Consider the following 56,827-nt stretch of genomic DNA (forward strand, 5'->3'; position numbering starts at 1 on the left):
CGAATTCGACCTGCCCGGCGGCGTCCGACCGCTTGTCGTCGCCGCCGTCGGTCGGCTCGGAGACCCCTTCGCTCTCCCGGCCGAACTGCGTGCCCGCGAAACGGGGCTGCGGCACCGCCGGCCGGTCGCCGACCTGCTGCTCGCCTGATCGGGTCAGCCGCCCCGGCTGGCCCGGAGCAGGACCATTGCGGCGTCGGTGTTGCGATAGAGCACGTGCCGACCCTGTCGGGAACGCACGACCAGACCGGCGGCGTGCAGGGCGGTCAGGTGCTGGGAGACGTTTCCGGCGGACATCCCGGTGAGTCGGGCCAGGTCGGTGGTGGTGGTCGCCGTGTCGAGCAGGTCCAGCAGCGCGGCTCGTCCCGGGCCGATCACCCGGGCCAGTGGGTCGCCGGACGGCCGCGCGGCCCCCTCCCAGAACGTCCCGACGGCCCGGACCGGGTACGCCCCGGCCGGCATCGAGTCCTCCAGCAGGTTCCACAGCACCCGCCGGTTGGCGAAGACGCCCGGATTCAGCGCCAACCCGCGCCCGCGCAGGTCGAAGTCCCGCTCGAACGGGTCGTCGCTGACCACCCGATCGCCGAGCCAACGCAGGCTCGGGTGCAACTGCTCGAAGAACCGACCGGCGCCGCCCTCGGCGAGCTGGGCGGCCCGGTACGACACGTCGGCGTCGAGCAGCGCGCGCATCCGCGGCCAGTCCGGGGCGATCGCCTCGTCGTACCAGACCCGCACCGCGTCGACGAGCTGCGGCAGCAGCCCGCGGGGATCGCCGAGCAGCGCCCGCCCGAACTGGCTCAACGGTCGATTCGGGGTGGTCGCCAGCAGATCCCGGACCACCACGGCCGGTGGTGTCGCCGCGATCTGGTCGAGCTGCTCGGCCATCCCCATGTTGGGCAGGGCCGCCGGAGTGAGGAAGTCGGGCAGCCAGCGCTGTGGCCGGGTCAGGTCCACAAGCGGTCGGACCCGCACGGCCACCTCGGGACGACGCAGGGTGACGCGGGCGCGGTCGATCCAGGGCAGGTGCACGGCATGGCGCACCGGGTCGGCGAGCGCCCACATGCTCATGACCGTCTCGTTGGCCGGTGACACGACGAGCCGCACTCCCGCCACGTCGGCCAGACTGAACCGCAACTCCGACACACGCACCCCCGAAGCAGGATTCGGTCCAGCCTAAAAGGCTCGACCGACCTCGTGGGGGCACGGTTCACTTCCCGGCCATGGGGACCAGAGACACCATTCGTACCGCAGTCCGAGACGTCGTACCGCCGGCCGGGCTGACCCGCGCCCTGGCCGTGCAGGCCATGGTCTACGCCGTCGGCAGCGGGCTGTTCCACGCCGGAAGCGCCGTCTTCTTCACCCGGGCGCTCGGGCTCAGCGCCGCCCAGGTCGGGCTGGGGCTGTCCATCGCGGCGGGGGTGTCGCTGCTGGGCACGGTGCCGCTGGGCGGGCTCACCGACCGGTACGGACCGCAGCGGGTCTGGGTGGTGGGGTCGGTGCTGAACGCGGCGCTGTTCGCGACCTACCCGTTCGTGGGCGGCTTCGCCGGCTTCCTCGCCGTGGTGGTGGCGCTGGCCGGCGTGGACGCCGCTGTCGGCGTGGCCCGGCAGGTCTACTCGATCAACGCGCTCCCGCCTGCCGAACGGGTCACCGCGATGGCGTACCAGCGCTCGTCGCTGAACGTCGGCTTCGGGCTCGGCGCGGTGATCAGCGGCCTGGTGCTGGCGGTGGACACGATCACGGCGTACCGGGGAATGGTCTGGTTCATCGCGACGGTCTTCCTCGTGACGGCCCTGTTCGTGTGGCGACTGCCCCGGCCGCCGCAGGTGGCCCGACGGGCGGAGCCGATGGGTCGGCTCGCCGTGCTGCGGGACCGCCCGTTCATGGCGGTGTCCCTGCTGTCCGGGCTGCTCACCGCGCACCAGGTGCTCTACCTGACGGTCATGCCGCTGTGGATCCTCACCCACACCGACGCCCCGAAGACGGTGATCGCCGGACTGGTGCTGCTCAACACGATCCTGATCGTGCTGCTCCAGGTACGCGTCAGCCGGGGCACGGACACCGCGGCGGGCGCGGCGCGGGCCTCCCGCCGGGGTGGACTGCTGGTCGCCCTGGCCTGCCTGGTCCTGCCCATCTCCGGGATGACCCGGGGCCTGCTCACCGTGGTGGTGCTGGTGGCCGCCGCGTTGCTGCTGATCCTGGCCGAGCTGATCGAGTCGGCGGGCACCTGGGGGCTCACCGCCACCCTGCCGCCGGCCGGCGAACGCGGCGCGTACGTGGGGGCGCTCGGGCTCGGCGTGCAGCTGCAGTACCTGATCGCCCCGGCCGGACTGACCGCGCTCGGGGTGACCACCGGCGGGTGGGGTTGGTTACCGACGGCAGCGATCTTCGTGCTGGTGGCGGCGGCGATCGTGCCCACGGTGGCCTGGGCGCAACGGACGCCGAGGCTTGGTGCCGAGGCCCCGGACCCGGACATGACACCGGTCCCATAGTCCGGACCAGCCTTTCCACCCTCCCCTACATCACGTAGGGTGACCTGGTCATGTGGCGGGCGCTTCTCCTCCTTAGCCGCCGCGACGAGGCCTGACCGGCCGGCACCTCGTCGCGGAGTCGCTTCGCGCCGTCCAGCACATCCGAGTTTCTTCTCGGCGCCGCCGCGCACCGTCGCCCGGCAGCGCGCCGACACCTTCCGATCTGCTGACGCCACATGTTCCAGGGAGCACTCTGAGATGGCTCAACCTGTCACCGACGCCGAGACCGATCCGATCGCCCGGCAGCGCCCCAGCCAGATGCCGTACCACCGCTACCAGCCGTACCGGGAGCAGTTCCGGATCGACCTGCCGGACCGCACCTGGCCCACCCGCACCGTCGACGCCGCGCCGCGCTGGTGCGCGGTCGACCTGCGCGACGGCAACCAGGCCCTGATCGACCCGATGTCGCCCGAGCGCAAGCGGCGGATGTTCCAGCTGCTCGTGCAGATGGGCTACAAGGAGATCGAGGTCGGCTTCCCGTCGGCCAGCCAGACCGACTTCGACTTCGTCCGGCAGCTCATCGAGCAGGACATGATCCCGGACGACGTGACCATCCAGGTGCTCACCCAGTGCCGGGAGCACCTGATCGACCGGACGTTCGAGTCGCTGCGCGGCGCGAAGCGGGCCATCGTGCACTTCTACAACTCGACCTCCACCCTCCAGCGGCGGGTGGTCTTCGGCCTGGACCGCGACGGCATCGCCGACATCGCCACCACCGGCGCCCGGCTCTGCCAGAAGTACGCCGAGATCCACACCCCGGACACGGAGATCTTCTACGAGTACTCGCCGGAGTCGTACACGGGCACCGAGCTGGAGTACGCGCTTGAGGTCTGCTCGCGGGTGATCGACGTGATCGACCCGACGCCGGACCGGCCGCTGATCATCAACCTGCCGGCCACCGTCGAGATGGCCACCCCCAACGTGTACGCCGACTCGATCGAGTGGATGCACAGGCACCTGCCGCGCCGCGACAGCGTGATCCTGAGCCTGCACCCGCACAACGACCGGGGCACCGGCGTCGCCGCCGCCGAGCTGGGCCTGCTGGCCGGCGCGGACCGGATCGAGGGCTGCCTGTTCGGCAACGGCGAGCGCACCGGCAACGTCGACCTGGTGACGCTGGGCCTCAACCTCTTCTCCCAGGGCATCGATCCGATGATCGACTTCTCGAACATCGACGAGATCCGGCGCGCCGTCGAGTACTGCAACCAACTGCCGGTGCACGAGCGCCACCCGTACGCCGGTGACCTGGTCTACACCGCCTTCTCCGGCTCCCACCAGGACGCCATCAAGAAGGGCTTCGACGCCCTCGCCGCCGACGCGTCGGCCGCCGGTGTGCCGATGGACGAGCACACCTGGGCGGTTCCGTACCTGCCGATCGACCCGAAGGACCTGGGCCGCACCTATGAGGCGGTCATCCGGGTCAACTCGCAGTCCGGCAAGGGCGGCGTCGCGTACATCATGAAGAGCGAGCACCAGCTGGACCTGCCCCGCCGGCTCCAGATCGAGTTCTCCGGCGTCGTGCAGCAGGTCACCGACCACGACGGCGGCGAGGTCGACCCGCGTGCCATGTGGGAGATCTTCGCGACGCACTACCTGCTCGACCACCAGCCGAACCCGGCGGTCCGGTTCGGCGGCTACACGATCGGCACCAGCGACGGCAAGGTCGAGATCGAGGCGCAGGTCGGCGTGGGCGGCGAGCAGCGCTCGCTCGCCGCGGTCGGCAACGGCCCCATCGACGCGTACGTCAACGCGCTCCAGGCGGTCGGTGTGGCCGTGCGGGTGCTCGACTACCACGAGCACGCGCTGTCCTCCGGTGGGGACGCGCAGGCCGCCGCCTACGTGGAGTGCGAGGTGGACGGTCGGACGGTCTGGGGTGTCGGCACCGACGCCAACATCGTCACCGCGTCGATCAAGGCGGTCACCAGCGCCGTCAACCGCGCCCGCGGCTGAGGTCACGCGCCGCGCCCCCGAGGTGGTTCGCTACCTCGGGGGTGTGGCGGCGGGCATCGAGTGACAGGGCTGCGACGGCGGGGCCGCCCGGGGCGGGCGGTGCACAAGCACGAGGGCCAGCACCGCGCCGGCCAGCAGCAGCCCCGCACACCAGGCCAGCGCTCCCCGGAACGCGTCGGTCAGCTCGGTCTTCTGCTCGTACCCGCCGCCGGAGAGGCCGACAAGCAGCGGCAGCGCGGCCACCGCGAGCAGACCGCCGGCACGGGACGCGGCGTTGTTGAAGCCGCTGGCCACCCCGGAGAACCGGTCCTCGACGGCCGCGAGCACCGAGGCGGTCAGCGGCGCCACCACCAGGGTCAGTCCGAGGCCGAAGAGCAGCACGCCGGGCAGCACGTCGGTCCAGTACGACGCGCCCGGGCCGACGCCGCGCAGCAGCAGCAGACCGACGGCGGCCACCACCGGCCCGACGGCCAGCGGCAGCCGAGGGCCGATCCGCGCCGACAGCGCGCCCGCCCGCGCCGACCCGACGAGCAGCAGCACCGTCATCGGCAGCAGCGCGATCCCGGTGCGGAAGGCCGACCACTCGACCACGTTCTGCAGGTAGACGGCGAAGAAGAACGTGAACCCGTTGAGCGCCGCGTAGACCACGACGGTGAAGATGTTCAGGACGGAGAAGAGCCGGCTGCCGAACAGCCCGGTGGGCAGCATCGCCGTGTCGCCGCGCCGCCGTTCCACGAGCACGAAGGCCACCGCGGCAAGCACCCCGACCAGCGCGGCGATCAGCACCGACGCCGAGGCGAAGCCCCGCGCGGGCGCGTCGATCAGGGCGTACGTGACACCGGCGAGCGCGAGCGCGCCGAGCAGCGCCCCGGCCACGTCGAACCGGCGTCGCGTCCGGCCCGGCCCGTGCGTCCGGGAGGCGTTCTCGTCCCGGCTCTCCGGCACCCAGCGGGCGGTGGCAAGCACCACAAGCACGGCGATCGGCACGTTCAGGAAGAAGATCCACCGCCACGACAGCGCGTCGATCAGCCAGCCACCGAGGAACGGGCCCAGCGCGGTGGACACACCGGACAACCCGGCCCAGGCGCCGATCGCCTTTCCCCGGTCGTCCGGGTGAAAGCTGGCCTGGAGCACCGACAGGGAACCCGGGGTGAGCAGTGCCCCGCCGGCGCCCTGGAGGAACCGGGCCCCGATCAGCCAACCGGTGCCCTGGGACAGCCCGCACAGCACCGACGCCAGGGTGAACCACACCACCCCGATCAGGAAGACCCGTCGTCGGCCGAAGCGGTCCCCGAGCGCCCCGCCGAGCAGCACGAACGCCGCCAGCATCAGCAGGTAGCCGTTCACGGTCCACTGGAGATCGGCCACGTCGGCCCCGAGATCCTGGCCGAGTTTCGGCAGCGCCACGTTGACGACTGTGCTGTCGAGGAAGACCATGCCGGAGGCGAGCACCGCGGCGAGCAGCGTCCCCCGGCCGGCGGCGGTGCCCATTCTAAGAGCGGGCGACGGTACGGCAGTGGTCATCTCACCAATCTGCCTTGCAGGATGTGGGAGACGCCACGAAACGCCGAAACCGTGCCCGGGTACTGTGCGCAATCGCCGGGAGCCCGCAAGCTGGAGAGGTGTCGTCTGTGCGTACCAGATCAGGACCGCGCGCGGCGGTGACCGCGCTCGTCGCGGCGCTGGCGCTCGGCGTAGCCGGTTGCGTCCCTCCGGACGAGACGGGAACGCCGCCGCCACCGACGGACGGCGGCAACGCGGCGCAGCAGTTGGGCCAGTTGACAGTCGCCACCGCCGGCTCGATGAAGGGCTACAGCCGCGAGCACTTCCCGCACTGGCGGAACACCGGGAAGAACTGCGACGTGCGGGACAGCATCCTGCAACGCGACGGCAAGGACGTGAAGCTGTCCGGTTGCAACGTCGTCGGCGGTCGCTGGGAGAGCGCGTACGACGGCCGCAGTGCCACCGATCCCTCCGACGTGGACATCGACCACATGGTGCCGTTGGCCAACGCGTGGCGCTCGGGCGCCGACGAGTGGGACGACGCGAAGCGCGGCGACTTCGCCAACGACACGACCCGGCCGCAGCTCCTCGCGGTTTCCGCGTCCTCCAATCGGGCAAAGGGTGACCAGGACCCGTCCCAGTGGAAACCGGCGAACCGGTCGTACTGGTGCCAGTACGCCAAAGACTGGGTGACGGTCAAGCACCACTGGCGGCTGACGGTGACAAGTGCCGAGAAGGCCGCCCTGACCGACATGCTGGAGGGCTGCTGATGAGCGAGGGAGCCGTGACAGGCGGCGAGGCGAAAGGTGACACAGGCCCGGCCGCCGCGGGCATGACCGCGGATGGCAGCGCCGAACCCTCGGCCGCGGTGCCGGGGGCCGGCATGGTCGCGGACTCCGACGGCGCCGGTGGCGCGCAGAGCCGCACTGCCGACATCGTGCCCGGTCCGGGTGGGGTGATGACCGACGAGGTCGGGGTGGTCACCGGCGAGTTGACCCTCCGCACCGAGTACGCCGACGGCAAGGTCACGCTGCGGGTCCAGTACAAGGATGCGGACGAGTGGTACGCGGTGACCGGCGGCTCGGTCCCGCTCGCCGACCCGGCGGGGCTGGACGCGGTGCACGCCGTGGCGGTGGCCCTGCTGCACCGCCCGGAGGGCTGACACCACAGCCGGCACCGTCGACCCGTGCTGCAACCGGGGGCCGTCCTGTGACAGGACGGCCCCCGGTTGGCGTCACGGCGCCGCGATCACCTCACTGTCGCATCACGGCGTCGGGATCAACTCTCCCGGCGGGTCGAGCGGGCCGGTGCCCTCGGCCGGGCGGACCAGCTCCACCTCGACCTCGTGCGGCCGGATCCGGCCGGCGGCGATGTCCTCGGCGAAGTGGCAGGCCACCCGGTGCCCGCCGACCACGTCGCGCAGCGCCGGCCGCTCCTCGGCGCAGCGGGTCGGCTGCGCCCACGGGCACCGGGTGTGGAACCGGCAGCCCGACGGCGGGTTGGTGGGCGAGGGCAGGTCGCCGGCGAGCAGGATGCGCTCCCGACGGTCCTCGACGACCGGGTCGGGCACCGGCACCGCGGACATCAGCGCCCGGGTGTACGGGTGCATCGGCTCGCGGTAGAGGTCGTCGCTGGACGCCTCCTCCACCAGACCACCCAGGTACATGACGCCCACCGTGTCGGCGATGTGCCGGACCACCGCCAGGTCGTGCGCGATGATCAGATACGTCAGGCCCCGCTCGTTCTGCAGGTCCTCGAGCAGGTTGAGCACCTGCGCCTGGATCGACACGTCGAGTGCGGAGACCGGCTCGTCGGCGACGATCAGGTCCGGGTTGAGCACCAGGGCCCGGGCGATGCCGATCCGCTGGCGCTGACCACCGGAGAACTCGTGCGGGTACTTGCTGAGGGCCGACGCGGGCAGGCCCACCGCCTCCAGCGTCTCGCGCAGCCGCCGGTTGGTCTCGGCCTTGTCGCCGGCCAGCCCGTGGGCCTTCAGACCCTCCACGAGCAGCGACTCCACCGACTGTCGGGGGTCGAGGCTGGAGAGCGGATCCTGGAAGATCATCTGCATGCGGCGGCGGGCGTGCCGCATGGCCTCGCCCTTGAGGGAGCGGACGTCGGTGCCGTCGAAGACGATCTCGCCCTCGGTGGGCTCGACGAGCCGGAGCAGGCCACGGCCCAGCGTCGACTTGCCGCAGCCCGACTCGCCGACCAGGCCGTACGTCTCGCCCTTGCGGATGCTCAGCGACACGCCGTCCACCGCGTAGACGTACCCGATGGTCCGGTCGAAGAGCAGGCCACTCTTGATCGGGAAGTGGACCTTGACGTCGCGCAGTTCGACCAGAGGTCCGGTCTGTTCGGTCATCGGACCGTCACCTCCTCGGAAACGGGGTTGTTGCAGCGCAGGTCGCCGCCGGTGGCGGTGGGCTCGAGCGGCGGCGGCCCCTCCAGGCACGCGTCCACGACGTTGTCGCAGCGCGGGGCGAACGCGCACCCCTCGGTCCACGGGATGTTGTCGGAGACCGACCCACGGATCGCGTGCAGCCGCTCACCGCGCGGGGAGTCCAGCCGTGGCACCGAGTTGAGCAGTCCATGGGTGTACGGGTGCCGGGCGTGCGCGAACAGCTCGTGCCGTCGGGCCCGCTCCACGACCTTGCCGCCGTAGAGCACGTTGACGGTGTCACAGAGGCCGGCCACCACGCCCAGGTCGTGCGTGATCATCACGAGCGCGGTGCCAGTGTCGTCGACCAACTGCTTGAGCAGGGTGAGGATCTGCGCCTGAATGGTCACGTCGAGCGCGGTGGTCGGCTCGTCGGCGATCAGCAGTCGGGGCTTGCAGGCCAGGGCGATGGCGATAAGCGCGCGCTGGCGCATCCCGCCGGAGATCTGGTGCGGGTACTCGCTGAGGCGCCGTTGCGGGTCGGGAATCCCGACGGCGTCGAGCAGGTCCCGCGCCTCCCGTAGCGCCTGCTTGCGGTCCCGGCCCTGGTGGCGTTCCAGCACCTCGGCCACCTGGACGCCGATCGGGATGACCGGGTTCAACGACGACAGCGGGTCCTGGAAGATCATGCTGATCTCGCGGCCGCGCCTGTCGCGCATGTCGTTCGGTCGCAGCTTCAGCAGGTCGGTGCCGTCGAAGAGCACCTCGCCGCCGACCTTGTTGCCCCGCTTGGGCAGCAGGCCCATGATGGCCAGGCTGGTCACGCTCTTGCCGCAGCCGGACTCGCCGACCAGGCCGACGGTCTGGCCCGGCTCCACGGTGAAGCTGACCTTGTCGACGGCGGTGAAGGGCCGCTCGCCCCGCCGCTGGAACACGACGCTCAGGTCTCGGACGTCGAGCAGGCTCATCGGGTCACTTCCTCTCGCCGACTCACGCCGGCAGTGCTGATTGCGCCCACCGCGGTCACCGCCGGTTCTTCGGGTCGATCGCCTCGCGCATCGCCTCACCCAGCAGGGTGAAGCCGAGCGCGACCACGATGATCGCGAGCGCCGGGTAGTACGCCAGCTCCGGGCGGACCTCGAAGTAGCGCTGACCGTCCACGCCGAGCATCAGGCCCCACTCGGCCCGGTTGATGTCCGGGTCACCGAGACCCAGGAAGGAGAGCGCCGCGGCGTCCAGAATGGCCACCGCGAAGGTGAGGGTGGCCTGCACGATCACGGCGGTCAGCGAGTTGGGCAGCATGTGCCGCAGCACGATGTTGCGCTCCTTGACGCCGAGCGCGCGGGCGGCGAGCACGTGGTCGCTCTCCCGCTGGGCCAGCATCGAGCCGCGCAGCAGTCGGGCGAAGATCGGCACGCTCACGATGGCCACCGCGAAGATGACTGTCCACTGGCTCGACCGGCTGGCCATCGCGACCAGGGTGATCGCCAGCAGCAGGCTCGGCAGGGCCAGCATCACGTCGGTGAGGCGCATCAGGACGACGTCGACCCAGCCACCGAAGGCACCGGCGATCGCGCCGATCAGCACGCCGAGGGAGAGACCGATCAGGGTGGCGAGCACACCGACGAACAGGGTCTGCCGCGCCCCGTAGATCATCCGGGACAGGAAGTCCCGGCCGAGCGGGTCGGAGCCGAACGGGTGCCCGGCGGTGGCGCCCGGGATGCTGTCCACCGTGAGGTTCTTCGTCAGTTCGTCGAAGCGCTGCACCGGATCGTGCGGGGCGATCAGCGGGGCGAAGATCGCCACCAGGATGAACAGTCCGACGATGCTGGCACCGACGATGGCGACCGGGTTGCGCCGCAGCCGGCGTACGGCGTCACGGACGAGGCTGACGCCGCCCCGGTCGGATGCGCTGGCCCGGGCCAGCTCGTCCAGCCGCGCCTTCTTGCGGTCGCCGAGCACGCCGATGCTGCGCTCGCTCATGCCGGGGCGAGGCTTGTCGTCCCCGCTGCCGGGCTTGTCGTTCCCGCTGCGGGGCGTCGGCGCTCCGGCCTGGGTGATGGGGTCACTCATCGCACACGCACCCTGGGGTCGATGAAGGCGTAGGAGAGGTCGACCAGCAGGTTGACCACCACGAAGACCAGCGCCGCGAGCAGGATGATCGCCTGGAGCACCGGGTAGTCCCGGCCGCCGGTGATCGAGTCCGTGATCAGCGTGCCGAGGCCGCCCCAGTTGTAGACCTTCTCGGTGAGCACCGCACCAGAGAGGAGCGCGCCGGTCTGCAGGCCGATGGTGGTGACCACCGGTAGCAGCGCGTTGCGCAGGATGTGGCGGCCACGGATGGTGCGGTGCCGCAGGCCCTTGGCCTCGGCGGTCCGCACGTAGTCCTCGTTCAGGACGTCGAGCACGCTGGCCCGGGTGATCCGCACGATCACCGCCAGCGGGATGGTGGCGAGGGTGATCGCGGGCAGGATCAGATGCCACAGCGCGTCGGCGCTGGCGTCGAACTCCCGGGTGAGCAGCCCGTCGAGCACGAAGAATCCGGTGACGTGGGTGTTGTCCAGACCGGTGGTGAGCCGCCCGGACGGCGGGAACCAGTGGATGTTCTGCGTGAAGACGTCCTTGAGCAGGTAGCCCAGGAAGAAGATCGGGATGGAGATGCCGAGCAGGGTGCCGGCGATGGTGAGGTTGTCCAGCGAGCGCCCGCGCCAGCGAGCGGCGAGGTAGCCGAGCGGCACCCCGAGGCCGACCGCGATGATCATCGCGGCGAGGGCCAACTCGATGGTGGCCGGGAAGGCGCGGCTGATGACCTCGGTGACCGGGTCACCGGTCCGGATCGAGTTGCCGAAGTCGCCGGTGACGACTCGCTGCATGAACTTGCCGTACTGCACCAGGATCGGCTGGTCGTAGCCGAGCGCCTTGGTCAACAGGACGCGACGCTCGGGCGTGGCCCGCTCGCCGAGCAGCGCCTCGACGGGGCCACCGGGCAGGTTCCGCAGCCAGATGAAGATCAGCGCCGACAGCGCTATGAGGGTCACCACCAGCTGCAACAGGCGGCGAACTATGACTCGCAACATCTCTCACACACCAGACTCTCGATGAATCGCGGATCGGCCCGGGCCGGGAGGAACCCCGGACCCGGGCCGATCACGCCTACGGCGTCAGCCGACAAACGTCACTTGCCGACGCTTACCGTGTTGAATCGCTCGTCGGTCAGCGGGCTGGCCACCATGCCCTTGACATCCTTGGTGACGACGATGGCCGGCGGGGCGTGCCAGAGCGGCACGGCCGGCAGCCACTTCGCGGCGATGTCCCGGTTGACCTGCTCCCAGGCCGCCTTCTTGCCAGCGTCGTCGACGGTGGCGTCGGCCTTGGTGATCGCCTCGAACATCTCGGTCATCGACTGGTCGCCGAACTCGACCTTGGCGCGGCCGAAGAACGTGCCGACGAAGTTGCCCGGGTCGTTGTAGTCACCGGTCCAGCCGAGGATGTGCAGGTCCTGCTTGCCGAACTGCTGCACGTCGTCCTTGAAGCCACCGTTCCACGGGCGGGGCACACCGTTGACCTTGATGCCCACGGCCTGGAGGTCGTTGGCGAGGACGGTGAAGATCTCCTGCGGGTTCGGCATGTACGGCCGGGAGACGTCCGGCGGGTAGTAGAAGTTCAGCGTCAGACCCTCGGCACCGGCATCCTTGAGGAGCTGCTTGGCCTTGTCCGGGTTGTACTCGTACTTCTGCACGTCCGGGGCGTAGCCGAGCACGGTGTCCGGCATGAACTCGTCGGCGACCTTGGCGCCACCCGGGCCCTTGGTCTGCACCAGCTGCTGGCGGTTGAGCGCGTAGGCGATCGCCTGGCGCACCCGCAGGTCCTTGAGCTTCGGGTTCTTCTGGTTGAGGCCCAGGTAGAGGACGTTGAACGCCGGGCGGTTGATGACCTGGAAGCCCTCGCCCTCCAGCGCCTTGCGGTCGGCCGGGGCCGGGAAGTCGATGCCCTGGACCGTGCCGGCGCGGAGCTCCTGCTTGCGGGTGCTCTCGTCCTTGATGATCTTGATGATCACCTTGTCGACCTTGGCCTTGTCACCCCAGTAGTCCGGGTTGCGGTTCAGGGTGATCTCGTTCTTGGCCTTGTCCCAGCCACCGAAGGTGAACGGGCCGGTGCCGACCGGGTTGGTGGTGGCGAACGCGCTGTACTCGAACGAGTCGCCGTTCTGCTTCACCGTGTTGGCGTCGTACTTCTTCAGCGCCTCGGGGCTCGCGATCGAGAGCGAGGTCAGCGCGAACGCGCCGGGGAACGCACCCTTGTACTGGTTGAGCGTGACGACGGCGGTGCCGCCGTCCTTCGCCTCGCACTTGTTGTAGACCGGCTTGCCGGCGTCCGGGCTCTCGTTGTTGGCGAAGCCCCCGAAGACGTCCATGTAGTAGATCATCTGGGACTGGGCGGCAGCGCCCTTCATGTTGTACCAGCGGTCGAAGTTGAAGCAGACCGCCGCGGCGTCGAACGGGGTGCCGTCGTGGAACTTCACGCCCTGGCGGAGCTTGAACGTCCAGACCTTGCCCTCGGGGTCGTGCTCCCAGCTCTCGGCCAGGCCGCCCTGCAGCTCCGCGGTGCCCGGCTTGTGGCTCACCAGGGTGTCGAACATCTGCCGGACCGGCCGGAACGACTCACCGTCATCGTTGAAGATCGGATCGAAGTTCTTCGGGTCACCGGCACCCGCGAAGATGAAGGTGCCGCCAGTCTTGGCCTCGCCACTGTCGCCGTCGCGCTCGCTCTTCGCGCAGCCGGCCGCGCCGACCGCCAGAGCGGCAACGGCCGCGATGGCCATGGCCGTTTTAAGCCTTCTCGCCTGCATCTCTCACCTCTGTCATGCGCATGACCACGCCGAGCTGTGGCTCGGTCCGTGTGCGGGAGGCTATGACATGTCACACGTAAAGAGGAACGGGCGTCAGGCAATCGCTACCAACCCGACACCTTGTGCGGACGTCTGACAGTCGACGGCACGGCCAATACATCGAGCGACACATGAATCCAACGCCGCCACGCGAGCCGTCGACGCCGGGTGTCGACGACCTCGGGGCGTGTCAGGAGGGCGAAGGCCAGGCCACGGGCGGTGGGCAGTCCACCAGCCGCTCGACGACCGAGCCCGCGGTGGCCGTACCCAGGTCGTGGAAGCTCACGCGGTGGCATGCGGCCACGCTGCCCACGCCGAACAACGTGCCGAAGGGGGCAGTTCCATACACGGTCACCACCAGGCCGGGCGTCCGGTGAACCTCCCGAACCTCAACCCGGGCACCCTCCGCGACCGCCGCCAACCGTTCGTCGGTAGGTGCCGGATCGCCGGCGGCGACCACCGCGGCGCCGTACGCCTGGGCGGCACGGGTCACGTCGGCTTCGGCCCCGGCCTCCTTTGCGTGGCTGTCCGCGGCCGACCGCCGGCTCCCCACCTCGATCGCCACGGTGACGCCACCAAAGACCAACGCCAGCACGGCCACCAGCACCGCCGGGGCCCAGGACCGCTGGGCCGGCTGCCGCGTCGCCACACGCCACCTCCAGAGATACGCCGGTGGGCCCGCGCTCGTCACGCGGGCACACCGGTTCCACTCAGTTGTAGCCACCGCCGACAACCGTGACGGTGTACGAGGTCAGACGGCCCGACGGCCCTCGAAGGCCCGGCCCAGGGTGATCTCGTCGGCGTACTCCAGGTCGCCGCCCACCGGCAGCCCACTGGCCAGCCGGGTCACCGCGATCCCCATCGGCTTCACCATCAGCGCCAGATAGGTGGCGGTCGCCTCACCCTCGGTGTTCGGGTCGGTCGCCAGGATCAACTCCCGGACCGCGCCGCCGCTCAACCGGGTCATCAGCTCGCGGATGCGCAGATTGTCCGGCCCGATCCCCTCCAGCGGATTGATCGCGCCGCCGAGCACGTGGTAGCGACCACGGAACTCACCGGTCCGCTCGATGGCCACCACGTCCTTGGGCTCCTCCACCACGCACAGCACCTCGTCGGTGCGGCGCTGGTCGCGGCAGATCCGGCACTGCTCGGACTCGGCCACGTTGTAACAGGTCGTGCAGAAGCGCACCAGCTCCTTGACCTTGCGCAGCGCGCCGGCCAGCCGGGTGACGTCGGCCGGGTCGGCCGACAGGACGTGGAACGCGATCCGCTGGGCACTCTTCGGGCCCACGCCCGGCAGTCGCCCCAGCTCGTCGATCAGATCCTGGATGGCGCCCTCGTACATCTGCCGGCTCAGAAACCGGGCAGGCCGAGGCCGCCCATGCCGCCGGCGACCGGACCCATCTTGCGCTCGGTCAACTCGCGCGCGGCCTCGGCGGCGTTGTGCACGGCCGCGACCACCAGGTCCTCGAGCGTCTCCACGTCGTCCGGGTCGACGGCCTTCGGGTCGATCTTGATGGCCTTCAGCTCGCCGGAGCCGGAGACCGTCGCGGTGACCAGCCCTCCGCCGGCGGTGCCGGTCAGCTCGGCCTCGGCCAGCTCGGCCTGGGCGGCGGCGATCTGCTGCTGCATCTTCTGCGCCTGCTTCAGCATCTGCTGCATGTTCGGCTGTCCACCTGGGCGCACGGATGGCTCCTTCTCGCACTCGTCTGCTCGGCCGCCGACCAGCCTAACCGCTGGGACCGACCCCGCCCCGCCCGGTGCGTCCGCCCACGCCGAGCCCTCCGGGTACGCCTACCACTACCCCGAACCGGCCATCTGCGGGTAGTGCGCCGGGTGCCACCGCGCTGGTGTGCTCGACGGCATGAACCTCAACCGCACCGGCCGCGTCGGCGCGCTCTGCTGGGTGGCGGCCGTACCGATCTTCCTGGTCGCGAGCCTCGTCACCGGTCTGCGCTGGCGCGACCCGGCCTACAGCTGGGCCATCCACAACATCAGCGACCTCGGCAACGCGCACTGTGGGATCTGGGACACCACCCGGCCCCGCTACGTCTGCTCCCCCTGGCACCCGCTGATGAACGCCGCGATGCTGGCCACGGCCGTCCTGCTCGCCGCCGGGCTGCTGCTGACCTGGCGGCTCCTCGGTCGCGGCATCGTGGTGCGTTCGGCGCAGACCCTGCTGCTGCTGGCCGCCGGCGGGTACGCCCTGGCGGCCCTCAACCCCGCCGACGTCGACGAGAACCGGCACGTCCTCGGCGCATTCCTGATCATGGGAGTGGGCAACGTCGGCCTGCTCATCGCCGGCTTCGCGCCGAACACCACGGTGCTCGGCGGGTGGCGAGGGCTCACCCTGGCCGCCGGGCTCACCGCGCTCGCCGGGACGGTGCTGTTCTTCGCCCAGCAGGGCCTCGGGATCGGTGTGGGCGGCATGGAACGCGTGGCCGTACTGCCCTTCCCCGTGTGGGCCTGCTGCCTGGGTGCGCTGCTCACCGAAACCCCCGCCGACCGGCCGGCACGCAACCGCTCGGCCGCAGCGACCTAGCGTGGCAGAGCGGCACGGGCACGGCGATCGTTGGCACCTCAGCGGGGCGCTACTCGGCGTGTCGAGTCGCTCAGCTGCCAACGATCAGGGACAAGGATCTAGCGGGCGTCGACCTCGTCGATCTTCTCGGCCCCGAACGTCTCGCGCAGCAGCCGTACCGCCTGCTCCTCGCTCGACTCCCGGGCGGTCTTCTCGTCGATGACCTCGTCCAACGGCTCGTCGCCCGGGTCGAACCCCTCGTAGGTGGGGGTCGCCGCCGGTGCCGCGCCACCCGGCCGTCCGCCGCGCTGCGGGCCGTCGAAGTCCGGGTCGTAGGGAGGCTCGCCGGCCCATTCGGCGTCCGCGACGGGCCGGGCAGCCGATGCGGTACGCGGACCGCGTCCCGCCGCCGCCGCGCGAGCCGCGGCGATGGCGCTGCTCACCGGGGCGCCACCGGCTGTCGCCGGCTGCCGAGCCGCCGGTGTCGGGTTGGCCGCCCGCGCGTCCGGCCTACCGGTCGTCGAACCGGTGCCACCTGGCTTGCCGCCGTGGGAGCCGTTCGAGCCGTTCGCCGCGCCTGGGCCGGCGGGGCCGCCAGCACCGTTCGTGCTGACCGGCGTGAGTGCCGAGCCGGAATCGCCCGGGACACCGTTGCCGGTGGCCGCGCCGCCGGGCCGGGCGGCTTCCGGCCAGTCCTCGTCATCGGTGGCTGGGGCATCGGTGGCTGGGGCATCCGTGGCGGGGGCAGGAGCGTGGCCGCCGGGACGGGCCGCCTCCGGCCAGTCATCCTCGTCGGCAACCGCCTCGGCGGGCTGCCCGCCGCCCTGGCTACCCGCACCGTGGCCGGCGGACCCGCCCGCACCGGCGCCGCCACGCGAACCCCGGCCGGCAGTACCTGTCGAACTCGCTCCGGTGAACGCTGCGTTCGTCGGGCCGCCGGCGGCGGGCGCGTTCGGCGAGACGTGCGCGTTCATGGCGGGCGCGGCGTACGCGTTCGACGCGCCGCTAGCCGGGCCGGCACCCGGCGCAGCCCCGTGCGCGTTCGACACGCCGCCCGTCGGGCCGGCGCTCGCCGCCGCGCCGTGTGCGTTCATCGCGGGCGGGGCACTCGTCGGACCGGCAGCGGGCGCGTTCGACGCGCCACCCGTCGGACCGGCATTCGACGCAGCGCCGTGTGCGTTCACGGCGGGCGGGGCGCTCGTCGGACCGGCAGCGGGCGCGTTCGGTGGGGCAGGCGGCGCGGCCGCCGTGGTCGGAGTGGTCGGCTGGGAGCGTTGCGGGCCGGACAGCGACACGCCACCCCGCTCGCCGGCCACCTCGCAGCGGATCTGCCAGCGTCCGCCCAGTTCCTCGTAGAGCGCGTCGGTCAGCACCGCCGCGTGGTCGGCCATCATCTTGGCCAGCACTGTGGACTTCACCGTCAGCACCAGCATGTCGCCGTCGAGTTCCCGCACGACCGCGTCGCGCATGAGGGCGGCGATCCGCTTGTTGGTCCGGTTGACCTTGCCGACCACGTCGGGCCAGACCCGGCGGACCGCTACCGCGTCAAGCGCGGCGGCCGGCGCTCCGGGGCGGGGCGGCACGGGTGTCGCCGGGTCGGGCAGCACCGCCGACGGCGGTACCACGCGACGCGGGGCCGGCGAGCCGGCACCCGGTCCGGCGGGCGAGACGGATGCGGCCGGGTCAGCGGAGGTCGACGCCGCGACTGCCGACGCGCCGGGCGATGCCGGAATCGGTGAGTCGGCCCCCGAGGGCGCGTACGAGGCCGGTGCGCCCGAGGCACGAGCGCCCGAGCCCGCAGCGCCCAGGGCGGCAGCATTCGAACCCGCCGAGCCCGAGCCGGCAGCGCCCGAGGCTGAGGCGGTCGGGCCTGCCGCGACTGTGGGCCGCGCGCCCGGGGTCGGGGACGCGGTCGGGTCGACGTCCCAGGGCGGTGCGGAGGTCGGGGCGTTGGCGGGTGCCGGGGTGGCGGCAGCCGGGACCGGAGGGGCGTGCTGTGGGCGTACTCCCGGGTGGGCCGCCGGCGCGGAGCCGGCGGCGGCCGACGGCGCGTCGGTGCCGCTCAGGGTGAGCCGGCGCTCCATCCGTTCGAGGCGCTGGAGCAGGCCGCCTGTGGAGTCGTCCACGCCGGGCAGCAGCATGCGGGCGCAGATCAGCTCCAGCAGCAGGCGGGGTGCGGTGGTGCCGCGCATCTCGACCAGGCCGTCGTGCACGATGTCGGCGCAGCGGGAGAGCGTGGCCGGGCCGAGCTGCGAAGCCTGGGCGGCCATCCGCTCGATCTGGTCGGCGGGGCCGTCGATGAGGCCCTTCGCGGCGGCGTCCGGCACCTGCTGGATCACGATCAGGTCGCGCAGCCGTTCCAGCAGGTCCGACGCGAACCGGCGCGGGTCGTGTCCGGCCTCGGCGACCCGGTCGACGGTGCCGTACGCGGCGGCGCCGTCACCGGCGGCCAGCGCGTCGCACATCTCGTCGATAAGCGCGGCGTCGGTGACCCCGAGCAGCGCGGCGGCCCGTGCGTAGCTGACGCCCTCCGGGCCGGCGCCGGCGATGAGCTGGTCGAGCACGGAGAGGCTGTCCCGGGCGCTGCCGCCACCGGCGCGGACCACCAGGGGGAAGACCGCAGGCTCGACGGCGACGCCCTCGGCCTGGGTGAGCTGCTCCAGGTACGGGCGGAGGACCTTCGGCGGGATCAGCCGGAACGGGTAGTGGTGGGTCCGCGACCGGATCGTGCCGAGGACCTTCTCCGGCTCGGTGGTGGCGAAGATGAACTTGACGTACTCCGGGGGCTCCTCGACGAGCTTGAGCAGGGCGTTGAAGCCCTGGGTCGAGACCATGTGCGCCTCGTCGATCACGTAGATCTTGAAGCGGCTGCTGGCCGGCGCGAAGAAGGCGCGCTCGCGCAGCTCACGGGCGTCGTCGACACCACCGTGGCTGGCCGCGTCGATCTCGATCACGTCGATCGAGCCCGCGCCGTCGATGGCAAGCGAGCGGCACGACTCACACTTGCCGCACGGCTCCGGGGTGGGGCCCTGCTCACAGTTGAGCGAGCGGGCCAGGATCCGGGCGCTGGAGGTCTTGCCGCAGCCACGAGGGCCGGAGAAGAGGTAGGCGTGGTTGAGCCGCCCGCTGCGCAGCGCCTGCGACAACGGCTCGGTGACGTGCTCCTGCCCGATGACCTCGGCGAAGGTACGCGGCCGGTACTTGCGGTAGAGCGCCAGCGTCACTCGTCCCGCCTCCTCTCGACCGAGCCATTCTGCGCCGGTCGGGCGCGGGTGACCACCCACCCCGCCGGGGCAGCCTGGTCAGCGCGCGTTGCGGGCAGCCTGGTCGGCGCGCGTTGATCGACTCGGCTTCCTGGAAATCGGGGTGTCCGCGTGCCCGGGATGCCCCGACATCAGGGATGTCGAGTGGATCAACCGGCCCGCAGACGAAAAGGCCTCCCGTGCACCCGGCAGAGCTCGCTTATCCTTGCTGCCTTCCGGCCCTGGGGAGGTTCACGAGATACCGCCGCACGGGAGGTGACGCCAACCCTACCCGACGGCCCGTCGATCTTCAGGGGGTGGTGGGGTGGCCCGGTCGGCGGGGGCCTGTATCCTGGCTCGCGGAGGATTCGCCTAGAGGCCTAGGGCGCACGCTTGGAAAGCGTGTTGGGTTTACACCCTCACGAGTTCGAATCTCGTATCCTCCGCTCTCTTGAGCAGGAAGAACGACAGGGCCGGCCCCCACGGGGACCGGCCCTGAGTCGTCCGCGGACGCGTCCTCGACCGAATATCGGTCGGCCCGGCTTCACCCCTGTGGTCTCATCGACGGCGTGGCTGACACGGCGTGGGAGTGGGACGAGACGTTGTTCGCGGGCAGCGCACGCCACTACAGCGTGGGCCGGCTGCCCTATCCACCCGAACTCGCCGACGCGATCCGCGCCGCGCTCGATCTCGACGGGACCGGCCGGCTCCTGGATGTCGGCTGCGGCCCCGGATCGTTGACGCTGCTGCTCGCGCCGCTGTTCGAGGCGGCGGTGGGGGTCGACCCCGACCGGGGCATGCTCGCCGAGGCGCAGCGCAGAGCCGTTACGGCCGGGACCACCACCGTCGAGTGGCGGCACCTCCGGGCCGAGGCGCTGCCGGCCGATCTGGGTACGTTCCGGGTGGCCACGTTCGCGCAGTCGTTCCACTGGATGGATCGGCCCCTCGTGGCCCGGCGGGTGCGGGACATGCTCGGGCCGGACGGGGCCTGGGTCCACGTCGGCGCCACCACGCACCAGGGCGTGACCGGGGACGACCCGCTGCCGTACCCCCGCCCGCCCTGGCCGCAGATCAACGAGCTGGTCTCGCGCTACCTGGGGCCGGTCCGCCGGGCCGGTCAGGGAACCCTGCCCTCGGGCACTCCCAGCGGCGAGGGGGAGATCATGCTGGCGGCGGGCTTCACCGGCCCCACCCGCATCACCGTCGAACAGGGGATGGTCGTGGAACGCTCGGTGGACGAGATCGTCTCGGCGGTGTTCTCGCTGTCCAGCTCGGCACCGCACCTGTTCGGCGACCGGCTCGCCGCCTTCGAGGCCGACCTACGCGAGCTGTTGACGGCGGCGGCGCGGGACGGCCGCTTCGCCGAGCGGCGACAGGACGTGGGCGTCGTCATCTGGCGACCCTGAGCAGGCCCTCACCCCCGCGCGCTCGTCCCGGCCAGGCCGTCACTCCGCGCGCTCGTCACCGCGAAGCCCTGCGCAGGCCTTCACCCTCGGGCGCGGGCCCAGGAGAGGAAGCGTTCGGTGAGCCGGGCCGGGTCGACGTCCCGGAGGTGTTCACCGGCTTCGGCCTGGAGCGTCGCCAGGTAGACGGTCAACGCCAGCCGGTCCTGCCGGTACTCCCCGAGCAGCCGCAACTTCGCCGCCGAGCAGGGCCAGGCGATGCCGCACGCCGCGCAGCGCCAGGTGGGACGGGTGGGCAGGTGGTTCCGGTGGCGGCGGGGCATGGGCGGGTCTCCTTCGCGGTGGAAGGGGCCGCCCCGCCCTCCCCGTCGGGGCGGCCCCTGACTGACGTCGGCCGCCGGGCTGCTGCGCCTCCACCGACCTCGCCGTCTTCTGTGGACCACCCTGGGGCGCGTAATCGGACAAGTACACCCCGTAGCTATATGGTCTTCAGATATTCGAGACATCCGATGGAGGAGCCATGAACGACGCGCTGCGGGTGGCGCTCAACGACACCGGCCACACCACCGAATCCCTCGCCGAGACCGTCGGTGTCGACCCGAAGACCGTGGCGCGCTGGTTGACCGAGGGGCGCATCCCGCATCCTCGGCACCGGTTCGCGGCAGCGGAAGCCCTCCACAAGGACGTGTCGGACATCTGGCCGGACACTTCAAGACGTCGTGACCCCATCTGGTTTCGTCCGTGGCAGGAAATCGAGCGCGAGGCGGTGTCGCTGCGCTCGTACGAGTCCACGGTCCTGCCGGGGTTGCTCCAGACCGAGGCGTACGCCCGCGCGGTGCTCGGCGGCGCGGGCCTGATCCCCCGCGGTGAGATCGAGCGGCACCTCAGCGTGCGGCTCAACCGGCAGGGCGTGCTCAAGCGGGACGACCCGCCGCAGTTCACGGCCGTCATCGACGAGGCGATCCTGCACCGGCCGGTGGGCGGCCGGGCGACCATGCGCGAGCAACTGCTGGCCGTCGTCGCGGCGTGCGCGGAGCCGCACATCCGGGTGCACGTCGTGCCCAGGGCGGTTGGGGCGTACGCCGGCCTCAACGGCCCGTTCGTGATCGCCCACAGTCACGACCACCGGGTGGCCGGCTACCTCGACAACCAACTCCAGGGACAAGTGGCTAGCGACCCGGACGACATCGCGGCCATGATGGCGGCATGGGAGAACGTGCGCGGCGAGGCGCTGTCCCACCGGCAGTCGGTCGATTTGATGACGGAAGTGGCGGAGACATGGAGCTGAACGGCGCCCGGTGGCGCAAGAGCAGCCGCAGCAGCGGCAACGGCGGCAACTGTGTCGAGGTCGCCGACAACGTGCCCGGCGTGATCGGCGTACGGGATTCCAAGGACCCGAGCGGGCCGGCGCTCACCTTCGGGCCGACGGCCTGGCGCGCGTTCGTCACCCACCTCCCCCACCGCGCCTGACGGCCCACCGCCGTAGGCCACGGCCGGCGGCGGTGTCAGCGGAGGGAACCGTCGAGCAGGGTGAGGAAGGCTCGGTACGCCTCGGCCGCCCGGTCGTGCTCGCCGGTTGCCCGATCGTCGAGCAGGAGCCCGCGCGCCACTGCGAGGACCAGCGTGGCCAACACGTCCGGCGAGGCGTGGCCGTCGGCGCGCAGTCCGGCGGCGATCGTGGGCAACCAGTCGTGCACCGCCATCGTGGGGAAATCCGGCCACGGTGTCTCGCTCGGCGGCAGGGCGTGCACGACGCTGAACAGGCGTGCGTAGCGGCTGCCCCGCGGACCGGAGAGCGTCGTCCAGGCTGCGGCGAGGGTGTCGACGTACCGGGTGTCGGGGCGGTGGCGCAGCGCCTCGTCGAAGAGCGCCCGCTGCCGCCGCCGGGCCTCGACCAGCGCGGCCCGGACCAGCCGGTCCTTGGTGGCGAAGTGGTAGATCAGCATGCGCGGGCTGACCCCGAGCGCCGTCGCGACAGGCGTCAGGGAGGTGACCGGGAGGCCATGCTCCAACAGGTGGTCGACGCAGCCGTCGAGCAGCCTGTCGCGGATCTCCGGCTGCGGTCGACGTCCCACACCGCCACTTTTTCACGTAACGATCGATACGTCTAACGTCGAAGGCGGGGCGACCCGCCGAGGGTTCGCCGGACGGGAGACGGTGATGACTGTTGTCTTCGTGCACGGTGCCTGCGTCCGCGACGGGGAGTGGTGGTGGTCGCGGGTCGCCGCCGCGCTGCGCGCCGACGGCTTGGACAGCGTCGCGGTCCGGCTACCGAGCTGCGGCGAGGTGCCGGGCGCCCCGGCCGACTTCGCGGCGGACGTCGCGGAGACCCGTCGAGTACTGCGCGAGGTCGGGCCGGCGGTGCTGGTGGGGCACTCCTACGGAGGCGTGGTAGCCACCGAGGCCGCCGTCGGTGGCAGCGAGGCCGTCGGGGACGTGCGCCATCTGGTGTACGTCAGCTCGTTCCTGCCGGACGTCGGCCAGTCCCTTGCCGATCTGGGCCCGGGTGAGCCGGCCCCCTACCTGGACTTCTCGCCGGACGGCACATTCGGCGTACGGCGCGAGTCGGTGCACGACCTGTTCCTGTACGACTGCGACGAGCAGGCGGCCGAGGGCGCCGTCGCCCGACTGACCCGCCAGTCGGCAGCGGTGCTCACCGCCCCGGTGCAGCATGCCGGCTGGCGTCACCGACCGTCGACGGCGATCGTCTGCGCCGGGGATCGTGCCACCCCACCGGCGCTGCAACGTGCACAGGCCACTCGCGCCACCCGCGTCGTCGAACTGCCCACCGGCCACCACCCGATGCTCTCGCACCCGCATCTGCTCGCCGCCGCCCTACGCGACGTGGCCCCGACACCGAACCAGCCGTAACGGCGACGGCGGCACCGGCGGCCGCACCGGTAGCGTGCCAGGGACCGGCGGACCCGGAACCCGTCGTACACATGTTCTATCCACAGGCTGTGGACGGCGGAGGGTTCGATGGGTTACCAGCTCAGCGCGGTGGTCGCGGACGCGGACCTGCTCCGCGAGCAGACCGCCGAGCTGGATCACGCGGTCCTGGGCGAGCTGCGGCAGGACTTCGCGCTGCTGCCGATCACTCCGCAGTTGGTGGTGGAGCTGACCGGGTCGCTGCCGGACTATGCGACCGACGATCCGAGCGCCGCGCAGCCCTTCGAGCTGGTGCTGTCGCCGGCGCTGGTCGAGCCGCTGGCACGCTGGTCGCGGTCGGGGCCGGTGGCGTACGTGGAGGCCGAGTTCGGCGGGGGCGTCGGTCACCAGTCGGCGGCGGTGTGGTTGGGCGGCGCGCTGTCCTGGGGTCCGTGCTTCGACGACGTTCTCGACGTGCCGCGCGAGGAGTGGCCGATCAACGCGGCGCTGGTCCGGCTCGGCGTCGAGCGGGGGGCGTGGATCGATCCGTTCGCCGAGGTGGGCCTGCACCTGGAGCGCAACACCGACGGGTGGCTGGCGCACGGGCGGCGGCGACTCAGCGCCGACTACTGGGACGAGCTTGTCGAACAGTGGGAAAACCAGTAATCCGGCGACGGGCAGCAACTTGAGCGGCCCCATCCCGTTGGGGACTGGGGGATTCCATGAAATTGCGACAATTCGCGTTTATTGCCATGCTGCTGGTTGCTGCCTCGATCGCGGGCAGCGGTACGTCGTCGCCCGGCCCGATGCCACCGAACCGGCCCGCCGGCAACGTCGAGGTCATCGACCTGAAGGGCCTGCGGAACATCGAGTTCGGCGACACCGAGGCCGAGCTGACCCGCCGGGGCGTCCTGCGTACCGACCTGGACGCCTGCGGACCGGTGCTCACCGGCCACGACGCGGTCAGCCCGGTCTTCGTCGAGGACAGACTGGTGCTGCTGTGGGTCGGTGACCCGATGCGCACACCGGAGGGCATCACGGCCGGCTCGCCGATCGACGAGGTCTGGGCTCGCTACCCGTCGGTCACGCGGCTGCCCGCTCCACAGGGGACGCACCGGCTCGACGGGCTGCTGGCCCGCAGCGGCGACCGCGCGTACCTCTTCCTGCACGACGGACGCACGGTCCGAAAAACCATCGCCGGGTACGCCGACTGGGCCCGCCGCCTCTTCGACGAAGGTGCCGGACCCTGCTGACCCGTCCGACGCGATCGGGACGCCGGACCCTGCTGACCCGTCCGACCCGATCAGGGCGCCGGGCCCTGCCGTCCCGGCCGGCACACGCCCCGGCGCGACGGGCGGCGGGCGGCGGGTCCGTGGTGGACCGACCGCCCGACCCGGCGTCAGCCGCGCAGCGACCGCCAGAAGTCGTACGAGTGGGTTGCCGCGAAGTCCGTCGTGCCCGACCCACCGCCACCGGCCAGGACCCGCACGTACGGGGCGTCGGCACGCAGTCGGGGCCACCCGGGCCGACCCGTGCGGGCGAAGTCGCTCCAGGCGCGCACCATCTCGGCGGAGAGCCGTCGCTGGGTGGGCGTGAGCGCCTCGGCGTAGTCGACGCCGAACAGGTAGGGCAGTTCGGCGCAGTGGTACGCGCCGGTCGGGAAGGTCGGCTCCGGCCCCTCGGTGAAGAACGGCGCGTCCTCGTCGGCGAACTCGTACACGTAGGTCGGCGCCCTTCGGGCGAACGCCAGCGCCGCGGAGTAGATCGGCTCCGCGTACCCCTGATCGGTCCACACGGCCCCCAACGCCTCGCTTGCGGAGCGCGTGTCGTCGCTCGGATAGCGGGCCAGCACCTCCTCGGCCCGGTCGCCGAACATGGCGCGTACCTGATCGCGGTACTGGTCGTCGGTGAGCCGGCACGACTCGGGCTCCTGCCCCGGCGCGGGCGGCTGGGCGCAGTTCATCCCGCTGCGTTCCATCCCCCACACCTGGAGCGTGGACTCGTCGCGGTTCGTCCCGGTCAACACCGGCACCTGGTGCAACCGGCCGCGGGCCAGCGCGTCCGCGGGATCCGCCGGCAGGGTACGGCCGTCGACGGCCGGGCCAAGGTCGACGCCCACGCCCGGGTAGCCGACGGCGTCGACGAGCGTGGCGGTGTCCCGCCCCCGGAGGCAGGCGGCGAGCGCACCGGGATCGGTGCAGCCCACCCGCCCAGCGAGCTCCTGCGCCGCCTGGACCGCCTCCGACCGGGACTGGACCGGGTTGGCGCACGAGTTGCTCTGCATGATCGCGCGGTGGAACAGGCCGGCGGAACCGGGTGCGGCGAGGTGGGCGCAGACACTTGTCGCGCCTGCGGACTGGCCGGCCAGGGTGACGCTGCCCGGATCTCCGCCGAAGGCCGCCGCGTTGCGCCGGACCCAGCGCAGCGCCGCCTGCTGGTCCTGCAACCCGTAGTTGCCGGTGGACCCGTCCGGACCGGCCAGCGCCGGATGCGCCAGGAAGCCGAGCGCACCGAGCCGGTAGTTCACCGTGACCACGATGACGTCACCCTCGGCGGCCAGCCGCTCCCCGCCGTAGACGTCGCCCTGGCCGAACCGGAAGTCGCCGCCGTGCAGCCACACCAGCACCGGTCGGGGCGTCCGGGCGGAGGTGCGCGGCGTGGTGACGTTGAGGTAGAGGCAGTCCTCGGACGCCGACGCTTCGTCCATCGGCAACCCTTTCAGTTGGGCGCAGGCGGCACCGGGCCGGGTCGCGTCGCGTACACCCGTCCAGCGCGGGCCGGGTCGTGGCGGGGCCCAGCGCAGCGCGCCCAGCGGCGGGCGCGCGTACGGGATGCCCTCGAACGTGCGGTGGTCCGCCGCGACGGTCCCGCGGAGGGCGCCCTGGTCGGTTCGCACCACGGCCGCGGCCGGACGGCCGGCCGCCACGGCCGGGCCGACGGCAGTCGCCGCCGCGACGAGCGCGGCCGCGACGAGCGCGACGACCCACCGGCGGTACGGGATGCTGGTCATGACAGTCCCCCATCGTTGAATCATGTACGGCGTACACGCCGTCTGTGGGGAGCATGTCGGCTCGGGGACGGGGCGGCCAGATAGCTCTAGTGCACCTGTCGACACCCGCCAGGAAGGGCCGGAGGACGGCTCCCGGTGCTCTAGTGCGCTAGGGTCAGGTTCCGGCCGAGGGGAAGAGCGACGGTGACGGAGATCGACGAGTCCACACCCCCGTACCTGCGGATCGTCGCGGAGCTACGGCGGCGCGTCGCGTCGGGTGAGCTGGGCCCCGGCGACCGGGTGCCGTCCACCCGCCAGATCGTCCGGGAGTGGGGGGTCGCCATGGCGACCGCGAGTCGCGCCCTCACCGTGCTCCGGCAGGAGAACCTGGTCCAGGCCGTGCCCGGCGTGGGCATGGTGGTCTCCGGCTCGCCGACGGCGCCGCCCGCTCGGTCCGGCCGGGCCGAGGCGCGGCGCGGCCCCGCCCACGGGGTGACCCGCGACGAGGTGGTCCGGACGGCCATCGGGATCGCCGACTCCGAGGGGTTGGCGGGGCTGAGCATGCGGCGCATCGCGACCGAGTTGGACGTGCCGACCATGTCGCTGTACCGGCAGGTCCGCGGCAAGGAGCATCTGCTGCTGCTGATGGCGGACGCCGCTTTCGCCGCGCATCGACTGCCCGACACGTTCCCGCCCGGATGGCGGGCCCAACTGGAGCTGCTCTGCCGGCTGCAGTGGTCGATCTACTGTCGACACCCCTGGCTGGCCCAGGTCGTCTCGCTGACCCGCCCGCTGATGGCGCCCAACGCCGTCGCGCACACCGAATGCGCCCTGCGTGCCCTCGCCGGGTGCGGCCTCGACCCGCACACCCAGTTGCACCTGGTGACCGCCCTGGCCAACCACGTACGGGGCACGGCGGTGAACCTGCAACAGGGGGCCGAGGCGGAACAGGACACCGGCCTGACCGACGACGAGTGGATGGTGGCCCAGGCCGACGCCCTGGGCCGACTGCTCGCGGCCGGCGAGTTTCCGCACCTGACCCGGCTCTCCCGGTCGGCGATCGACCTCAACGCCGACAGCCTCTTCGAGTTCGGGCTGCAACGGCTGCTCGACGGAGTGGCGGCGCTCGTCCGACGGTGAGCGCTCAGGCCGGGGTGTCCGCGCGTGCGGGAAGCCGCGCCCCGGACACGGCCGCGAACCCAGCCAGCGCGATCTCCGCCGTCTGCCGCAGCGCCTCCCGGGCGACCCCGGCGGCGGCGTGGATCGCCTGCCCCTCGGTGACGCTCATGACGAAGCGGGCGAGCGCGGCCGGGTCGGCGTCGGCGGGCAGGTCGCCTTCGGCCACCGCGCGGGTGAACCGATCGGCGAGGGCGTGTTCCCCGGCCAGGCGGCTGCCGGCGAGGAACCCGGCGACCGCAGCGTTGTCGCTGGAGCAGGCGGTGCCGCCCTGGATCGACAGGCAGCCAGCCGGGCGGTCGGGTCGGGTCACGGCGAGCACGTTCTCGCGCAGCAGAGTGGCGACGACCTCGTACGCGGTGGGTTGGGCGAAAGCGCGCCGCGCGTACCCCATGTCCTGTTCGGCGTAGCGGGCCACGGCCTTGCGGAACAACTCCTCCTTGCTGCCGAAGGCGGCGTAGAGGCTCGGCTTGTTGATACCCATGGCGGCGGTGAGGTCGCTCATCGAGGCGCCCTCGTACCCCTGGCGCCAGAACACCTCAAGCGCGCGCTCCAGCGCCTCGTCGGCGTCGAAGCCCCGCGGTCGCCCTCGTTGTGGCACGGCCCACCACCTCCTCCGACTCATCCTACCCACGACGGAAACCGATCGGTACAGAAATTTGCGGACCAGGTCAGGGGTTGTTACGGTCGGATCAGTACCGCTCGGTACACAATTTGTGAAGGAGATCGATCGTGGGACAGCTCGACGGCAAGACCGCCCTCGTGACCGGCGGCACCACGGGCATCGGCCTGGCCACCGCCCGCCGCTTCGCCGCCGAAGGCGCGTACGTCTTCGTCACCGGCCGCCGCAAGGGCCCGCTGGACGAGGCCGTGGCCAGCATCGGCGCCAACGCCACAGGCATCGCCGGCGATGTCGGCAAGCTCGACGACCTGGACCGGGTGATGCGGGCGATCGAGGCCCGGGGCGCGGGGCTGGACGTGCTGTTCGCCAACGCCGGCGGCGGCGAGTTCCGTACGCTCGACGCGATCACGGTCGAGCACGTGGCCGGCACCTTCGACACCAACGTCTACGGCACCATCTTCACCGTGCAGAAGGCCCTGCCCCTGCTCAACGAGGGCGCCTCGATCGTGCTGACCGGCTCGACGACCGCGACCAACGGCACCCCGGCCTTCAGCGTCTACGCCGCCTCCAAGGCCGCCATCCGCTCGTTCGGCCGCACCTGGGCCGCCGAGCTGGTCGGCCGGAAGATCCGGGTCAACACCCTGGTCCCCGGCCCGACCGAGACCCCGGGCGTCGCCGGCCTGGCGTCCAGCCCCGAGGAGGCCCCCGGGCTGCTGAAGGCCATCACCTCCAGCGTTCCCATGGGCAGGATGGCCCACCCGGACGAGATCGCCAACGCCGCGCTCTTCCTCGCCTCCGACCAGAGCAGCTTCATGACCGGCAGCGAGCTGTTCGCCGACGGCGGCGAGCAGCAGCTCTGACGCGGAAACGCCCGGTCGATCCTCGCGGATCGACCGGGCGTTTCTGCACTACAGAGCGGTGGCGGAGGGATTTGAACCCTCGGAGGGCGTTAACCCTCACACGCTTTCGAGGCGTGCTCCTTAGGCCGCTCGGACACGCCACCGCCGACGAGGGTACAGGACCGCCGGTTCGGACGCCGAACCGGTATCGCTCCGGCCGGCCTGGCAGGATCTTTGCCATGAGTACGCACATCGGCGCGAAGCCGGGCGAGATCGTCGAGCGGGTCCTGATGCCGGGTGACCCCCTGCGGGCCAAGTGGATCGCGGAGACCTACCTCGAGGGCGCCACCTGCTACTCGACGGTTCGGGGCATGCTGGGCTTCACCGGCCGCTGGAACGGCGTCGAGGTCTCGGTCCAGGGCTCCGGCATGGGCATGCCGTCCGCCTCCATCTACGCCCACGAGTTGATCAACGAGTACGGCGTGAAGACGCTGATCCGGGTCGGTTCCTGTGGGGCCCTCAGCACCGACCTGCAACTGCGCGACGTGGTCGCGGCGATCGGGTCGTCCACCGACTCGAACATGAACCGGATGCGCTTCGACGGGCTGATCGACTACGCCCCGGTGGCCGACTTCGGGCTGCTGCGTACCTCGGTCGAGGTGGCCGAGCGGCGCGGCATCACCATGCACGTCGGGCCGATCCTGGCGGCGGACGCCTTCTACACCGACCGTCCGGACCTCTACGACACGCTCGCCGACTACGGCGTGCTGGCGGTGGAGATGGAGTCGGCGGCGCTCTACACGATCGCCGCCCGGTTCAAGGCCCGCGCGCTTACCGTGCTGACCGTCAGCGACCACATCAAGACCGGCGAGAAGACCACGTCGGAGGAGCGGGAGCAGACCTTCAGCCAGATGGTCGAGATCGCGCTCGACACGATCATCGCCTGACCCGTCCGGCAGGTGTCACTGCTGAGAGCGGTATGACTCAGAGGTATAAATATGCCGCAGAGTCATACCGCTCTTCCGCATCACGCCGGCCCCAGGCCGCCGCGCGCGGCCCCGAACCGCGCCACGCCCAGACCGCCACGCCAGCCCAGGCCGCCGCGCCGGCCCGAACCGGCATGCCGGTCAGACCGTGGTCAGGGCCTCCGTCGGGGAGAGGCGGGCGGCGCGGACCGCCGGGTAGAGACCGGCGAGGCCACCGATCACCAGGGTCGCCCCTACTCCGCCGAGCATCGCCCACGCCGGCACCACGGCTGGCCAGCCCTGCGACAGCGCGTACCCCGAGGTGACCGCGATGCCGAGCAGCACTCCGCCGATCCCGCCGAACGCGGACAGCAGCAGCGATTCCGCGAGGAACTGGGTGCGTACCTGACCGCGGGTCGCCCCGAGTGAGCGGCGCAGACCGATCTCGGCCCGTCGCTCCAATACCGAGATCACCATGGTGTTCGCCACGCCCACCCCACCGACCAGCAGGGCGACCGCGCCGAGGCCCAGCAGCAGACCGGTGAACGCGTCGTCGGTCGCCTCGGCGGCGGCCAGCGCGTCGGAGGGGCGGGACACCTCCACCTCGTTCGGCGCCTCGGGGTTGGCGGTCGCGCCGAGCACCGACCGCACCGCCTCGACCTGCGACTCCTGCGTCCGCGTGTAGACGGTGGTCGGGTGCCCGTCGAACCCCAGGTAGTCGGTCGCGGCGGACCAGCCGACAAGCGCCGAGGCGTCCAGCTCCGGGGCGAGCGGCACGGCAGCGAGCACGCCGACCACTGTGAACCACCGTCCGCCCAGCCACACCTGCACCTGCGAACCGGCCGAGGTGATGCCGAGCCGCTGCGCGGCGGTGGCACCGAGGACGACCGCCGGATAGCGGGCGGTGGCCTCGTTGAGCCAGGTGCCGCTGGCCAGCTCGGCTCCGACGGCGCCCGGCAGGTCCAACCGGGCCGCCCGGGTGGCGATGCCTCCGGTCTCCGCCGCCGGAATCCGGTCCGTGCGGTACACCTTGGCGTCGGAAACCTGCCCGGTGGCTGTCACCTGCGTCACCGGACCGATCCGGCCGATCATGGCGACCGAGGCCTCGGGGAGCTGGGCGTCCGCGCCGAGCAGGGTGTCGCCCGGCTCGACGGTGAGCAGGTTGGTGCCGAGGGCGTCGAGCGCCCGGTCCAGTTCCGCCCGGGACGACGAGGAGATGCCGACGACCGCGATCATCGCGGCGATGCCTATCGCGATGCCCAACGCGGAGAGGAACGCCCGCAGCGGACGGGTCCGCAGCCCCACCCCACCGACGCGCAGGACGTCCGCCGGCCGCAGTCGGGCCGGACTCAGCGTCGCCATCAGCCGACCCCGCCCGACGCGAAGGCCGAGTCGTGCCGCACCGCGCCGTCGCGCATCCGCACCTGCCGGGGCAGGCTTCCCGCGATCTCCCGGTCGTGCGTGATCACCACGACTGTGGTGCCGGCCCGGTGCAGATCGTGCAGCAGCTCCAACACCCCGGCGCCGGACTGGGAGTCGAGGTTGCCGGTCGGCTCGTCGGCGAGCAGCACCGCCGGCTCACCGACGACCGCCCGGGCCACCGCCACCCGCTGCCGTTCGCCGCCGGACAGCTCGTGCGGCCGGTGTCCGAGCCGATGACCCAGGCCAACCCGGACCAACGCGGCCTCCGCGCGCTCCCGACGCCTCCGCAGGGGTACGCCGGAGTAGAGCAACCCGTCGGCCACGTTGTCCACGACCGGGACGCCGGGGGCCAGGTGGAACTGCTGGAAGACGAAGCCGATCCGGGTGGCCCGTAACGCGGACAGTTCCCGGTCGGTCAGCTTCGCCACGTCGTACCCGTCAAGGAGCACGCTGCCCGACGACGGCCGGTCCAGGGTGCCGATCAGGTGCAGCATCGTCGACTTGCCCGACCCGGACGGGCCGACGATGGCCACCAGCTCGCCGTGACCGATCCGCAGGGAGACGTCGTCCAGCGCCACCACGCCACCGGCGTACCGCTTGCTGACCCGGTCGAGGACGATCACGTCAGAGGTCATTTCGGCATCACCACCGTCATGCCCTCGGCGATCTCCGACCCGCTGACCTCGACCCGACCGTCGGCGAACAGCCCGGTCGTCACCGCGACGATCCGGCTGCCGTCGCCGTCGACGACCTCGACGCCGTAGCCGCCCTCGGCGAGCGCCAGCAGCGCCGCCACCGGGACGGTGAGCACGTCGCGGCGCTCCGAGGCGGTGAATGTCACCGTGGCGCTGGCCTGGTCGAAGCCGGCGAGTGCCTTCGGGTCGGCGACCGCGACTGTCACCTCGATCTTCGTCTCCGTCTCGCCGGACTGCCCGTTCGCGCCGGAGGCACCGGCCTGGACGACCGTCTCGGCCGTGCTGATCGTGCCCGCGACCGCCCGACCGTCCGGCAGCTTCACCGTGACCTTCGCGTTCCGCTTGGCCAGCCGCTGGTCGTCCATGTCGAGGTCGACGGTGACCACCCGGCTGGTGCCGGTGTAGGTCAACACCGCCTGACCGGGCTGCGCGGCGGCACCGACGTCGGCCTGGTGGCTCTCCACCCGGACCTCCCCGTCGGCGTACACGACGCGACCCTGCTCGATCCGGCCGGTCTCGGGCAGACCGAGGTCCTCCTGCCAGTCACGGACCGCGTCGGCGGTGTCGCCGGTGTACTCGTCGTCGACGGTGAACCCGGTGTAGCCCAGCGCCTTGAGGTTCCGCTCGAACTGGGTGACGTCCGGACCATCGGTGCCGGGCGCCAGCGTCCGGTACGCGGGCAGCCCGCCGTAGAGGAGCACCACCTTCTCGTTGTCGACGAGGTACAGCGTCTTGCCGCGCCGCACCGTCGACCCGGTCGCGGGCAGCCCGGTGATCGTGCCGCTGAGCTTCGCCGTGGCGGTACGCGTCGTCCCGTACCCCAACTCGCCGTCGGCGGTCTGCGTGTCGGCGAGGGTCTGCCGGGTGATCGGGGCGGTCGCCGCCGGGCCGCTGGCCTGGGTGGCGTCCCCGTCGCCGCCGCCGAAGCCCACTGCGGCGACGACGCCCACGGCGGCGACCAGCACGACGGTCCCCACGGCGACGGCGGCGCGCAGCCCTGGGCGGCGGGTGGCGTCGGTCACTTGCCGCCCCCGAGCTGGGGCGCAAGCTGCCGGCACTTCTCCATCGCGGCCCGCAGGGCCGGATCGCCGATGTTGATCGCGTTGTCCCCGGTCCCGACCCGGAGCCGCCCGTCGGCGTCCGGGTCCGGGAAGTCCGGCACACCGTTCTCGCGCATGCACTTGGCGAGGGCGCGCATCTGCTCGGCCTGCTCGGGGTTGAGCTGCGGTCCCTGCCCACCGTTGGGCAGCTTGTCCTGGCACTTCTCCATCGCCGCCTGGACCTTCTGCTGATCCACGTCGGGGCCGAACCGGAAGTTGGGACGGCCACCCGGCTCCGGGTCGGGCATGTCCACCCCGTTCTCCCGCATGCACCTGGCGAAGGCGAGCTGCCGGTCCGAGTCACTGACCGGGGTGCCGCTCGCCGTGGCTCCGGCCTTCGTACCACCGGCGGTCGCGACCCCGCTGCCGTCGTCGCCTCCCCCGCCGCACGCGGCCAACGCCAGGGCGAGCAGGACGGGGATCGCAAGCATCTGTCGTCGCATGGTGTCCACTTCCGCTCAGGTCCGGCGTGGTTCGCCGAACGTGGCACCCAGTGGACGCCGGCGGCCGTATTCCCGGCGTTACCGTCGGCGGTTATGCCGCCGTTACCGCACCCCGAGCACCATGGAGGGGTGAGAGTGCTTGTGGTCGAGGACGAGACCATGTTGGCGGACGCCATCGCGGAGTGGCTGCGTCGGGAGTCGTTCGCGGTCGACGTGGCGTACGACGGCGACGCCGCGTTGGAACGGCTCGGTGTCAACGAGTACGCGGTGGTCGTCCTGGACCGGGACCTGCCGGTGGTGCACGGCGACGACGTGTGCCGGGCGATCGTGGACGCGGGCGGGGAGACCCGGGTGCTGATGCTGACCGCCGCGGCGGCCGTCCGGGAGCGGGTAGCGGGGCTGGCGCTCGGCGCGGACGACTACCTCACCAAGCCGTTCGCCCTGGTCGAGCTGTCGGCTCGGGTGCACGCGCTGACCCGCCGTGCCCGCCCGGCCGCGCCCCCGACGCTGCGCCGCGCCGGCATCCAGCTCGATGCGGCCCGGCACGAGGTACGCCGCGACGACCGGCACGTGGCGCTGTCCCGCAAGGAGTTCGCGGTGCTGGCCGAGCTGCTCCGCGCCGACGGCGCTGTGGTTTCCGCCGAGGACCTGCTGGAACGCGCCTGGGACGAGCACATCGACCCGTTCACAAACGTGGTCCGGGTGACGATGATGAAGCTGCGCCGCAAGCTCGGCGACCCGCCGGTGATCGAGACGGTGCCGGGAGCGGGGTACCAGATCCGATGAAACGCCTGACCATCCGCGCCCGGCTCACCCTCATCTACGGGGGGCTGTTCCTGCTGGCCGGCATGGTGCTGCTCGCCGTCACGTACGTGCTGGTGGATCAGCGGATGCCGCAGCCGTTCGGGGTGAGCCTGCGCGACCTGCCGAAGGTCACCGCCACGACGCCCAGCGGGCAGAACGTCGACAACCTGCGCGCCCTCATTCAGGACGCGCAGGACGAGGCGAAACGCAGCGCGTTGGAGTCGCTGCTCACGCAGGGTGGCATCGCGTTGGTAGTGGTGTCGGCGGTGGCCATCGCCTTCGGCTGGCTGCTCGCCGGCCGGGCGTTACAGCCCTTGCAGCAGGTCACCGACACGGCGCGACGGATCGCCGGCGCGGACACCGCCGGCCGGGGCCTGCACGAGCGGATCGCGCTCCACGGTCCCCGCGACGAGGTACGCGAACTCGCCGACACGTTCGACGAGATGCTGGGACGGCTCGACCGCTCGTTCGACGGGCAGCGCCGGTTCGTGGCGAACGCCTCGCACGAGCTGCGTACCCCGTTGGCGCTCAACCGTGCCCTGGTGGAGCTGGCCATCACCCGCCCGGACGCGTCGGTGGAGACCCGACGGTTGGGCGAGTCGCTGCTGGCGGTCAACGAGCGGCACGAGCGGCTGATCGACGGCCTGCTGACCCTGGCGGACTCGGAGAACGAGCTGACCGAACGTACGCCCGTCGACCTGGCCGAGGTCTGCGCGCACGTGACCGACCAGGCCGCGAGGCAGGCACCCGACCTCCTGGTGCGCCGCTCGTTCGCGCCGGCGCAGGTCAACGGCGACCCGGTGCTGCTGGAACGGCTCGCGTTCAACCTGGTGGAGAACGCGCTGCGGCACAACCTGCCCACCGAGGGCTGGGTCGAGGTGCGCACCGGGCTCGTCGACGGCCAGCCAACCCTCACGGTGCGGAACACCGGGCCGATGATCGCCGGTTACGACGTCGAGACGATGTTCCAGCCATTCCGCCGGCTGTCCCGGGAGCGGGTCGCGGGCGCGCGGGGTTTCGGTCTGGGGCTGTCGATCGTCCGCGCGGTGGCCCGGGCCCACGGCGGCAGCGTCGACGCGCGGCCCCGCCCGGCCGGTGGCCTGACCGTCACGGTGACCCTTCCCGCAGCCTGATCGACGGGGCTACCCCGGACAGCGTGGGCGATGGCAGGCGGGGAAGCGTGCCGACCCGGGTTCAGCGGAAGAACGCGCGTAGGACGGCGGCGGTCTCGGCCTCCAGCACGCCGCCGTAGACCTCGGGACGGTGGTTGAGCCGGCGGTCGCGCAGCACGTCCCAGAGGGAACCGGCCGCGCCGGTCTTCGGCTCCCAGGCGCCGAACACGACTGTGGAGACCCGGGCCAGCACCAGCGCGCCCGCGCACATGGTGCACGGCTCCAGGGTGACCACCAGGGTGCAGCCCTCCAGCCGCCACCGGCCGGTGCGCTCCGCCCCACGACGCAGGGCCAGCACCTCGGCGTGGGCGGTGGGGTCGCCGGTCAGCTCCCGCTCGTTGCGCCCGGTCGCCAGCTCGACGCCGTCCGGGCCGTAGAGCACCGCACCCACCGGAATGTCATCGATCGCGTCGGCGCCCACGGAGGCGGCCGGGCCGGTGACGGCGACCTCCAGGGCCCGGCGCATCCACAGCTCGTGCCGCTGCCGCCGACCGAGGTCGCCCGGGTCGGCCAGCCCCTCGTGCGCGCCCGGGCCGGCTCGACCCACGGCGCCGGGCGTCGGCTGCCCCGGCCGGATCGTCTCCAACAGCGGATCGGTGGCGTCGGCCGGCTCCGCACCGCCCGCGGGCACGATCCCACCGTCCCCTGCCGACCCGGTGGGGTCAGACCTCACGCAGCTCCTCGACCTCGTCGGCGCACCCGAGGACCTCGCAGATCTCGGAGGTGACGTCCGCCGGCAGCATCCCCTCGGTCCCGCAGAGCGTCAGCAGCTTCTGCGCGGAGATGCCCAGGTTGGCCAACAGGTCCGCGTCGCCCACCGGATCTGCCTCCGGGTCGACGGCGGGCTGCTCGCTCTCCTCGTCGCCGCTGGTGACCGGGCGGGGCTCGTCGTCGCCGTCGAGCCCGGTCACGGACGTCTTCAGGTCACCGACCAGCAGCTGGCCCAGCCGGGACTCCTCGGCGTACGCCGAGTCCGAGCCGAACACCCGCAGATCCTCGCCCTCGTCGAGACGCAGGATCACCAGGTACGCGTCGTCGGCCTCGACGAACAGCAGCGACACGTCGGCTTCCTGGTCGACGTCACGCAGGCGGTCGGCGACCTCATCGATGTCGGTGGCGCCCCGCAGGCTGACCTCGGCGGCGGTCCAGCCACTGTCGTCACGCACCACGGCCGCAGCGAAGTACGACACGGTTCCCCCAAAAGCCCTCGGCACAGCGCCGACTCGTCAAGGGTGCACGTTAGCCGGTCGGGTCGGCGGGCGACCGGTCAACGCCCCGAGACGCCGGCCAAACCTGACAAAGTCGGATCAGCCGGCTACCCGACGGCGGGTGGCGATGAGTTGGCGCAGACGCTCGGTGCGCTGTCGCTGCGGCCGGCTGCGCTGGCGTACCGCCCGAGCGCCCGCCAACTCGGCGAGCAACTGGAGGCGGCGGCGGTTGCGATCCGGGTCCTGCCGCGGGGTGGTCCAGGCCATAGTGCCGAGGGTGCCGAGTCTCGACGGCCACGTCAAGACGGCGTTCGCTACGCAGCCAACCGGGCACGCGGCGCAGTCGTCCGGGCCCTGATCCGGGTCGGTCCGAACACGCTCACCACAGCGGCCAGTCACCGCTTGTCGCCCAGCGGACCGCCACCACGGCCGCGGCGATGCTCCAACCACCGGCGGTCACGATCGCCACCCCGGTGGCCACGCCACGATCGCCGTGGCGGACCAGCACCAGAGCCGTCAGCCACGCCAGCAGGCCGGCCACCACCGTCCACCACGCGTAGCTGGCCACGTCGGTCCCGAGCAGCCCGAACAGCAGCAGCCAGGCAGCCGCCGCGCCACCGCCGGCGGCGACACCACCGGCGGTCACCGGGTGCGGTTCGCGGTAGGTGGGTCTGGTCGGCGGCCCGGCCGGAAAGAGCCCCGACGGGGTACGCGACGCCGGGCGGGCGGGACCGGGATCCGGGACGGGGTCGGGTCGGGCGATGGTCACGGTTGCCCTCCCCTCACGCGCGTCGCTCGTGCCCACGGTACCGGTCTGTCAGGATGACCGAATGCCCTCGCCGACGATCGGTCGCCGCGTGCGTCCGGCGTACCCGATCCTGTTGCTGCTCGCCCCGGTGCTGGCCGCCGGCTGCGCGACCACCCGGCCGGGGGTGCCGCCGGACGGGGCCGCGCCGACGCCGTCGGCGGTCTGGGCGACAGGTGAGCAGCCGGCGGCGCCGGCGGCCACGCCGACGACCTCCCGCCCGGCCAGCCCGGCGCCGTCGTCGGGCAAGCCGTCGCCGAGCGCGCCCCGCGCCGGGCTCCGGCACGTCTTTCCGGTACGCGCCGACAACGTGGACTACCACACGACGCACGGGGCGTACCCGGCGACGGACGTGTTCGCCGACTGCGGTGAGCCGTTCGTGGCGGTGACCGACGGCAAGGTGCTGGAGGTGAGTCGCGTCGACAGGTACTCCAAGAGTGGGCCGCAGGGCCCGGACAACGGCGGCCTGTCGGTCTCGCTGCTCGGCGACGACGGGGTGCGCTACTACGGCTCGCACCTCAGCGTGGTCGGCGCCGGCATCGAGGCCGGGGTGCGGGTTCGCGCCGGGCAGCAGCTCGGCAAGGTGGGCCGCACCGGTAACGCCAACAACGTCTGCCACGTGCACTTCGGCATCTCGCCGCCGTGCACCGGCAAGGACGGGTGGTGGATCCGGCGCGGTGTGCTGTGGCCGGCCCGGTATCTGGACTCGTGGCGGCAAGGCGGCAACCGGGAACCCGCCGCCGAGGTGACCACGTGGCAGCGCAAACACGGCTGCCCGAAGGCTCCCTGACGCGGCTCGTACGCACTAGGTTCGGTGGGATGAGCGCTCGGGACCCCATTGCCGACCTGCGCCGGATCGCGTTCCTGCTGGAGCGGGCGAACGAGGCCACCTACCGGGTGCGGGCGTTTCGTTCCGCGGCGAAGGCGCTTGCCGGCCTCCCGGCGGCCGAGGTGGCCGAGCGGGCCGGCAACGGCACGCTCACCGAGCTGGCGGGTGTGGGGGACGTGACGGCCCGCTGCGTGGCGGAGTCCCTGGCCGGCGAGGAGCCGGTCTATCTGCGCCGGCTGGTGGCGACCGAGGGCAGCGACCTGGATGCCGAGGCCACGGCGCTGCGCGCCGCCCTGCGGGGCGACTGCCACACCCACTCGGACTGGTCCGACGGCGGCTCCCCCATTGAGGAGATGGCGCTCGCCGCGGTGGAGCTGGGCCACGAGTACGTGGTGCTCACCGACCACTCGCCCCGGCTGACGGTCGCGCGCGGGCTGACCGCCGAGCGGCTGCGCCGGCAGCTCGACCACGTGGCGCAGGTCAACGCGGCGCTGCCGGAGGGTTTCCGGATCCTGACGGGGATCGAGGTGGACATCCTCGCCGACGGCTCACTCGATCAGGACGACGAGCTGCTGGCGCGACTCGACGTGGTGGTCGGGTCGGTGCACAGCGGTCTGAAGGACGAGCGGTCGAAGATGACCCGGCGCATGCTGAAGGCTGTCGTCAACCCGCACCTGGACATCCTCGGTCACGTCACCGGGCGGATGGTGTCGTCCCGCCCGGCGGGGGTGACCGGCCCGGGTGATCGGGGGCACCGCGCGCGAACCCGGGCGGAGAGCGACTTCGACGCGGACGCGGTCTTCGCCGCCTGCGCGGAGCACGACACCGCCGTTGAAATCAACTCCCGGCCGGAGCGGCAGGACCCGCCGAAGCGGCTGATCCGCCGCGCCCTGGAGGCGGGCTGCCGCTTCGCCATCAACACGGACGCGCACGCGCCCGGTCAGCTCGACTGGCAGCGGTTCGGCTGCGAGCGGGCCGCGCTCTGCGGCGTCCCCGCCGACCGGGTGGTCAACACCTGGTCGGCCGAGCAGCTCGTGGAGTGGACACACGCCCGGACCTGACCGGCCCGGGCGTCGACACCGGGGTGTCGAGTTGATCGACTCGCGATCGCTGAAACCGGGGTGTCCTGGACCGCAGGACACCCCGGTTTCAAGGAAGCCGAGTTGATCACCCGCGGGCAGGCGCAGCAGGCTCGGCCGCGGGCGCAGCAGGCTCGGCAGGCTCGGCGGCGGGTGTGGCGGGCGCGCCGACGCCCGCCACCGGCCGGGGCCTGCGACGGCCGAACAGGCCCTGCGCGACCGCGACGCCCAGCAGCACGATGAGCGCGCCGACCGGCTGGTGCCAGTTGAGCCGCTCGTCGAGCACCACGGCGCCGATCAGCACCGCGAAGATCGGAATCAGGTACGTGACGGTGGAGGCGGTGCTCGCGCCGGCCACCCGGATGTTGCGCATGTTGATGACGAAGGCGAGCCCGGTGCCGAGCGCCCCGAGGGTCAGCACACTGGCCACCACCTTCGGCGACAGCTCGGTGGGCAGCGGCGGCGCACCGGCGACGAACGGGGTGACGACGGCAAGCTGCACGGCGGCGAGCAGCAACTGTGCCGTGGACAGCGACAGCCCGGAGTGCGCGCTGCCCGCGACGAACCGCTTCTGGTACGGGATGGCGACGCCGTAACAGGCGGCCGCCCCGAAGCACATCAACTGCCCGACGAAGTGCGCCCCGCCGATGCCCTCCCAGACCCCGAGCACCACGAGCACGCCGAGGAAGCCCAGCCCGAGGCCGATCGCGCGGCGCACTGTCAACCGCTCGGTGCGGAACACGAGCACCGCCAGCGGCAGCACGATCAGCGGCGTCGTCGCGTTCCAGATACCGGCCAGCATCGACTCGACCCGTTGCTCGCCGTAACCGAAGAGGGTGAACGGCACCGCCACGCCGAACGCGGCGACGACGAAGAGGTGCGCCCACACGCGGGGCTCGCGGGGCAGCCGGTCGCGCAGCACCGCGAGGACGACCAACAGGGTCAGCGCGCCGGAGACGACGCGGTAGAGAGTCAGCTGAACGGGGTGCAGCTCGGCCACGCCGACCTTGATGAACAGGAAGCTGGATCCCCAGATGGCGGCGAGGGCGAAGAAGCCAGGCAGCCAGGCGCGCAGCGGCGCCTTGTCAGGAGCAACATCGGTGGTCACCCCTGACACTCTGCCGCAGCGGTACGACAAAGTCCCGCGACTTTCTGCTGGTTGGACACGACAAACAGCGTCGACACCGGGGCGGGGCGGTCACGTAGTGTCGCACCGTGGGACGAATTGATGAACTCGCCAACCGCTACGTGGCCGAGTGGGCGCCGTTGAGCCCCACCGGCGCGACCTACGTCGGCATCGCCGGCCATGACGACCAGCTCGACGACCTCTCACCCGAGGGTTACCGGGCAAAGGCCGACCTCACCCGCCGCACCCTCACCGAGCTTGAGGTTACCGAGCCGGACACCGAGGCGGAACGCACCGCCAAGGAGGCCATGCAGGAACGGCTCGGCCTCGACCTGGCCCGCTACGAGGCCGGCGAGACGACGAGCGAAATCAGCGTGATCGAGAGTGGGCTGCACGAGGTCCGCATGGTGTTCGACCTGATGCCGACGGCGACGGCCGACGACCAGGCAAACGTCGCCGCCCGGCTCAACGGCCTGGCCGGTGCCCTGGAGGGTTACAAGACCACGCTGCGCGAGGCGCTCGCCCACGGGCGGGTCAGCTCGAAGGTGCAGCTCGTCGAGGTGGCCAAGCAGTGCGACACCTGGACCGACCCGACCGGGGACAACTTCTTCCACGGCCTCGTCGAGCGGCTGGGCGTGGACGGCACGCTCGGCGCCGAGCTGCGCCGGGGCGCGGCGGCGGCCACCGCGGCGACAGCCGAGTTCGGCCAGTTCCTGCGCGCCGAGCTGGCCCCGCACGGGCGGGACAAGCAGGCCGCCGGCCGGGAACGCTACGAACTCGCCTCGCAGTACTTCCTCGGCGCGAAGGTCGACCTGGACGAGACGTACGCCTGGGGCTTCGCGGAGCTGGCCCGCCTGGAGGCGGAGATGCGGGTCGTGGCCGGTCGTATCGCGGGCTCGGGCGCGTCCGTCGACGAGGCGGTGGCCACGCTCGACGCCGACCCGGCGCGGACCATCCAGGGCAAGGAGGCGTTCCGCGACTGGATGCAGGCGCTCGCCGACAAGGCGATCGCCGAGCTGCACGGCACCCACTTCGACATTCCGGAGCAGGTCCGCCGGATCGAGTGCTGCCTCGCCCCGACCAGCGACGGCGCCATCTACTACACCGGGCCGAGCGAGGACTTCTCCCGCCCGGGCCGCATGTGGTGGGCGGTGCCGCAGGGCATCACGGACTTCTCCACCTGGCGGGAGGTGACGACGGTCTACCACGAGGGCGTGCCGGGTCACCACCTTCAGGTGGCGCAGACCGCCGTCCGGGCCGACCTGCTCAACCGCTGGCAGCGGCTGCTGTGCTGGGTCTCCGGGCACGGCGAGGGCTGGGCGCTCTACTCGGAGCGACTGATGGACGAGCTGGGCTATCTGGAGGACCCGGGCGACAAGCTCGGCATGCTCGACGGTCAGGCCATGCGCGCCGCCCGGGTGATCGTCGACATCGGCATGCACCTGGAGTTGGAGATCCCGAAGGACAACCCGTTCGGCTTCCACCCGGGCGAGCGGTGGACGCCCGAGCTGGGCTGGGAGTTCATGCGGGCACACTGCCGGGTGCCGGACGAGAACCTGCGCTTCGAGTTGAACCGCTACCTGGGCTGGCCGGGGCAGGCGCCGTCGTACAAGGTGGGCGAGCGGATCTGGTTGCAGGCCCGCGAGGACGCCAAGGCCCGCAAGGGCGCCGACTTCGACCTGCGGGAGTTCCACCGGCAGGCGTTGGACCTGGGCGCGCTGGGCCTCGACCCGCTGCGCAAGGCGCTGGCCCGACTCTGAGCAGTGGAGGGCCGCATCCCGGACTGGTGCGACCCTCCACTGTTTTGCCGTCGAGTGACCTGGTATTCGCCGGGTCAGAGATTCATTTACTGAAACCAGGGATAAATCCGTTCCCTGACACAAGTATCACGATGGCGAAAAGTGATTTATCGCCTGACGACTACCAGAAGTCACGGACACTTCGATCCATCCCTTATCACTACCCAGGCGTCCGGATGGGTCTCGTAACTGCCCCAATAGAGATTCGCCTTACCCTCGAATTCCCAAAGATGCGTGAAATAGTCGGCAACAAAGGCTCCCCAATAACGGTACCGCGTCCATTGCGCCGAATGCACCTGTTCGTGCCAGAGCAGGTCGCGACCCTTCTCGCTGGCCACACTCGGTCCGTGCAACTGTCGCAACCGCAGCCGTATCCACGCCTCACACTCGAGCTCATTCTCGAGAGCAGCCGAGCCCTTTTTGTAGAACATAAAGTCCCCGACTGTGATGGGTTGACCTTTCAGGCTAGGCGGCAGGCCGAAGCAAACAGTCTGGAAATAGTCCCATTGGCAGGATTGAAAGTTGTCCAAAGCCCACAACATCGCCACATTATTGCTGCCGTTATCGTCGTTCTTCGGGCGGTTCGGCTTCTTGCCTGTAAGCACTCTGCGGGGCACGTCCTCTGCGGTCCAGGTAGCCTTGGCCTCGCCGGACAAGTTATACGCGGCGACCTGAAACTCGTAGACCCGGAGGGTGGGAAGTTTATCCCAGACGGTGAATGAGTTATTTGGAGTCGTCGCGCTGATCGGGGTCCAGCTGGTCTGCCCGTCGGTGAGGTTCCGATAATAGATCCGGTACCAGACATCCGGGGTCGAACTGTGCGTCCAATGCAGCTCCACGCCATTGGTGATGGATTTGCTCGTTAGCCCAGATGGTGCCTTCGGCGCAGGCGGCATCGGTCGCCCGCTGACCGTGTTGGAGTAGCCGCTGATACCGGAGAGGTTGGTCGCCGTGACCTTCCATTCATACGTGTGCCCGTTGATCAGGTAGTCACCGGTGAAGGTGCAGCAGCTGGTCACCGGATACGGCAGCTTCTGCCACGACTGCCCCGCCGTCACGTCCCGCTGATAGATGAGATACCAGACGTTCCGTGTGGAGCTGGCGGTCCATTTGAGCACGACGCCCTTGTCCTTGACGGTCGCAGTCAGGCCGCTGGGCGCGGACGGGATCGGCGGCATCGGCCGCCCGCTGACGGTGCTCGTATAGCCACTGGCCCCGGTGATGTTGGTGGCGCGGATCCTCCATTCGTACGTGTGTCCGTTGGCCAGAAGGTCTCCGTTGAAGGCGCAGCAGATGGTCACCGGATACGGCAGCTTCTGCCACGCTTGCCCCACTGTGACGTCCCGCTGGTAGATGTCGTAGTAGACATTCGGCGACGCGCTCGCGGTCCAGGTAAGCCGGACTGTCCCGTCACCCACGGTGGCGGCCAGATTGGTCGGCGTGGCGGGCAGCGGCGGCATCGGACGTCCGCTGACCACGTTGGACCCACCGGAGGCACCAGAGGCGTTCGTCGCCACCACCTTCCACTCGTAGGTGTGCCCGTTGTTCAGCAGATTGCCGTTGTGAGTGCAGCAGGTCGTCACCGGATAGGGCAACTTCTTCCAGGACTCTCCCGCGGTGACGTCCCGCTGGTAGATGTCGTAGTACACATTCGGAGACGGGCTAGCCGACCAGGTCAGCCTGACCGTTCCATCGCCGGTCGTGGCGGCAAGATTCGACGCTGGCTTCGGTAGACCCCCGAGGGACGTAACCTGGATCACCGCCGAAGCTGGCCCCTCCCCGCCCTGGTTGTCGGCGCTGACCTTGAACTCGTACACGTGGCCGTGCACCAGGTATTCCATCGTCACGTTCGTGCGGTCGGTGGGGTAGCTCGCCTTGCTGAACGTGGCGCCCGCTGTCTTATCGCGGTAGTAGACCCAGTAGAGGGCTGGCTGGCCCACCGAATCCCAGTCCAGGTCGATGGAACCGTCCCCGCCGGTGCGGCCGCGGAGGTTCGGCGGCGTGGGCGGCAGCGCGAAGGTGCTTGTCGCCTGCACCACGGCACTCTGCGGGCCGACCAGACCATTGGTGGCGGCCACCTTGAACTCGTAGACGTGCCTGTGCGTCAACAGATCGATCTTGACGGTGCAGCAGATGGTGACCGGATAGGCCAGCTTCGTGAAGGAGGCGCCGGCGGTCACGTCCCGCATGTACACGTCGTACCAGAAACCTGACCCGTTCGGCTGGGTCCAGTTCAACTGGATCGTGCCATCGGACTGCGCAATGGCACCCACCCCGGTCACTTGTGGCGGGGGAGCCGGCCGCGGCGTGACCTGCACGGCGTTACTGAAAGGGCTCGCCCCGGCCTGGTTGGTTGCCGCGACCTTGAATTCGTACGTCTCGTTATTGGCCAGATATTCCAGCGTGATCGTGCAGCACGTGGTGACCGGCAACGGCAGTTGGGTGAAGTCGGCCTCCCCCGCTGTCACGTTGCGCCGGTAGACCGAAAACCACGTGTCCGCCGATGCGTCCCACTGCAGGGTGGCGGTGCCGACACCGGCGGTGGCCCGCAGGTTCGCCGGCGCTGCCGGGAGAGGATAGACCGAGGTAGCCCTCGCCAGGTTGCTTGCCGGCCCCTCACCACCCCTGTTCGTCGCAGTCACCTTGTACTCGTACTCATGGTTGTGTAGCAGGTACTTGTCAACCATCGTGCAGCACTCGGTGACGGGCAGCGGCAGTTGGGTGAACCCTTCCCCCGCGGTGACGTCCCGATGGTAGATCCGGAACCACACGTCGGCCGGCGCCGCCCAGCTCAACTTGATGCTTCCATCGGCGTTAGGGGTAGCGGTCAGCGCGGTGGGTGCCGCCGGCAGGGCGTAGGTGGCGGTCGCACTCACCGGGAGCGAGCGCGGCGACTCCCCACCGCCGTTGCGGGTCACCATCACAAACTCGTATCTATGGTTGTGCTCGAGATTGTCCAGCACCAATTGGCTGTCCGATCCGCCAAGACGGGTCGCCAGGTCAAACTCAGCCACACCCTCGGTGACGTCGCGCTTGAGTACGTCATACCCCCACGCGCCCGCCACGGCCGTCCAGGTCAGGGTGATCCGCCCGGCCGTGTCCGCAGCGGCTGCGATGCCGCTCGGCGGGGATGGCGGCGCAATGTAGGGAGTCGCACTGGCGGTTGACGACAGCGGACCCTGACCGACGGCGTTCTCCGCGGCCACCCGGAATTCGTACTGGTGCCCCGAGGTGAGCAAGCCCATGAGCGCGGTCGGGTCGGTGAACGGGTACGGCTGTCGGGAGAAGTGAGTCTGCCCGGCAGTCACGTTGCGCTGATACAACCAGTACTGTTTGGCACCCGAGACTGGGGACCACGACAACCTCACCTGCCCCGCCGTATCAGCCGTCGCCGTCAACCCTGCCGGCACCGATGGCAGGGTGCCCGGATCCGGAGCCGGACGTGGCCAATCGATCTCTACAAACCGCGGGCGGTACAGACGCGCGTTGGTGAAATTGTCGGCGTTGTCGAGGCTGTTCACGTTGTACGACACCAACAGCTTGCCCGAGCGGGCCAACTCCGGGTGCACCCGGGCGTCGTAGATGAGGGTCGAGGACTGCGGTGTCACCTCCGGCGCCACCAGCAGCGGCACCGGGCCGGAGAACGGCCCCGTCGGCGCTGGCGCCGTGTAGGCGAACACCTGCGGGTTGAAGACCAGGTTGGTGTCCTGCGTTACCAACACGAACCCGCTGCCGACCTGCTGGATGCCATACGCGGTGCCTACCCCGCTGAGCAGCACCCCCGCGTCGGCCGACTGTGCGGACCATGTCGTGCCGGTCCAGAACTGCCACGCGCCAGCGAGCCCTCCGGAGGGCACCCGTGCCACGTGCCCGAACTTGGTTCCCGCCTGGCCGTTGGAGGTGCCGTAGATGTAGGTGTAGCCGCCCGTCTCCAGCAGCGCCGAGCCCCATCCGATGGCCGAACCCAGCGGTAGCTTCACCACGCTGGACAGCGTCAGACTCGGCAGCGCGAACGTCGCGAGTGCTGTCCCGGTCATCTCGAAGTCGAGATTCCCGCCGCCGGTGCGGCGGTAGCTGTTGTACAGCACCTTCATGGTGCCGGCTTCGACCAGGCCGTCCGCCACCCAGTAGTACTCGCCCGGCTCGGTCGGTACTGCCACTGCCGTCGGCTGCGCAGCCGTCCCGCCGTGCCGCGTGCTGACCAGGTTCAACCCCCCGTCCTGCACCACGATGGTGTTGTTGACCATCGGTGTGTTCGCCGGACGCGATCCGTCCGCATTCACAGTGCCCAGGAACGTGTCCGAGAACAACCAGGCCACCCGGCCATCGGGCAGCGCCACGGATGCGGTGCTGTCACCGCCGGTCCAGTGCCCGCCCGCATCACCATACGAGTTGAACATGGAATTGAGATCTGCTGCGGCGATCCCCCCTGTGGGCACAGCAGCAGCCGGCGACAACGTGCCGAACAGGCCGACACCGGTGGCGAGTGCCACCACGAGCGCCGCGCCGGTCCATCGGGACCAGCGCGTTCGGCGCGATAAAACGCCCATCCAACCTCCCTTATCAGCAAACTGATCCGCACACGATAATTGCGATCATGAATAGTGATCGCCCCGGAAGAACAAAGCCGACATGCTGCTGGCAGCTGCCATCGGACGCCTTCCGGGGGGCGAACCCGTGACGGCCCCTGCGGGGTGGCGGTCGTGTGGCGAGGATGCAGCGAGCAGACCGGAACGCATCGGTGCGCGAGGCGGGTGCAGCATGAATGGCGGGGTGGCGTCCGAGTCCGGACGCCGCCCCGCCATGCTCCGGTTAGTGCAGCGTCTGTCGGAGGGTGGGCCGGCCGGTCAACGTGTGGCAGGAGATGAAGGCCAGGTCGATCTGCGGGTCGGTGAAGGTGAGCGGCAGCGGCGAGGTGATCGGGATGCCGTCCGGGAAGGGCAGGTCCGGAGTCAGGGTGACCTTGATGCCCAGGAACCGGCCGACGAACCGGGTCGCGTAGAAGGTCACGTCACCGTCGATTGTCAGCTCGTTCGTCTCGCTCAACAACGAGCCTCCCGACGGCCCGGCTACCAGCAACGCGAAGTCGCTTGTCACCGCCTTGCTCATGGTGAACTTCAGCGCCTTCATCTCGCCGTTGGCGGTGTGTAGCGGCTCGACTCCCCGAAACCGCAGGTTCGTCATCACCACCTTGGAGCCGGTCAGCTTCGCCGGCGTGGCGGCGACCTTGGGCATGTCCGGGTCCGCCGCCAGCTTGGGCAGCGGCTTGCCGGGCTCGGCGGGCGCCGGCTTGGTCGGCTTGGGGCTGACGCACGGGGCGTCCGGGGTGGCGGTCGCCGTCCCGGTGGGGCGGGGTGTGGCGCTGGCGGTACGGGTGGGGGTGGCGCTCGGGGTGGCCGACTGGCCGGCTCGCGCGGCGCTGCTGGTGGGCTCGGCCTTGGCGACGGCGCTCGACTCGGTGGTGGACGGTTCCGCCTTGTCGTCGTCGCCGGTGAACAGGTCACCGATGCCGTCGACGATGTCGGTGAACAGGTTTCCGTCCGACTTCTCCGACGTGGCGCTGGGGGTCGGGCTCAGGCTCGGGCTGGCAGAGGGGGCGGCGGGTGTGCTGGACTGGGCCGACGACGAGGGCGTCGGGCAGGAAACCTCCGCCGCCCGCACCGGCGAAGCGCCGTCGATCGTCGTCAGACCCGCGCTGGCGAGGCTCATCAGGAGCAGCGTCACCACGTACGTCTTCGGGTCGCGGGCCATCGTCGACCTGGTCTGCGGTGCGTCCGGCTCGATGACGGGCAGCGCCTCCGTGGTGTCGCTCGCCGGCTGGGCCGGCGCCGGCTCGCGCAGCGTTCTGCGCGCCTGTGGTAGGACGTCGGTGAGCGGCCCGGTCGCCTCGTCCTCCCACTCCCGCGCCGGCAGGAGCTCGTCGACAAGCGGAGGTTCGTCGGAGGTCTCACCGTCGTCGGCCAGCGGGCCGTCCGGCTCATCGGCGGCAGGGGGCGGCACCGCCGCAGCGCGCTTGGCCGGCACCCAGGCGAAGCCGAGCGCGCTACCGACCATGCCCAGCAGCATGCCGATGAAGAACCCGCCGAGGTTGACTCCGATCAGCGAGTAGACCGCGGTCACCGCACCGACGACAGCGTAGAAGATCCGCTGTGCCGGGCTGAGCCACATCAGCAGGCCGCAGGTGACCAGGATGGCGGGGATCAACCAGGAAAGGAAGCCGGTCGGCCCCATCTGCAAGGTCAGCCCGGCCAGGCTGACTTTGGTGGTGCCGAGGATCTCCACTCCGGCCAGGAGGGTGAAGAGGCCACCCCAGAATGGCCGGGACCGCCGCCAGCGGCGGAAACCGCGCCAGGCCCGACCGACACGGCCGGGTTGTGCGCGATGAGTGGCGGTCGACACGTACGTCCTCCTGGGGTGGAAGGGATGGGCAGGACCGAGGCTCGCGAAGGTCGCCCCTCGCGAGCCTCGGGGTCAGCTCAGAAGCATTCCTTGGCCTCGGCGCCGACGTTGACCTTCAACTTGAGGCCGGTCAGTGTGAAGGTGCCGGCGGTGGTGTAACGCGCGACCTGCTCAAGGTCCTTGATGTTCACGTGCGTGGCGTCCTGGCCGAACGAGCCGGCCGGCGCCGGGCCGAGGTCGCTGGCGTCCTTACCGATGTTGATATTGGTGAACTCGGCGTCGCCCTCGAGCGACTCCATCGCGATCAGCAGGTTCTTGGCCACGGCCTCCTTGCCGGGGCCACCGTCGCCGGCGTTGATGGTCAGCACAATCTTGGGCAGACCGGGCACGGAGGCGTCGACCGACTGACACAGTTTGGTCAGGTGAGCCTCGCCGATCTCCGACATGGCCACCGGGACGATCTTGCCGTCCTTGGTGGTGACCACACCGCCGTACTGCTTAAAGCCGTCGCCGTCGAGCTCGGAGGCGGAGATCTTGAACGGCTTGCCGGCGACGGTGATGTTGGCGGCGATGGCGCCGTTGGCCATGCCGAAGACGATGCCGCCGGCAGCGACCGCAGCGGGAACCATCATGGCAGCGAAGCGACGCCAGCGGGTGCCACCCTGCGCCTGACGGGTTTCCGAATCCTTCACGGGTCCTCCTCGAACCGGGGGTCACCGATCGCAATCGCGACTCGGGACTGCGGGAAAGCACGTGGCCGCTGCGGCCGCTCCGGGGACGGTCGGCGGATCGGCAGTGTGCGGATTGGATGCTCTCGCGAAGCGACCTACCTCACAAGGGCGCTGCTACTGGCCGGTAACCCGCTCTGGGCACCAAGATCACGGGTCGTCACCGTCAGTCAGCCTCAGGGCGGCTCCGTCGCGCCGCAAAGCGACTGAATTGCGACGGATACCCGCAAGGTTTTCACCGTATGTAGTGGTGACACAGCCTTGTTACATTTGCGTAACGCCGGGCTGAAAAACCGCTGAAGATGAGCCGCCACTCATCCGTACGGCTGAGCCGGCCCGATATGGCGTCAGTGCGCCTCGGCAAGCCAGTCGCTCAGCAGGTGGTGATCGATCGAGTCGACCCGACCGAGCCGACGACCTCCCGCGACCCGCTCCCGCAGCTCCGCCCGGGTGAACCAGCGCGCCTCCAGCAGCTCCACGCCGTCCACGCGCACCTCGTCGGACGTCGCGGTGGCACGGAAGCCCACCATCAGCCCGGCGGGGAACGGCCACGCCTGCGACCCCTGGTAGGTCACGTCGGTGACAGTGATCCCGGCCTCCTCGGCCATCTCCCGGCGGACCGCGTCCTCCAGGCTCTCGCCGACCTCGACGAAGCCCGCAAGCGTCGAGTAGGAGTCCTCCGCGGCGCCCGCGTGCCGGGCCAGCAGGCAGCGTTCCGGCGAGCCGGGCGCCTCGACCAGCACGATGATCGCCGGTTCGATCCGGGGGAACAGCAGCCGACCACACTCCGCGCCGGAACAGGTCCGCACATGCCCGCCACCGCCGGCGACGGCCGCCGCGCCGCAGGTGCCGCAGTAACGCTGCTGCCGGTGCCAGTGCAGCAACCCCCGGGCGTACGCCTGGACCGCCGCGCCGGCCGGGTCGAGCCGCCCGACCAGGGCCCGTACGTCGACCGCCCGCACCGCGCCCGCCATCTCGACGGCGGCGGGCTCGCTCAGTCCGGAGAGGTCGACGGCGAACACCGCCACGCCCCCGTCGAGCCCCAGGAAGACGGTCTCCTCGGCGGCGGTCCGGACGAGGGACGCGCGGTCGCCCGTCAACCAGACCGGACCGTCCCCGTCGACCAGGCAGCGGTCCCGCCACAACGGCAACACCACACTTGTCGGCTCGCTCAGCAACGCGTCCAGCCGAGCCGGATCGGTACGCAGCGCGCCCGCCCGGTCCAGCCAACCGCCGCCGTACGCCAACACCCGCTCCGCAGCGTCCACCCCGCCACCGTGCCACGACGGCGACCCGGCGTCGGCACCGCCCCCGGCTCCGGCCCCGCCCTGGCTTGCCACCGGCCCTGGCTTGCCACCGGCCCAGCGACACGCCGAACGACACGCGGTGGCAGCGCAGACCGGGCGCAGCCCGCGCGGACGGCCGAGCATTGGTTACCGTGGTGTCCTCCGGGAGGGGGGACCTCCCGTGGCACCTGGCGATCGAGGTTGCAGTGACGCTGTACGGCGACAAACATCCACCCGCCGACGACCGGCCCACCGTGCTGGTCACCGCGGTCACCTGGCCGGACGAGCCGGAGGCGGTCACGCCGCCCACGGCCACCGGCGGGCCGGACAACGGGGGACGCCGTCCCCGCCGGGTGCGGATGCTCGTCGCGACCGGCGTCACCGGCGGCGTCCTCGCCGCCGTGGCGGGCGCCGGCGCCTGGGCGTACGCGGGGGACGTGCCCCGGGGCACCAGCGTGCTCGGCACCGAGCTGGGCGGTCGGAGCCGCGGCGCCGCCGATCGGGAGTTGCGAGCTGAACTGGACCGGCGGGCGGCGGCCCTCGCCGCGCCACTGCGGATCACGGTCGGGGAGCGCACCGCCGAGATCAAGCCCGCCGACGTGGGGCTGGGCGTCGACGTGGTGGCCACCGTGGCCGCGGCCGCCGAGGCCGACGCGCACCCGGTCAGTCGGCTGGTCGGCTCCCGGACCGTCGACCCGGTGGTCACCATCGACACCGACCGGCTGGACGCGGCCCTGCGCACGGTGCTCGGCGACCAGGTCCGTCCGATGACGATGCCGGCCATCACCTACCAGGGCACCACCCCGAAGGTCGTACGCCCCAAGCCGGGCCTCGCGTTCGACACGCAGCGCTCCGCCGAGGCCGTCCGCACCGGGTGGTTGGCCGGCACCCCGGTCACCGTGCCGCTTGTGGAGAGCCAGCCGGCGACCACCGCCGAGGAGCTGGACCGGCTGGTCGGCGAGCTGGCCAAGCCGGCCGTCGCCGCGCCGGTCACCCTGCGCACCGACAGGGGGTCGGTGCGGGTGCCGCCGGCGGCCATCGCGAAGAGCCTCCGGTTCACCGCCGACAAGGCCGGCAAGCTCACCCCGGCGGTCGACGTCAAGCGGCTGCGCGCGGCCCTCGGCGACAGCCTGAACGCGATCGAGGTGCCGCCGAAGGACGCGTCGATGACCATCGCCGGGGGCCGGCCCAAGGTCACCGACGGCCGCGCCGGCCAGCAGCTCGACACCGCGACCCTGGGTCGTGACCTGTTGGCCGTGCTGCCGAAGTCCGACGGACGCGAGGTGACCGGCGAGCTGAAGCCGACACCGCCGGAGCTGACCGCGGAGAAGCTGGCCGGTCTGGGCATCAAGGAGCGGGTCTCCACCTTCACCACGCGGTTCACCGGTGGCATGGCGTCGTCGCGCAGTCAGAACATCGCCACCATCGCCAAGGAGGTGGACGGCACGATCGTGCTGCCGGGGAAGACGTTCTCCCTGAACGGGCACACCGGCGAACGCGGCTACGCGCAGGGCTACCGGGACGCGCCGGTCATCCTGGACGGCAAGCTGGTGCCGGGCGTCGGCGGTGGCACCTCGCAGTTCACCACCACCCTGTTCAACGCCACCTACTACGCGGGCCTGGAGGACGTCGAGCACAAGCCGCACTCGTACTGGTTCGACAGGTACCCGGCCGTCATCGAGTCGACCATCTTCTGGCCGAGCCTGGACTTCAAGTTCCGCAACAACACCGACCACGGCCTGCTGATCGACACCTCGTACACGTCGAGTTCGGTGACCGTCTCGATCTGGAGCACGAAGATCTACGACAGCGTGAAGACGGAGTACGGCCCTCGGCGCAACATCACCACGCCGAAGGTCATCCACCTGGAACCCGGCCCGTCGTGCATTCCGAGCAACGGCATCAACGGCTTCGCCCAGGACGCGTTCCGCGTCATCAAGAAGGGCGGCGTGGTCGTCAAGCGGGAGAAGTTCACCTGGCGCTACGACGCGGAGCCCCGCTACGTCTGCGGCCCCAAGCCCTCCTGAGCCTCCCCGGCCGTCCTGAGCGTCGGCGCGTGCACAGCCGTCAGAAGCGCGCGCACTGCGGTCAGAAGGTGGCGATGGGATTGACCGGGCTGCCGGACGTGCCGACGAAGCGGACCGGCGCGACCGCGAGCTGGAAGTCCCACTGGCCCAGCTCGGCGGCCGTCGCCAGGCACGCCTCCAGGTCGCAGTTGTCGAGCAGCCACAGCCCCATCGCGACGAGGCTCACGGCGTGCACCGGCATCAGCACGTCGTCGTACCCCGACGGCTGGACGTCCTGCGGGGTGTCGGCGCCGATCAGCGCGACCCCGCGTTCGTGCAGCCACGGCAGGCAGGACGCGTGCCAGCCGGCCTGCGTGAAGCCGCTTGCCACACCGGATTCGTGCCGGAATCGGCCGTAGCCGGTCCGCAGGAGCACCGCGTCGCCGGCTCGCACCCGGACTCCCTGGCGACGTTCGGCCTCTTCGAGATCATCGGGAAAGACACCCTCGCCCGGTTCCAGCCACGGCACACCGCGGGCCCCCGCGACGTCCAGCAGGACGCCACGCGTGACGATTCCGTTCGCCGCCGCCGTGACTGCCGCCCACGCCGATCCCGTTCCGGTGTCGACAAGCGAGTGCGACCGGCCGTTGTACATCATGCCGTCCCAGAAGAGGTGGCACGGCGAGTCGATGTGCGTGATGGTGTTGCCGTGGAAGGTCATGCCGAGCCGCTCCGTCGAGAAGCCCCATCGCCGGTCGGCGTGGAAGGCTGCCACCGGCATGTTCTCGGCGCCCGGCATGTCGGCGGCACACGGGCACGAGGTGGTGGACCGCTCCATCTCCTCCGGTACGGCGACCTCCCACGCACAGGACACGCTCCTGCCGTGGCGTACGGCCCGCGCCGCCGCCAGCCGTACGTCGTCGGTGATGTGGTTCAGGGTGCCCAGCTCGTCGTCGTCACCCCACCGCCCCCAGTTCGACAGCGTGTCGAAGTATCCGAGCACGTCGTCCTGAGTGGGCATCGGTCGCTGTGCGGTCATCCCCGCCTCGACTCCTCCGGTCACGCGGTCTGATCCTTCCCATCGGCTGACGGCATCGGAATCATCCGCTGTTCCTGTACTCGGATCTCGGCCCGGTACCGGGTCGCGGCCGGGTGCCACATCTCCTCGAACGGCCCCATGACCTCACCACCGACTCCGCGGCGACGACCACGGACCCCCAGCCAGGCCAGCGCGCCCAGCACCGCGGCCACGCACCAGGCGAACACCAGGAGGATCAGGATGTCATCCACCGGGCCGAGCCTAGGCCAGGCGCCGGCCGCCGGCATCGGTGCCCGGGGCGGAAACGCAGAAAAGCCCACCCCGAATCGGGGTGGGCTTTTCTGAAAGATTGTCCGGCGGTGTCCTACTCTCCCACACCCTCACGAGTGCAGTACCATCGGCGCTGGAGGGCTTAGCTTCCGGGTTCGGAATGTAACCGGGCGTTTCCCCTCCGCCATGACCGCCGTAACTCTATGAACATGTCAAACAACCCCGGCACACAGTCACGGGTGTTCGCTTGTTCAGAGTTGCACAGTGGACGCGTAGCAGCTTAGTAGTCAAGTCCTCGGCCTATTAGTACCGGTCAACTGAACCCGTTACCGGGCTTACATTTCCGGCCTATCAACCCAGTCGTCTAGCTGGGGGCCTTACCCCACCAAGGTGGGTGGGATACCTCATCTTGAAGCAGGCTTCCCGCTTAGATGCTTTCAGCGGTTATCCCTTCCGAACGTAGCTAACCAGCCGTGCCCCTGGCGGGACAACTGGCACACCAGAGGTTCGTCCGTCCCGGTCCTCTCGTACTAGGGACAGCCCTTCTCAAGTATCCTACGCGCACGGCGGATAGGGACCGAACTGTCTCACGACGTTCTAAACCCAGCTCGCGTACCGCTTTAATGGGCGAACAGCCCAACCCTTGGGACCTGCTACAGCCCCAGGATGCGACGAGCCGACATCGAGGTGCCAAACCATCCCGTCGATATGGACTCTTGGGGAAGATCAGCCTGTTATCCCCGGGGTACCTTTTATCCGTTGAGCGACACCGCTTCCACTCGCAAGTGCCGGATCACTAGTCCCGACTTTCGTCCCTGCTCGACCTGTCAGTCTCACAGTCAAGCTCCCTTGTGTACTTGCACTCAACACCTGATTGCCAACCAGGCTGAGGGAACCTTTGGGCGCCTCCGTTACCCTTTAGGAGGCAACCGCCCCAGTTAAACTACCCACCAGACACTGTCCCTGAACCGGATAACGGTCCGAAGTTAGATACCCAAATCAACCAGAGTGGTATTTCAAGATTGCCTCCACCCATACTGGCGTATGGACTTCACCGGCTCCCACCTATCCTACACAAGCTAATTCGAGTACCAATGTCAAGCTATAGTAAAGGTCCCGGGGTCTTTCCGTCCTGCCGCGCGTAACGAGCATCTTTACTCGTACTGCAATTTCGCCGGGCCTGTGGTTGAGACAGTGGGGAAGTCGTTACGCCATTCGTGCAGGTCGGAACTTACCCGACAAGGAATTTCGCTACCTTAGGATGGTTATAGTTACCACCGCCGTTTACTGGCGCTTAAGTTCTCCGCTTCGCCCCGAAGAGCTAACAGGTCCCCTTAACGTTCCAGCACCGGGCAGGCGTCAGTCCATATACATCGAATTACTTCTTCGCATGGACCTGTGTTTTTAGTAAACAGTCGCTTCCCCCTGCTCTCTGCGGCCATACAACGCTCCACCCGCGCGGGGCTTCACGTCTCCGGCCCCCCTTCTCCCTAAGTTACGGGGGCAATTTGCCGAGTTCCTTAACCACAGTTCGCCCGATCGCCTCGGTATTCTCTACCTGACCACCTGTGTCGGTTTGGGGTACGGGCCGCTAAGAACTCGCTAGAGGCTTTTCTCGGCAGCATAGGATCACTGACTTCACCTGAATCGGCTCGGCATCACGTCTCAGCCTTCATGTGTCGCGGATTTGCCTACGACACGGCCTACACGCTTACCCCGGCACAACCACCGGCCGGGCTCAGCTACCTTCCTGCGTCACCCCATCGCTTGACTACTACCCATCAGGTTCCCACGCTCCCCACCATCCGTCCGAAGACATCAGGCAGTTCGGGTGGTTAGCACAACGAGGTTCATCAGGGACGCTCTTTCGCGGGTACGGGAATATCAACCCGTTGTCCATCGACTACGCCTCTCGGCCTCGCCTTAGGTCCCGACTCACCCAGGGCGGATTAGCCTGGCCCTGGAACCCTTGGTCATCCGGCGGAAGGGTTTCTCACCCTTCTTTCGCTACTCATGCCTGCATTCTCACTCGTGCCGCGTCCACAACTGGGTCACCCCGCTGCTTCACTCGCGGCACGACGCTCCCCTACCCATCCACACACCTGCACAAGGAATCAAGTCCAAGCGAGGTTAAAATGTGAATGCCACAGCTTCGGCGGTGTGCTTGAGCCCCGCTACATTGTCGGCGCGGAACCACTTGACCAGTGAGCTATTACGCACTCTTTAAAGGGTGGCTGCTTCTAAGCCAACCTCCTGGTTGTCTATGCGACCCCACATCCTTTTCCACTTAGCACACGCTTAGGGGCCTTAGCTGGTGATCTGGGCTGTTTCCCTCTCGACTACGAAGCTTATCCCCCGCAGTCTCACTGCCGCGCTCTCACTTACCGGCATTCGGAGTTTGGCTGATTTCGGTAAGCTTGTGGGCCCCCTAGACCATCCAGTGCTCTACCTCCGGCAAGAAACACGCGACGCTGCACCTAAATGCATTTCGGGGAGAACCAGCTATCACGGAGTTTGATTGGCCTTTCGCCCCTAACCACAGGTCATCCCCCAATTTTTCAACATTGGTGGGTTCGGCCCTCCACGCGGTCTTACCCGCGCTTCAGCCTGCCCATGGCTAGATCACTCCGCTTCGGGTCTAGGACACGCGACTGAATCGCCCTATTCAGACTCGCTTTCGCTACGGCTCCCCCACACGGGTTAACCTCGCCACATGCCACTAACTCGCAGGCTCATTCTTCAA

General features: G+C 70.4%; 51 protein-coding genes, 2 tRNA genes, 2 rRNA genes and 1 other RNA gene (2 of these 56 running past the window's edge). 22 read left to right on the forward strand and 34 right to left on the reverse strand.

What is annotated here, in order from left to right; translation table 11 throughout:
* Window positions 1–148, forward strand: the end of a protein-coding gene (locus MILUP08_RS33235) for a nitroreductase family protein (RefSeq protein ID WP_039907087.1). It extends 383 nt beyond the left edge of the window; the window shows 148 of its 531 coding nt (coding positions 384–531); the start codon falls outside the window, past its left edge; it ends in the stop codon at window positions 146–148.
* 5 nt (window positions 149–153) lie between these two features.
* Here MILUP08_RS33235 and MILUP08_RS33240 read toward each other — a convergent pair whose 3' ends face one another.
* A complete protein-coding gene (locus tag MILUP08_RS33240; RefSeq protein WP_039907089.1) occupies window positions 154–1,146 on the reverse strand; it encodes an ArsR/SmtB family transcription factor in 993 nt (330 codons plus the stop codon).
* 71 nt (window positions 1,147–1,217) lie between these two features.
* On the opposite strand from MILUP08_RS33240, the gene MILUP08_RS33245 reads away from it, so the two are divergent.
* Window positions 1,218–2,489 carry an MFS transporter gene (locus tag MILUP08_RS33245; RefSeq protein WP_007466246.1) on the forward strand — a complete coding sequence of 424 codons (1,272 nt, stop codon included), beginning with the start codon at window positions 1,218–1,220 and terminating at the stop codon, window positions 2,487–2,489.
* Between the two features lie 237 nt (window positions 2,490–2,726).
* The gene (leuA, locus tag MILUP08_RS33250; RefSeq protein WP_007466249.1) at window positions 2,727–4,478 is read left to right on the forward strand and encodes a 2-isopropylmalate synthase; all 1,752 of its coding nucleotides are present in this window, start codon (window positions 2,727–2,729) and stop codon (window positions 4,476–4,478) included.
* Window positions 4,479–4,508: 30 nt separating this feature from the next.
* Here the strand turns inward: leuA and MILUP08_RS33255 are convergent, their stop codons facing one another.
* The gene (locus tag MILUP08_RS33255; protein ID WP_007466252.1) at window positions 4,509–6,002 is read right to left on the reverse strand and encodes an MFS transporter; all 1,494 of its coding nucleotides are present in this window, start codon (window positions 6,000–6,002) and stop codon (window positions 4,509–4,511) included.
* Window positions 6,003–6,109: 107 nt separating this feature from the next.
* Between MILUP08_RS33255 and MILUP08_RS33260 the strand changes: the two genes are divergently transcribed.
* A complete protein-coding gene (locus tag MILUP08_RS33260; RefSeq protein ID WP_039907092.1) occupies window positions 6,110–6,751 on the forward strand; it encodes an HNH endonuclease family protein in 642 nt (213 codons plus the stop codon).
* Entirely contained in the window at window positions 6,751–7,143 is a 393-nt protein-coding gene (locus tag MILUP08_RS33265) for a hypothetical protein (protein ID WP_007466261.1), read from the forward strand. Before MILUP08_RS33260 ends, MILUP08_RS33265 begins: the two co-directional genes overlap by 1 nt.
* Before the next feature lie 102 nt (window positions 7,144–7,245).
* Here the strand turns inward: MILUP08_RS33265 and MILUP08_RS33270 are convergent, their stop codons facing one another.
* The 8 genes from MILUP08_RS33270 to MILUP08_RS33305 form a co-directional block, all read right to left on the reverse strand.
* Window positions 7,246–8,346, reverse strand: coding sequence for an ABC transporter ATP-binding protein (locus MILUP08_RS33270; RefSeq protein ID WP_007466263.1), 1,101 nt, complete (start codon window positions 8,344–8,346; stop codon window positions 7,246–7,248).
* On the reverse strand, window positions 8,343–9,329 hold the full coding sequence (locus MILUP08_RS33275) for an ABC transporter ATP-binding protein (protein ID WP_007466265.1): 987 nt from the start codon (window positions 9,327–9,329) through the stop codon (window positions 8,343–8,345). Before MILUP08_RS33275 ends, MILUP08_RS33270 begins: the two co-directional genes overlap by 4 nt.
* A 55-nt stretch (window positions 9,330–9,384) precedes the next feature.
* The gene (locus MILUP08_RS33280; protein WP_039907095.1) at window positions 9,385–10,344 is read right to left on the reverse strand and encodes an ABC transporter permease; all 960 of its coding nucleotides are present in this window, start codon (window positions 10,342–10,344) and stop codon (window positions 9,385–9,387) included.
* Window positions 10,345–10,430: 86 nt separating this feature from the next.
* Window positions 10,431–11,438 carry an ABC transporter permease gene (locus MILUP08_RS33285; RefSeq protein WP_007466269.1) on the reverse strand — a complete coding sequence of 336 codons (1,008 nt, stop codon included), beginning with the start codon at window positions 11,436–11,438 and terminating at the stop codon, window positions 10,431–10,433.
* A gap of 98 nt (window positions 11,439–11,536) precedes the next feature.
* Complete coding sequence (locus MILUP08_RS33290) at window positions 11,537–13,210, reverse strand: ABC transporter substrate-binding protein (protein ID WP_007466271.1); 1,674 nt, start codon at window positions 13,208–13,210, stop codon at window positions 11,537–11,539.
* A 229-nt stretch (window positions 13,211–13,439) separates the two neighbouring features.
* Window positions 13,440–13,844: a hypothetical protein gene (locus MILUP08_RS33295; RefSeq protein WP_237747218.1), complete on the reverse strand. Its 405-nt coding sequence runs from the start codon at window positions 13,842–13,844 to the stop codon at window positions 13,440–13,442.
* A gap of 156 nt (window positions 13,845–14,000) precedes the next feature.
* Complete coding sequence (gene recR / locus MILUP08_RS33300) at window positions 14,001–14,594, reverse strand: recombination mediator RecR (RefSeq protein WP_007466277.1); 594 nt, start codon at window positions 14,592–14,594, stop codon at window positions 14,001–14,003.
* Between the two features lie 8 nt (window positions 14,595–14,602).
* A complete protein-coding gene (locus MILUP08_RS33305; protein ID WP_007466279.1) occupies window positions 14,603–14,911 on the reverse strand; it encodes a YbaB/EbfC family nucleoid-associated protein in 309 nt (102 codons plus the stop codon).
* Between the two features lie 202 nt (window positions 14,912–15,113).
* Between MILUP08_RS33305 and MILUP08_RS33310 the strand changes: the two genes are divergently transcribed.
* Window positions 15,114–15,791 carry a DUF998 domain-containing protein gene (locus MILUP08_RS33310; protein ID WP_007466281.1) on the forward strand — a complete coding sequence of 226 codons (678 nt, stop codon included), beginning with the start codon at window positions 15,114–15,116 and terminating at the stop codon, window positions 15,789–15,791.
* A 98-nt stretch (window positions 15,792–15,889) separates the two neighbouring features.
* Here MILUP08_RS33310 and MILUP08_RS33315 read toward each other — a convergent pair whose 3' ends face one another.
* Both MILUP08_RS33315 and ffs read right to left on the reverse strand, forming a co-directional pair.
* The gene (locus MILUP08_RS33315) at window positions 15,890–18,994 is read right to left on the reverse strand and encodes a DNA polymerase III subunit gamma and tau (RefSeq protein WP_007466283.1); all 3,105 of its coding nucleotides are present in this window, start codon (window positions 18,992–18,994) and stop codon (window positions 15,890–15,892) included.
* A 207-nt stretch (window positions 18,995–19,201) separates the two neighbouring features.
* Window positions 19,202–19,291: signal recognition particle sRNA small type (gene ffs, locus MILUP08_RS34245), an RNA gene on the reverse strand.
* Window positions 19,292–19,373: 82 nt separating this feature from the next.
* Here ffs and MILUP08_RS33320 point away from each other — a divergent pair.
* A tRNA-Ser gene (locus MILUP08_RS33320) sits at window positions 19,374–19,458 on the forward strand.
* A gap of 123 nt (window positions 19,459–19,581) precedes the next feature.
* Complete coding sequence (locus MILUP08_RS33325; protein WP_007466285.1) at window positions 19,582–20,418, forward strand: class I SAM-dependent methyltransferase; 837 nt, start codon at window positions 19,582–19,584, stop codon at window positions 20,416–20,418.
* A gap of 80 nt (window positions 20,419–20,498) precedes the next feature.
* On the opposite strand, the gene MILUP08_RS33330 is transcribed toward MILUP08_RS33325, so the two are convergent.
* Window positions 20,499–20,738 carry a hypothetical protein gene (locus MILUP08_RS33330; protein ID WP_007466287.1) on the reverse strand — a complete coding sequence of 80 codons (240 nt, stop codon included), beginning with the start codon at window positions 20,736–20,738 and terminating at the stop codon, window positions 20,499–20,501.
* 197 nt (window positions 20,739–20,935) lie between these two features.
* On the opposite strand from MILUP08_RS33330, the gene MILUP08_RS33335 reads away from it, so the two are divergent.
* The gene (locus tag MILUP08_RS33335; protein ID WP_007466288.1) at window positions 20,936–21,703 is read left to right on the forward strand and encodes a helix-turn-helix domain-containing protein; all 768 of its coding nucleotides are present in this window, start codon (window positions 20,936–20,938) and stop codon (window positions 21,701–21,703) included.
* Window positions 21,694–21,885 (forward strand): DUF397 domain-containing protein, encoded by a 192-nt coding sequence (locus MILUP08_RS33340; RefSeq protein WP_007466289.1) that lies wholly within the window; start codon window positions 21,694–21,696, stop codon window positions 21,883–21,885. Before MILUP08_RS33335 ends, MILUP08_RS33340 begins: the two co-directional genes overlap by 10 nt.
* A gap of 35 nt (window positions 21,886–21,920) precedes the next feature.
* Here the strand turns inward: MILUP08_RS33340 and MILUP08_RS33345 are convergent, their stop codons facing one another.
* Window positions 21,921–22,490, reverse strand: coding sequence for a TetR/AcrR family transcriptional regulator (locus MILUP08_RS33345; protein WP_007466290.1), 570 nt, complete (start codon window positions 22,488–22,490; stop codon window positions 21,921–21,923).
* Between the two features lie 85 nt (window positions 22,491–22,575).
* Here MILUP08_RS33345 and MILUP08_RS33350 point away from each other — a divergent pair, with 85 nt between their 5' ends.
* The 3 genes from MILUP08_RS33350 to MILUP08_RS33360 all read left to right on the forward strand — a co-directional run bounded on the left by MILUP08_RS33350 (window position 22,576) and on the right by MILUP08_RS33360 (window position 24,536).
* On the forward strand, window positions 22,576–23,286 hold the full coding sequence (locus tag MILUP08_RS33350; RefSeq protein ID WP_007466291.1) for an alpha/beta fold hydrolase: 711 nt from the start codon (window positions 22,576–22,578) through the stop codon (window positions 23,284–23,286).
* Window positions 23,287–23,394: 108 nt separating this feature from the next.
* Entirely contained in the window at window positions 23,395–23,949 is a 555-nt protein-coding gene (locus tag MILUP08_RS33355; RefSeq protein ID WP_007466292.1) for a hypothetical protein, read from the forward strand.
* A 92-nt stretch (window positions 23,950–24,041) separates the two neighbouring features.
* Window positions 24,042–24,536: a thioredoxin domain-containing protein gene (locus MILUP08_RS33360; protein ID WP_039909139.1), complete on the forward strand. Its 495-nt coding sequence runs from the start codon at window positions 24,042–24,044 to the stop codon at window positions 24,534–24,536.
* 146 nt (window positions 24,537–24,682) lie between these two features.
* Here the strand turns inward: MILUP08_RS33360 and MILUP08_RS33365 are convergent, their stop codons facing one another.
* The gene (locus MILUP08_RS33365; RefSeq protein ID WP_007466294.1) at window positions 24,683–26,293 is read right to left on the reverse strand and encodes a carboxylesterase/lipase family protein; all 1,611 of its coding nucleotides are present in this window, start codon (window positions 26,291–26,293) and stop codon (window positions 24,683–24,685) included.
* 183 nt (window positions 26,294–26,476) lie between these two features.
* Here MILUP08_RS33365 and MILUP08_RS33370 point away from each other — a divergent pair, with 183 nt between their 5' ends.
* Window positions 26,477–27,412: a TetR/AcrR family transcriptional regulator C-terminal domain-containing protein gene (locus MILUP08_RS33370; protein ID WP_007466295.1), complete on the forward strand. Its 936-nt coding sequence runs from the start codon at window positions 26,477–26,479 to the stop codon at window positions 27,410–27,412.
* A 4-nt stretch (window positions 27,413–27,416) separates the two neighbouring features.
* Here MILUP08_RS33370 and MILUP08_RS33375 read toward each other — a convergent pair whose 3' ends face one another.
* A complete protein-coding gene (locus tag MILUP08_RS33375; RefSeq protein ID WP_007466296.1) occupies window positions 27,417–28,049 on the reverse strand; it encodes a TetR/AcrR family transcriptional regulator in 633 nt (210 codons plus the stop codon).
* A gap of 131 nt (window positions 28,050–28,180) precedes the next feature.
* Between MILUP08_RS33375 and MILUP08_RS33380 the strand changes: the two genes are divergently transcribed.
* Complete coding sequence (locus MILUP08_RS33380; protein WP_007466298.1) at window positions 28,181–28,930, forward strand: SDR family oxidoreductase; 750 nt, start codon at window positions 28,181–28,183, stop codon at window positions 28,928–28,930.
* A 56-nt stretch (window positions 28,931–28,986) separates the two neighbouring features.
* Here the strand turns inward: MILUP08_RS33380 and MILUP08_RS33385 are convergent.
* Window positions 28,987–29,073, reverse strand: a tRNA-Ser gene (locus MILUP08_RS33385).
* 75 nt (window positions 29,074–29,148) lie between these two features.
* Here MILUP08_RS33385 and deoD point away from each other — a divergent pair.
* The gene (gene deoD, locus MILUP08_RS33390; RefSeq protein ID WP_007466300.1) at window positions 29,149–29,856 is read left to right on the forward strand and encodes a purine-nucleoside phosphorylase; all 708 of its coding nucleotides are present in this window, start codon (window positions 29,149–29,151) and stop codon (window positions 29,854–29,856) included.
* Between the two features lie 180 nt (window positions 29,857–30,036).
* Here deoD and MILUP08_RS33395 read toward each other — a convergent pair whose 3' ends face one another.
* The 4 genes from MILUP08_RS33395 to MILUP08_RS33410 are packed head-to-tail and all read right to left on the reverse strand — an operon-like array spanning window position 30,037 to window position 33,534.
* Window positions 30,037–31,236 carry an ABC transporter permease gene (locus tag MILUP08_RS33395; RefSeq protein WP_007466302.1) on the reverse strand — a complete coding sequence of 400 codons (1,200 nt, stop codon included), beginning with the start codon at window positions 31,234–31,236 and terminating at the stop codon, window positions 30,037–30,039.
* Window positions 31,236–31,931: an ABC transporter ATP-binding protein gene (locus MILUP08_RS33400; RefSeq protein WP_007466304.1), complete on the reverse strand. Its 696-nt coding sequence runs from the start codon at window positions 31,929–31,931 to the stop codon at window positions 31,236–31,238. The genes MILUP08_RS33395 and MILUP08_RS33400 overlap by 1 nt, the downstream gene beginning before the upstream one ends.
* Window positions 31,928–33,013, reverse strand: a complete 1,086-nt coding sequence (locus tag MILUP08_RS33405) for a peptidoglycan-binding protein (protein ID WP_007466306.1) — start codon at window positions 33,011–33,013, stop codon at window positions 31,928–31,930. Before MILUP08_RS33405 ends, MILUP08_RS33400 begins: the two co-directional genes overlap by 4 nt.
* Window positions 33,010–33,534, reverse strand: a complete 525-nt coding sequence (locus MILUP08_RS33410; protein WP_007466307.1) for a hypothetical protein — start codon at window positions 33,532–33,534, stop codon at window positions 33,010–33,012. The genes MILUP08_RS33405 and MILUP08_RS33410 overlap by 4 nt, the downstream gene beginning before the upstream one ends.
* A 129-nt stretch (window positions 33,535–33,663) precedes the next feature.
* Between MILUP08_RS33410 and MILUP08_RS33415 the strand changes: the two genes are divergently transcribed.
* Both MILUP08_RS33415 and MILUP08_RS33420 read left to right on the forward strand, forming a co-directional pair.
* Window positions 33,664–34,320 (forward strand): response regulator transcription factor, encoded by a 657-nt coding sequence (locus MILUP08_RS33415; RefSeq protein ID WP_193376595.1) that lies wholly within the window; start codon window positions 33,664–33,666, stop codon window positions 34,318–34,320.
* Window positions 34,317–35,471, forward strand: coding sequence for a sensor histidine kinase (locus MILUP08_RS33420; protein ID WP_007466311.1), 1,155 nt, complete (start codon window positions 34,317–34,319; stop codon window positions 35,469–35,471). The genes MILUP08_RS33415 and MILUP08_RS33420 overlap by 4 nt, the downstream gene beginning before the upstream one ends.
* Window positions 35,472–35,532: 61 nt before the next feature.
* On the opposite strand, the gene MILUP08_RS33425 is transcribed toward MILUP08_RS33420, so the two are convergent.
* The 4 genes from MILUP08_RS33425 to MILUP08_RS33435 form a co-directional block, all read right to left on the reverse strand.
* On the reverse strand, window positions 35,533–35,976 hold the full coding sequence (locus MILUP08_RS33425) for a nucleoside deaminase (RefSeq protein WP_144057243.1): 444 nt from the start codon (window positions 35,974–35,976) through the stop codon (window positions 35,533–35,535).
* A gap of 196 nt (window positions 35,977–36,172) precedes the next feature.
* Window positions 36,173–36,700 (reverse strand): tRNA adenosine deaminase-associated protein, encoded by a 528-nt coding sequence (locus MILUP08_RS33430; protein WP_007466314.1) that lies wholly within the window; start codon window positions 36,698–36,700, stop codon window positions 36,173–36,175.
* A gap of 117 nt (window positions 36,701–36,817) precedes the next feature.
* Entirely contained in the window at window positions 36,818–36,985 is a 168-nt protein-coding gene (locus MILUP08_RS36225) for a hypothetical protein (RefSeq protein ID WP_167626078.1), read from the reverse strand.
* Window positions 36,986–37,097: 112 nt separating this feature from the next.
* Window positions 37,098–37,487, reverse strand: a complete 390-nt coding sequence (locus MILUP08_RS33435; protein ID WP_007466317.1) for a hypothetical protein — start codon at window positions 37,485–37,487, stop codon at window positions 37,098–37,100.
* Window positions 37,488–37,548: 61 nt separating this feature from the next.
* Between MILUP08_RS33435 and MILUP08_RS33440 the strand changes: the two genes are divergently transcribed.
* Entirely contained in the window at window positions 37,549–38,313 is a 765-nt protein-coding gene (locus MILUP08_RS33440; protein ID WP_007466319.1) for a M23 family metallopeptidase, read from the forward strand.
* Window positions 38,314–38,342: 29 nt separating this feature from the next.
* A complete protein-coding gene (locus tag MILUP08_RS33445) occupies window positions 38,343–39,413 on the forward strand; it encodes a PHP domain-containing protein (RefSeq protein ID WP_007466321.1) in 1,071 nt (356 codons plus the stop codon).
* 106 nt (window positions 39,414–39,519) lie between these two features.
* Here MILUP08_RS33445 and MILUP08_RS33450 read toward each other — a convergent pair whose 3' ends face one another.
* On the reverse strand, window positions 39,520–40,539 hold the full coding sequence (locus MILUP08_RS33450) for a DMT family transporter (protein ID WP_007466323.1): 1,020 nt from the start codon (window positions 40,537–40,539) through the stop codon (window positions 39,520–39,522).
* 107 nt (window positions 40,540–40,646) lie between these two features.
* On the opposite strand from MILUP08_RS33450, the gene MILUP08_RS33455 reads away from it, so the two are divergent.
* Complete coding sequence (locus MILUP08_RS33455) at window positions 40,647–42,317, forward strand: DUF885 domain-containing protein (RefSeq protein ID WP_007466325.1); 1,671 nt, start codon at window positions 40,647–40,649, stop codon at window positions 42,315–42,317.
* A gap of 170 nt (window positions 42,318–42,487) precedes the next feature.
* Here MILUP08_RS33455 and MILUP08_RS34100 read toward each other — a convergent pair whose 3' ends face one another.
* From MILUP08_RS34100 to nudC, 4 genes are all read right to left on the reverse strand, one after another.
* Complete coding sequence (locus MILUP08_RS34100) at window positions 42,488–46,906, reverse strand: fibronectin type III domain-containing protein (RefSeq protein ID WP_007466327.1); 4,419 nt, start codon at window positions 46,904–46,906, stop codon at window positions 42,488–42,490.
* Between the two features lie 262 nt (window positions 46,907–47,168).
* A complete protein-coding gene (locus tag MILUP08_RS33465) occupies window positions 47,169–48,755 on the reverse strand; it encodes a DUF6114 domain-containing protein (protein WP_007466329.1) in 1,587 nt (528 codons plus the stop codon).
* Window positions 48,756–48,832: 77 nt separating this feature from the next.
* Window positions 48,833–49,387 carry a DUF6230 family protein gene (locus MILUP08_RS33470; RefSeq protein WP_051066104.1) on the reverse strand — a complete coding sequence of 185 codons (555 nt, stop codon included), beginning with the start codon at window positions 49,385–49,387 and terminating at the stop codon, window positions 48,833–48,835.
* A gap of 443 nt (window positions 49,388–49,830) precedes the next feature.
* On the reverse strand, window positions 49,831–50,751 hold the full coding sequence (nudC, locus tag MILUP08_RS33475) for an NAD(+) diphosphatase (RefSeq protein ID WP_007466334.1): 921 nt from the start codon (window positions 50,749–50,751) through the stop codon (window positions 49,831–49,833).
* Between the two features lie 224 nt (window positions 50,752–50,975).
* Here nudC and MILUP08_RS33480 point away from each other — a divergent pair, with 224 nt between their 5' ends.
* The gene (locus MILUP08_RS33480) at window positions 50,976–52,796 is read left to right on the forward strand and encodes a VanW family protein (protein ID WP_007466336.1); all 1,821 of its coding nucleotides are present in this window, start codon (window positions 50,976–50,978) and stop codon (window positions 52,794–52,796) included.
* A 61-nt stretch (window positions 52,797–52,857) separates the two neighbouring features.
* On the opposite strand, the gene MILUP08_RS33485 is transcribed toward MILUP08_RS33480, so the two are convergent.
* From MILUP08_RS33485 to MILUP08_RS33500, 4 genes are all read right to left on the reverse strand, one after another.
* Window positions 52,858–53,814: a cyclase family protein gene (locus MILUP08_RS33485; RefSeq protein WP_237747220.1), complete on the reverse strand. Its 957-nt coding sequence runs from the start codon at window positions 53,812–53,814 to the stop codon at window positions 52,858–52,860.
* 20 nt (window positions 53,815–53,834) lie between these two features.
* Window positions 53,835–54,065, reverse strand: a complete 231-nt coding sequence (locus MILUP08_RS33490) for a hypothetical protein (RefSeq protein ID WP_039907105.1) — start codon at window positions 54,063–54,065, stop codon at window positions 53,835–53,837.
* A gap of 100 nt (window positions 54,066–54,165) precedes the next feature.
* A 5S ribosomal RNA gene (rrf, locus tag MILUP08_RS33495) occupies window positions 54,166–54,282 on the reverse strand.
* Window positions 54,283–54,367: 85 nt separating this feature from the next.
* Window positions 54,368–56,827: ribosomal RNA gene (locus MILUP08_RS33500) — 23S ribosomal RNA — on the reverse strand (it continues 649 nt past the right edge of the window).

It is taken from the genome of Micromonospora lupini str. Lupac 08 (assembly GCF_000297395.2).
Taxonomy (GTDB): domain Bacteria; phylum Actinomycetota; class Actinomycetes; order Mycobacteriales; family Micromonosporaceae; genus Micromonospora; species Micromonospora lupini.

Coding starts and splice junctions, on each gene's coding strand:
- MILUP08_RS33245 (WP_007466246.1), top strand. CDS start 1,218: ATGGGGACCAGAGACACCATTCGTACCGCAGTCCGAGACGTCGTACCG.
- leuA (WP_007466249.1), top strand. CDS start 2,727: ATGGCTCAACCTGTCACCGACGCCGAGACCGATCCGATCGCCCGGCAG.
- MILUP08_RS33255 (WP_007466252.1), bottom strand. CDS start 6,002: ATGACCACTGCCGTACCGTCGCCCGCTCTTAGAATGGGCACCGCCGCC.
- MILUP08_RS33265 (WP_007466261.1), top strand. CDS start 6,751: ATGAGCGAGGGAGCCGTGACAGGCGGCGAGGCGAAAGGTGACACAGGC.
- MILUP08_RS33270 (WP_007466263.1), bottom strand. CDS start 8,346: ATGACCGAACAGACCGGACCTCTGGTCGAACTGCGCGACGTCAAGGTC.
- MILUP08_RS33275 (WP_007466265.1), bottom strand. CDS start 9,329: ATGAGCCTGCTCGACGTCCGAGACCTGAGCGTCGTGTTCCAGCGGCGG.
- MILUP08_RS33280 (WP_039907095.1), bottom strand. CDS start 10,344: ATGAGCGAGCGCAGCATCGGCGTGCTCGGCGACCGCAAGAAGGCGCGG.
- MILUP08_RS33285 (WP_007466269.1), bottom strand. CDS start 11,438: ATGTTGCGAGTCATAGTTCGCCGCCTGTTGCAGCTGGTGGTGACCCTC.
- MILUP08_RS33290 (WP_007466271.1), bottom strand. CDS start 13,210: ATGCAGGCGAGAAGGCTTAAAACGGCCATGGCCATCGCGGCCGTTGCC.
- recR (WP_007466277.1), bottom strand. CDS start 14,594: ATGTACGAGGGCGCCATCCAGGATCTGATCGACGAGCTGGGGCGACTG.
- MILUP08_RS33305 (WP_007466279.1), bottom strand. CDS start 14,911: ATGCAGCAGATGCTGAAGCAGGCGCAGAAGATGCAGCAGCAGATCGCC.
- MILUP08_RS33310 (WP_007466281.1), top strand. CDS start 15,114: ATGAACCTCAACCGCACCGGCCGCGTCGGCGCGCTCTGCTGGGTGGCG.
- MILUP08_RS33330 (WP_007466287.1), bottom strand. CDS start 20,738: ATGCCCCGCCGCCACCGGAACCACCTGCCCACCCGTCCCACCTGGCGC.
- MILUP08_RS33335 (WP_007466288.1), top strand. CDS start 20,936: ATGAACGACGCGCTGCGGGTGGCGCTCAACGACACCGGCCACACCACC.
- MILUP08_RS33340 (WP_007466289.1), top strand. CDS start 21,694: ATGGAGCTGAACGGCGCCCGGTGGCGCAAGAGCAGCCGCAGCAGCGGC.
- MILUP08_RS33350 (WP_007466291.1), top strand. CDS start 22,576: ATGACTGTTGTCTTCGTGCACGGTGCCTGCGTCCGCGACGGGGAGTGG.
- MILUP08_RS33355 (WP_007466292.1), top strand. CDS start 23,395: ATGGGTTACCAGCTCAGCGCGGTGGTCGCGGACGCGGACCTGCTCCGC.
- MILUP08_RS33365 (WP_007466294.1), bottom strand. CDS start 26,293: ATGACCAGCATCCCGTACCGCCGGTGGGTCGTCGCGCTCGTCGCGGCC.
- deoD (WP_007466300.1), top strand. CDS start 29,149: ATGAGTACGCACATCGGCGCGAAGCCGGGCGAGATCGTCGAGCGGGTC.
- MILUP08_RS33395 (WP_007466302.1), bottom strand. CDS start 31,236: ATGGCGACGCTGAGTCCGGCCCGACTGCGGCCGGCGGACGTCCTGCGC.
- MILUP08_RS33400 (WP_007466304.1), bottom strand. CDS start 31,931: ATGACCTCTGACGTGATCGTCCTCGACCGGGTCAGCAAGCGGTACGCC.
- MILUP08_RS33410 (WP_007466307.1), bottom strand. CDS start 33,534: ATGCGACGACAGATGCTTGCGATCCCCGTCCTGCTCGCCCTGGCGTTG.
- MILUP08_RS33420 (WP_007466311.1), top strand. CDS start 34,317: ATGAAACGCCTGACCATCCGCGCCCGGCTCACCCTCATCTACGGGGGG.
- MILUP08_RS33425 (WP_144057243.1), bottom strand. CDS start 35,976: ATGCGCCGGGCCCTGGAGGTCGCCGTCACCGGCCCGGCCGCCTCCGTG.
- MILUP08_RS36225 (WP_167626078.1), bottom strand. CDS start 36,985: ATGGCCTGGACCACCCCGCGGCAGGACCCGGATCGCAACCGCCGCCGC.
- MILUP08_RS33440 (WP_007466319.1), top strand. CDS start 37,549: ATGCCCTCGCCGACGATCGGTCGCCGCGTGCGTCCGGCGTACCCGATC.
- MILUP08_RS33445 (WP_007466321.1), top strand. CDS start 38,343: ATGAGCGCTCGGGACCCCATTGCCGACCTGCGCCGGATCGCGTTCCTG.
- MILUP08_RS34100 (WP_007466327.1), bottom strand. CDS start 46,906: ATGGGCGTTTTATCGCGCCGAACGCGCTGGTCCCGATGGACCGGCGCG.
- MILUP08_RS33470 (WP_051066104.1), bottom strand. CDS start 49,387: ATGATGGTTCCCGCTGCGGTCGCTGCCGGCGGCATCGTCTTCGGCATG.
- MILUP08_RS33485 (WP_237747220.1), bottom strand. CDS start 53,814: ATGACCGCACAGCGACCGATGCCCACTCAGGACGACGTGCTCGGATAC.